Raw genomic sequence first — 49,293 nt, 5'->3', positions numbered from 1 at the left:
GAGGAATATTACCCTCAATATTCATACTCCCCTATTTATACAAAAAACTATAAGTTAATGAATTCGGAATTAATTAATGCTCTAAATTAAATATTTATATGTCGCAATTAACACAAGCTTTAGAACGTATTTTAGAAATACGGAAGAAAATTTATCCTTCTGTAACAGCTAATTTAAACCCAGGTCTTACAATAAATGAAATAGAAAAGATAACTAAAGATTGGCAGATTCCACTACCAACTGAAATCTATGAACTATATCAGTGGAGAAATGGGTTTGCAGACGGTCATTGCTCGATTTATGAATTTGCTAGTTTATTTGATATATGGGGATTTGAGCCTCTACAAAATTTATCTATAGAAAAGCAGCCATCGCCTTATGAATATGAACTTGATACTCCTTTTTATGCTCTAAATATATTGCCTTGTTATGAATATGATTCTGGAGGTTATATAGTATTTGATGAAAAAGGAGAAACCAAATGGGTCGAAATGGTTTCCTTTGTTGATGGTTTTTCAGTAAGAATAGATGAATATTATTACACTTATTATTACACTAATTTAACCAATATGGTTTTGACTATAGCAAACTCCTATGAAAAAGCATATTATCAAGATAATAGGGATGATTGGAAAGTAAATGAAGAAACAAGGAAAAATATTTGGTATCAATATAATTCATCAAAGTTATCTGAATCTACCTTGAATAAAATTATTCAAATTACTAATTTTAATTTTATTAATCAATTATTTACAAATAATATTAATTTTATAGACCCTACCACTCAAGAACCTTTAATCCAGATTCTTCAACAAATAAAACTGAATACTGAAGATAAAAATATTAAAGAAAAAATCACAAGAATACTTGGAGAGGGAGTTAAAAAGATACCAAAAGAATTTTCTTATTCCAATCTGTTGAAAGAATATTGGAAAATTAAAGAACCATTAATATCATCTTCTCAGAGATTTCATTTATCAATAGAAGAAGAAGTTTATAACGGACAAAGTATCAAACAAATTGACCAAAAGAGACGCGAACAAAGTATAAAAATAGCAACTATTTTTATACTATTTATGCTGAAATCAGTAAATACACTTACTCAAGCTTTAAGCTATGATGATGCTTTCATTCGTAGCGAAGCTGCTTGGGCATTAGGAGAAATTAAAGCACTGGGCGCAGCAGAACCTTTAATTGAAGCATTGCAAGATGAAAATAAAGAAGTTAGACAGGCGACAAGAGAAGCTCTTTTAAAGATAATTTTAAAGTTTCCAGAGGTTGAAAATTTAATTCCTTTTTAAATTGCTCTCGCTTATATAAATTACCCGCTCCATTTGAAGTCAGCTAGCAGTTTTGATAACTTGCGTCCATCATTGAGAACCAAAAAGATAAAAATTTGAATGCTTGAAAGCTTTGCGTCAAGAGGTTTTTGGGAGTTGCGTTAATTCCTTAGCGTACAATTTTCCCGTTTTGGCACAGTCTCGCCTGAATCTCCCGGCTAGAAGCCGGGTAGAGCGTCAAAAAAATAAGGATTTAACCCCGACAAACCTTTAATCTTTCCCTTACACGAGGATTACTATCAAGATAATCTTTTAACTTCTCGCATCCTTTTGTTAATAACCTGTTTAATTCGTCAATAGACCAAATTAGCACCTCATTTCCTTGAGGTTGATTACCTTGAACGTGCGCGAGAATGTATTTACCATCCGGGCTGAAATTTGCTTCGGTTACAAATGTAGATGAATACTTGTACTCTGCAAGCTGCTTACCTGAAGTATCCCAAATATGAAATTTTTTGTCATTTGAAGCTGTGAGGATACGCTTACCATCCGGGCTAAATTTAGCATACATAACCGGAGTTTGATGGGGTATTTCAACTAGTTGTTTACCATTCGTATCCCAAATAATTGCCATATTGTCTGTGGAAATAGCAATAATTCGTTTTCCATCTGGACTAAAACTAGGGTTGTAAATGTCTTGATTTACTTTAAATTCTGATAACTTTTGACCCGATGTATTCCAAATGCTTGATATCGTGCCATCAGTGGTAATAATGCGCTTTCCATCTGGACTAAAGCTAGCACCAAAAAAGCTTTTTTCACTTGCTGGAAACTCTACTATTTTTTTACCCGAAATATTCCACAAACTAGAATAATTTTTGCCGTCATAATCAAATTTGGCAATAATATATTTACTATTAGGACTCCAGATCATACCTCTGGCTTTGAATGTAGAGATTAACTTACCTGAATCTGACCAAATTTTAGTTTCTTTCTCATCAGTTGTAGTTAAAATATACTTGCCATCTGGACTAAAAGCAGCATATTCTAATGCTTTTTCGTGTCCGGAAAGTAATAGTAACTGTTTTCCCGATCTATCCCAAACACGAGCAGTTTTATCGGTTGATGTTGTAACTATTTTTTTGCTATCTGGACTAAAATTAGCACTACTAACTATACCTGAATGTCCTTGAAATCTTGCTAACTGCTTACCATATTTATCCCAAATTAATACAGATTTCCAAGTTGGGGTAACAACATATTTACCATCCGGACTCCAACTTGCTCCATTAATTTTATCTTTTGATTTAATAGTTGTTGTAACTACTGGGATTTTTTCGAATAAATTCCAGATACGAACTTTTTTATCAAATCCATAAGTAACAATATATTTACCATCTAGACTCCAACGGGGACTACTTTGATTTCCTATTAATTCGGCGATTAAATCAGCAGATAAATCCCATGCTTTTGCAGCACCATCTCTTATATCCCATACTTTTATGGTGTCGTCGGTTGTAAAAAATTGATTACCATCAGGACTAAATTCTGCATTGCTATTCAATTCTTTCTGATTTTTTATTTCTCTAATTAGCCTACCGGATAAATCCCAAACGTAAGTTTTGCCATATTTTGATACAAAGATACGCTGACTATCGGGACTAAAACCAGCATCTCCAGTTTCCGTATCGTCATCTACTTGAAATCGTGCAATTTGTTTACCTGAAATATCCCAAACATAGGAGTCATTAGAGTTAGTTAAAATATACTTTCCATTGGGACTCCAGTAAGCGCTGCTGACAGCTTTTGAATGTCCCGCAAATGTTCGCACTAGTTTACCCGATGTATCCCAAATTTTGGCTGTTTTATCATTAGAAGTAGTCAAAATATATTTACCATCTGGGCTAAAACTGGCAGTATTAACTGTATCTTTAAGTTGCAACAATAAATTACCGGATAAATCCCAAATACGAACTATTTTTTCATCAGAGCCACTAACCTCAAATTGTGGTTTTTGAGATGTAGTAATTATACGTGTTCCATCAGGGCTAAAACTAGCACTATTTACCCATTCTTGATATTTAATTATTGCTAATTGTTTGCCAGCAAAATCCCAGATACGAACTGTTTTATCATCAGAAGAGGTGAGAATATGCCTACCATCCGGATTAAATTCAGCATTATATACTCCTCCTTGATGTCCTTTTAGTGGAACTATCAGTTTACCTGACAAATCCCAAATCCGAGCGGTTTTATCATCGGAGCCAGTAATAAGATACTTTCCATCATCGCTCCAGTTCACAGTTGTAATATTACCTTCATGAGCAACAAACTGCTTTACTTCACGGATATTATTGGTTATTGTTTGCAAAGCAAACAGCGGACTGGTAGCGGGATAATTTTCTAGAGAACGTCCATCTTTCACTAGTTTTTTCAACCTTTGTCCCGCATCCATTGCTGTTACTAAAGATTCGATTTGTTTGGTTTCAAACTGTTTTAATGCTGTAACTCCCGCTCGTTCTAATTTCGTACCTTCTTGAGCTTCTTGTAATTGATGATTTGCTCCTATAAAAGCAATCGTGGCTCCAATAACTGAACAAATCAAAACAGCACCACCAATACGAGTTTGTCGTTTAGCTTTATATTGAGCAGTAGTTAAGGTATCGTTAGCTTGTGCTAATATACGACTTTCTTCTTCTTGAAGAGATAAAGCGGTAGCTATTTCTTGTTTTTCTAATTCCTGACTAGCATTTAAAAACTGATAATCTTGCTTGCTTAAACTTTTATCCACAGCCCAAATATTCGCGTCTTTCAATGCTTTACCACGCAACAATCTAGAATCATCTTGACAGTTTGCAGCAACCCAAGCTGATAATGCTTCCGAATATGGTCTTAAATTCATAAGTGCTTTTTCTACCCAATTCAAATCAAAAACACTTGCATAAATGCGGTTATAAACTCTTAAATATCCCTGCTGTTCTACGACTAATCCAGATAAACGTAACTCTATTTGTTCTGGACTATCTTCGGCAGGTATTCGTCCTAATTGTAAAATTTTCTGATACAAACCAAGCAATGCACCTGTATTATGCTTGCTCCTCAAAATTCTATCTTTGATTGTTTTTAAGTGCGGTGGTTCATCTTGGGATTCCCAATTTTCAATTATTTCTTGTCTAACAATATTTTCTACATCATGACTTGTTAATTGCGGAAAACTTGCTAATAAATCGCATAATTTCTGTGTAAGTAATGGTTGTCCTCCAGTCCAATCTAAAACTTCTTGTAAAACAGCTTGGGGATTTTCAATTTCTTTCAATCCTGCTGCTAAAGGTGTAATCTCATCTATTTGAAAACCATTAACTTGAATCGCACTACCAATATTAAAAGGTGTTCTAACTTTATCAGCGATTAAATCGCTTGGTGTTGCAACTCCTAAAAGTACAAAAGTAAGCCGATTAAACTCTTTATTAAGATTACGTTTCTCATAGCAGCTTCTAATCCAAGAGAAAAAGTCATCGCAGGGAAAATTTAAACTTAAAATACTATCGATTTCATCAATAAAGATAACTATTTTAGATTTGATTTTTTCTAATAATATTTCTTCAATAAATATATCCAAACGCTGTAAGGGAGATAGTTCGGAATTTTTCTTCCAAGATGTTCTAATAAACTCGCTGGGATTAGCTATACCAAAATTAGCTACCAAAGTGTAAACAATTCCTGCATACCATTGTTCTGGATTTATATCTTTACTACCACGTCCAGAAATATCAATTGTTGTACAAGCGATTCCTTCAGCTTGCAATCCTTTGATGGCGCGAACTTGTAAGCTGGTTTTACCCATTTGTCGAGAATTAAAAATATAGCAAAAGTTGCCTGCTTTTAATTCTTTGTAAAGGTCAAAATCTGCTTGTCTCACTACATAACTAGGAGCATCTTCTGTGAGACTTCCACCAACTTTGTAGGAAAAATTGTTGTTCATGATGTGATATTTATTTTAAGTTTATAGTAAGGACTTTAGTCCTCTCCGGAAGGGAAGACAGCCCTTACTACGAACAATTACATCCGATTACGACTAATCAAAGCTTCTAACTGCTTTATCTGACTATTAATTAAAACTATTTCTGGATGCGTTGGATTATATTTTGTTGTAAGTTGCGATCGCGCTACTTTCAAACGTTCGATTTTTATACGAGCAGTATTTGATATTATGCCTTTTTCTATTCCTTCAAGTGGCTGTGCTTGTGTGTTTTCAAGTTGTTTATATAAGTCCTGAAGTTGAGCGTCAAATTTCCTGATTAATGGGTTTTGAAGTTTGAATTTTGCTAAATTTAATGCTCGCTCGACTTCTATTTCTGCAATTGATTTTAAAATCTTAGCAGTGGCAAGATCCGGCTCTGGAACTGATACCCCTAGTTGTGATAATTCAGTTCTAACTTTATCTATCATTTCTTGATACATGGGATCTATACCACTAATCGCAAAAACCATATTGAAATCTTCCCGCAAGATTTTATCCGCTGCTTTGTAATCTTGAATAGCATTATTTTTATCTCCCAAATCCCGATACAAATTAGCTCTGTAAAAATAAGTCTCAGCCCCAGCAGAGGAACCACTATCACGAATGTATTCAGTCAAATCTGAAATTGCTTTTTGTTTTTCACCTAATTTTTCATAAGCCCTAGCTCTGTTCCAATATGCAACGTCACCTGAACCCGATCTACCTGCATTTTTATTAATTACTTCGGTATAATCCTTAACTGCGGCTTTGTAATTCCCAATTTTAAAGTAAGCATTTGCACGTTGATAGTAGGGAGCTACAACTTGAGGATTCAGTTGAATTGCTTGCGTGTAAGAAGAAATTGCAGCTTGGGAGTCTTTTTCGCACTCCATCTGAAAGAGTCCCATGCTTATGAAGTCATCTACTGTATTAAGTTGTGGTGGTTTAGGAGTTCTGCATTCATCAGGATTATTAGAAGCTAGGATTGGTGTAATTAATGGTAGGGAAAAACTCAGCAGCAAGATAGATGATGTATGAGTTAATACGGAAGGTATAGAGAATGGAAATTTCATAATTATGTAATTTAGAATAGTTTTTAGTAGAATTAGGACTAGTGATTCCTACTAATCTCATTTAACCCCAACAATATCTGAGTTTACATGGGAGTATATCGAGTACGTATCGATTTTGTAACGAGATTGAATATTTTTAAAATTCTGCCAAATAAATAAATCTAGCAGTTACAATATCAAAAATGCCACGCTCAGTTAAAGTACGTTCTGAATTTATATCGCAGGTAAAGTCTTCCTTACCACGTAATGGCTATATTCGTCAAACAGATTTAGCTGAGTATTTACAAATATCTCAATCTACTATCAGCAGTTTTCTTAATGGTAGACCTGTAGATTATTTGAATTTTAGAGAAATTTGTCTTGCTTTAGGGCTGGAATGGCAAGATATTGCCGATTTAACAGTAGAAACTGGAACATCATCCGTAGCACCAATATTAAATAAAATATCTTCATTCCCATCTCTAGAACATCCTTCCGGACAAGTACCGTTAGATTCGCCATTTTATATTAAAAGAACCCCAATTGAAGAAAGATGTTACGAACAAATTCATCAACCCGGTGCTTTAATTAGAATCAAAGCTCCTAGACAAATGGGTAAAACTTCACTTTTAACAAGAATTATTAATAAGTCAGCATCTCAAGGAGATAGTACCGTAACGTTAGATTTTCAACTTGCAGCACAGCAAATTTTTGTCAATTCAGATAAGTTTTTACGTTGGTTTTGTGCCAGTGTTGGTTTAGCTTTAAATATTCCCAATAAAATTGATGAATATTGGGATTTAGCGTCAATTGTCGGTAGCAGTATGGCTTGTAAAGCCTACTTTGAAGAATATCTATTACCAACAATTAATAAACCACTAACGCTCGGTTTAGATGAAGTTGATAAAGTTTTTGAATACCCAGAAATTTATCGAGATTTTTTTGGACTGCTGCGGGCTTTACACGAAGAAGGTAAACGTCGAGAGATTTGGAAAAAGCTGCGATTGGTAATTGTACATTCTACAGAAGTTTACGTGCCTCTTGATATCAATCAATCACCATTTAATGTAGGACTTGCTATAGAATTACCTGAATTTAATAGTAAACAAATTTTAGATTTAGCTCAAAGACATCAACTTAATTGGAATGATACCGAAGTTGACAAATTAATGACGCTGGTGGGTGGGCATCCATTCTTAATACGTCTTGCTTTCTATCATATAGCTAGTGGAAATGTGAGTTTAACTAAAATACTAGAAAACGCTACAAGTCCGAAAAGTATTTTCGCAGAACATTTACGCCGTCAAAGTTTAATTCTAACTCAACAACCGGAATTAGCTGAGGCTATGAAAGATATAGTTAATAACAGTAACCCTGCATTATCAATAGTAACTAAATTTAAATTACAAAGTATCGGATTAATTAAATTGCAAGGGGATAATGTATTCCCACGCTGTAATTTATATCGTCAGTATTTACGAATTCATGTGTGAAAAATTAAGTATCCAGCATCAACCCAAATACAAACTAACCGTATTAGACGAGCGCTAATTCTCTTCTTCGCTTTGTTTACCTGTCAAACCAGTTGGGTATGATTTAGACATTTTCTAGTAACGAGTAGCGCCTTTTTATCTACTGACAGGATATTATTACTGAAGCTTTTTTTGATTTTACAAACATTCTCTTACAAGAAAGAGACAATCAATTGCTTATCAAATCTGACCAAAAACAAAACAACATTTCTATTTCTAGATACTTATTGCTTTCTTTTTGAGCAAGATGAATCTAAATTCAACCTTTTCTAGAATTTAACACGCAACCTACTTTTAAAGATATTCTTTTAAAATAGCATTCCTTATACCTATATTTGATAGGAGTATATAAGCAATTATTTTCATGATTATAAAAATTATTTATTTAGTGAAAGTAGTCTAGCACCTAATTAAAATCTAAAGAATTTAGACAGAGGATAACTAAAAAAATTGGATTGTTTATCTAAGGGTTTAACTAATATTTTGAAATTGCGGTGATTCAAATAACCGCTAAAAGTTATTACGACCTTATCACTCAGAGGAAAAACAATGTCTAATATCAACAAAAAGTCCCCATCTTTCCAGGAAGTTATTGGTGTGCAAGACATTTCGCATGAAAGTGCTGCCGCCTGTTCTGGTGGACAGATAATTCTATATGACGGAACCAGTTACACTGGAGAGTCTTTTTACCGCCAAGACGGCAGTTATTCAACTTTAGGGTCTTTCAACAATCGTGCTTCATCCTATAATGTTCTGTCTGGTTCATGGAACGCGTATTCTGGGACGAATTTTACTAGCAGCGAGTGGTATGGTCCTTCGGGCGGCGGATCTCTTCGCCTGACTGGTGCAGGCAACCTCAGTAGCATATATAACAATAGCATCTCGTCCATAAAGCGCAATTAAGTTCTGGCACATTGAACTAATGAATTAATACTTAAGTTTTAGGGATTAGTAATTAGGGATGATAAAAATGCTCAAGCTTTTTTCATAGCTTTAGTAACCTTCTCTACTTTCAAATTAATAGTGGGCGAGGCTTGCCTTGCCCATATTACCTAATTGTTTTGAAGGTCAAAGCAATCTTTGCTTTACTGCAAATTTATTGTTTTGACCTCTCTTCGGTCTGAAGACACGGCTGTGATTCGTTGGTCGAAATGAGTAGAAATATTCAAGGATGACCTCAAGAAAAAGAAGGGAAACAATTAATTAATGCACTCCATAATGTCAACCATTTTATTCTCTGGGTAATCTGGCTAGTTTCTTACTTCCTTAATCTGGAGAGTGACAGAAAAGGGATAAACGGAAATATATTTTACGCCCTATTTTTCATGTTTTGAGCCTCTAAAGCAGAAAACTTTACTACTGAGGATGAAAGCGATCACACTGTGGCATGACGTAAAACGTGATACCACATCTACTAACTATGTGATATTACGATTTATTTTAGTTCTATTAATTACTTATCTCCTTGCATCTATTGTTACACCTTTGCAGTCTGTATTTGTCCTTTAAGGTTTTATTCAGTTATGTGCAAGATATGAGGGAATGAATCATATGTGACAACAAAATCTTTTAAATGTATTACTAACTTGATTGAAAATTTCAGCATCTCTTCTAATGCGAAGTAACAAAAAGTTTTCCAATGGAAAAAGATTTAATTTTGGATTACAGTCAGAAAAATTCTAGTTTACGAATTTTTTCTGACACGCCAATTATTTCAAGTTGGGGAGCAGGATGGAATAATATTAATCTTGAGTATCATCAACATTCTGCTCATGAAGTTCCTGAATGCAAACCAATACAAAATATAATTGTTATTTTTAATAATAGTTATACCAGAGTTTTTGAACGCCAACTTGACGGACGTTTTCAAACTGAATATGTAAAAAAAGGCGATATTGTTATAAGCCCTGCTAATGTACTTCACAAAGCATCATGGCACGAAAATATTGAATTTATTCTTATAATTATTGAACCTGCATTAATTGCTCGTACTGCTTCTGAATTTAATCCTTCAAGTAATATCGAAATTATCCCGCATTTTGCACAACCAGATTCACTGATACATCAAATTGGGTTACAGCTAAAGTCAGAACTTGAAACTAATAATAATGAATCTGTTAGTCGGCTTTATGCTGACCGTGCCGCACACTTACTTGCAGTTCATATGTTACAACACTACTCTACAAGAAAGCAGCCTATTAAAAAGTATACAGATGGACTGCCAAAGCGAAAATTGAAGCAAGTAATGGACTACATTACTTGTCATCTAGAGCAAGATTTCGGCTTGGCTGAGTTAGCTGAATTAGTACATATGAGTCCTTCTTACTTTGGAAGCCAATTTAAGCAGTCAACTGGATTAACTCCCCACCAATACCTGATTAAGTACCGATTATCAGAAGCAAGAAGATTGTTAGCTAATACGAATTTAACTATTGAAGAGATTGCCCAGCATACTGGTTTCAATAGCCATAGTCATTTGACAAAAGTTTTTCGTCAGCATATGTCAACAACTCCCTATACTTACAGACAGATGTTGTAGCTTGGCAAGTGAAATTGAGTGAGAATTTGATAGTTTTCGCGTTTTTGTGCAAAGACAAAGAAGGGGAGAAGGACTAAGCTATTTTCAGAGCGTTGGAAACTTCTTTTACAACGCTTTGTGAAGCGAGGAATGTGGATTGTATCCACTGCTTTAACTGTTGTTTTGTAGAAACCAGGGAAAATGCAAATGCCTACTTTAGAATTAGAAAAACTCGGTGTTGTCGATTTATCGAATGAAAAAGACGCTCTCACTCAAGTTGTGGGTGGTAGAAGAGGTGCACGGGCTACACTCGTCCCTTATAACAATCCATTCGGTGGGAATACGGCACCTGGATTCGTCCAAGAAGTAAGAACCAGTACGGCTACAAATCGCAGTCCTGTAACAGTATTTTCAGACGGCAGTTCTGGGAGATTCAGGCTTGGCGAAATGACGGTACAATCTAATGGCAAATACTTTGCGCCAAATCCTCCAGGAACAACAGGACGAAGACTTAGAGCACAAGCATTGTTTTTTGACGGATTTGATCAGGTTGAGTACGAAGGACTACGGGGGTCAATTCCTTAATCACTCAAGTTGCTAATTATAAAAAATTCCTCTTTATAAATACAAAGCCTTAAATATTTGTGTTTATAAATACATTAAAATGAAATATTGCTTTAGTGCAATACCATTGAGGATTAATAATTAGCAAGTTGTGTTTATGATTCTTGAGCCTTCCTTATCCTAACCTTCTTTATCTAACAAGAAGGTTGGGTATAATCTTTAAAATTCCACACTGGAGTTTGGTATAGTTTTTTTGGAAATTGTAAATGAAAAATTTATTATCAATAGGAATCGTTAGTTTTTCAGCATTGGTAACTTTCTTACCTCTTTGGGCGCAGAGAACAACTTCTGCGTCAAATGTTGTGATTGCACAGCAGCCTCAATCAAGTTCTGAAGAAGAGGGACTAATAGAGACGGAAAAGATGCCGGAAATGAACGAGAAAAACGCAAGTTATTATCAGTTAATAGCTAATGGATACCGTGCTCTAAAAAGGGAAGAAGCGGTGCGAGCGTTTACGTTAGCAAAGTCAAGAGTAGCGAAGATGGAGGACATACCCGAAAGCAAGAAACAGGAATTAATTCAAGCAGCCGAAAACGGTCTTCAAAACGTAGATAAGATTAATTTTGCAGAAAACCGAGGAAAGCTAGCAAGTTACTTGGAAGATAATGTCATCTTTTTTAGAAGTCGCGGCAATGAAGACGAAGCGAAAAAACTCCAAGAACGAGCCGAGAGGGTTCGCAGTGGTGAACTAACAAACATATACGATGCAATGCGTTAACTCTAATATGACTTACGCACTCGTTATGAAAAGTAAGGCTTTGCGATTGCTTCCCTACGGTCGCAATGACGAAATTACGTATTGTTGCGTAAGTCCTGTCTAATTTAAAATGGACTTATGCTACTAGACGGGTAATCAAATTCCCCGACGGACTAATAATTTAAGTTGCTAGTTATACGCTTACCAGTCAAAAAGGAGTCGTAAAAGCAATAAAATCCTCTCCAGAGATAAGAAATAAGAGAAAAATATCTAGGAGGAAATTATTGCATATGCGATCAACAACGATCTATTCATGAGTTTCATGACTAATTCAACTGTTATTAAAATGTTATCGATGCTGATCGCCTCAGCAGTATTTATTGCTATGGAAATAGCTGGTAGTGCTGCTCTCGCTATAACTTTGTTCCAAGACCGGGATTCTAATGATGGACTAGGTAGCCCTCTGCCGAATTCAAATGCTGCTGCTCAATTTGACAATGCTGCATCTACATTAGGTGGAATTAATTTAATCAATTTTGAGAATTTGCCGCTGGGAGATTTTAGTACCCTCGAAGTAGCACCAGATGTTACACTAACACTTTCAAATGTTAGTAACTTCAATGAAGGGATTACAAACGACACAACAATACCCGATTTGGGCTTCAATACAACAGAAGGGGGAGCTAACTTCTTAAGATTTGAAACAGAATTCGTCCCTCTTAATGCCGAGACGGTAGCTACTGCTAACTTTTCCTTCGCTAACCCGATCCAAGCATTCGGAGCGAATATTACAGCATTGGATCAAACTCCAGGAATTCAAGCCAGCTTTCTATTCAACGATGGAACCAGTCAAAGTATTCCGCTTGTGGGAGTCTCGCCATTTGCTTTATCAAGCGCTCAATTCTTCGGATTCACAAACCCTGACAAGCCTATTTCTTCTGTTACAGTGCAGCAACGTTATACAAACGTTGAATTAGTTGGAGGCTTTTTTGCTATATCAAATTACACTGTGGGTATTGATGATGTCCGCTATGTTAAATCCGTCCCCGAACCAAGTTCATTTTTGAGTTTATTGGCATTTGGTGTAATAGGTGGCTGTTCAGTACTCAAGCGCAAAAGGCAACAAAATGCTGATATCGTTGGGCAATGCACTGCAAGAAAGTAAATGAAGATTTTACAGACAAGAAAATCCTTAATTTATCTTGCTTGCATCTGAGTATATGCGGGAGCAAGCACAAGATTAGATTATTTCTAGTTTAATCCGAAGTTGAATGATATCAGGGGAGCATCAGAACGCTGTTAAAAATATATGAAATACCAAGTTGTTCGACAACACAGTGAAGAAGATTGTGGTGCAGCTTGTATTGCGACTGTTGCTAAACATCACGGACGCAACTTTGCCATACATCGGGTGCGGGAAGCAGTAGGAACAGGTTCGCGGGGAACCTCTTTGTTGGGTTTGAGCCGGGGTGCAGAAGTTCTAGGATTCAATGCTCATTGTGTCAGAGCTAGCAGTGAGTTTTTGAAGAAATTGCACAACGCTCCTTTACCAGCGATTATTCATTGGAAAGGCAACCACTGGGTAGTTTTATACGCAAAAAAACGTAAAAAATATGTAATTTCCGACCCTGGTGTAGGTATCCGCTATCTCAGCGAAGAGGAGTTAATTGGTAGTTGGCTTAACGGTGTTATGTTGCTCTTGGTGCCAGACGACATCCGCTTTCACGAGCAACCAGAAGATAAAGTAGAAGGTATAAGACGCTTTCTGGTCAGGGTTTTGCCCTATCGGTTTATTCTTGCTCAAGCGATCGCAATTAACTTTGCAGTGGGATTACTTTCCTTAACATCTCCATTTATGATGCAACTCCTCACCGATGATGTACTGGTGCGGGGAGATACTCAATTGTTAACCACCGTAGCAATTGGGGTAATTACATTAAACTTAATTCAAAGCGTCATTGGCTTAGTACAGGCTCACTTAATTGGTCACTTTGGTCAGCGCTTGCAATTAGGGTTAATCTTTGAATATGGGCGCAAACTGTTGCACTTACCCCTATCATATTTTGAAGGTCGTCGCAGTGGGGAAGTAGTCAGCCGGATTGCTGATATTGGTGCAGTTAACCGACTAGTTTCCCAGATAGTTCTTGGTTTACCCAGTCAATTTTTTATCGCCATAGTTTCCTTGAGCTTCATGCTGTTTTACAGCTGGCAACTTACATTAGCTTCTATTGTTGCTTTTATCTTGGTTGCAGTTATTAACCTGCTTTTCCTCCCAGCAATGCATCAGCAAAGCCGCAAACAAATTGTTTTAGGTACGGAGAATCAAGGTTTTCTTGTAGAGACTTTTCGCGGCGTTCAAGTATTAAAAACTACTCAAGCCACACCCCAAGCATGGCAAGAATATCAAGCGAATTACGGTCGGATTGCCAACGTAGGATGGAAAACTATGAAGCTGGAGCTTTATAGCAGTACAATTACTGGTATTTTTTCAAGTTTAACTAGTATTGGCGTGCTGTGGTTAGGTAGTTTTCTAGTAATTGGTAATACTTTATCTATTGGACAACTGCTGGCTTTTTATGGCATGAGTGGTAACTTTCTCGGATTCCTGAGTACTGCTATTGGGTTAATTGATGAGTTTGTAATTGCTAAAGTTGTTATCCAACGTTTGAATGAAGTTATTGATACCACCCCAGAAGATGAAAATGATTTTAAAAAGCCTTGGGCAGAAATTTCTCGTCATAAAGATATTATTTGTACTAACATTAATTTCCACCACGCCGGTAGAGTTGATTTATTAGCAGATTTTTCCGTAAATATTCCAGGTAGTAAAGTTACTGCTTTAATAGGTAAATCTGGCTGCGGTAAAAGCACTCTTGCTAAACTAATGGCTGGTTTATACAAAGTTCAATCTGGTAATATCCGCTATGGTGTATACAACCAACAAGATTTATCTTTAGAATGTTTGCGACAACAGGTAGTGTTAGTTCCCCAAGAACCCCACTTCTGGAGTCGTTCAATTATTGAAAACTTCCACTTTAGTTATCCCAATATTAGTTTTGAAGATATAGTTAAAGCTTGTCAAATTGCTGGTGCAGATGAATTTATCAGCAAACTACCAGATAAATATCAAACTATTTTAGGTGAATTTGGTGCTAACCTCTCCGGCGGTCAAAAACAAAGATTAGCCATAGCCAGAGCGATTGTGACCGAGCCACCCATACTAATTTTAGATGAATCTACAGGCGCTCTCGATCCGGTAAGTGAAGCCCAAGTATTAGATAAACTACTTTACTATCGTCAAGATAAAACCACAATTATGATTAGCCACCGTCCTAAAGTTATTCAACGGGCTGATTGGATTGTGCTGCTTGAAAATGGACGTTTAAAAATTCAAGGAAAACCGGAAGAATTGCGTCAAATCAAAGGCGAGCATTTAGATTTCTTAGACGATTTTCTCCCACCTCAGAACGGTTTCAATTCTTATGCTAGTTATTAGTAATTAGTCCGAAAGGGAATTGGGCATTGGAATTAGGAGTTAGGAGTGATGAGTAGAGGGTAATAATTAAATAGCAAATTCTTCTTATTGTCATACAGTTTTGGGTAAACTTCCTATTCGCTACTCGTTACTCGCTACTTACTTTAACAATGTCTCTCCATACCCTTGTCCCCTTGTCTCCCCCTCTCCCCATCAACATATGCTTAGTAACTCTAACCCAAAATTCCTCCCGGAGGCGAAAGAAAACGAATTTCTCCCACCAATTAGTCCTTGGACGACTTTTGGCGGAATGTTTATTCTTTTTGTCTTGGGACTAGCTGTTCCCGTGGCTGCTGTTGTTAAATATAAGGTGACTGTCCAAGGACAGGCTGTTGTTCGTCCGGCGGGTGAATTACGAATTGTCCAAGCCGCCACAGAAGGACAAGTAACGCAGATTTACGTTAAAGAAAATCAAGCGGTAAAAAAAGGAGATAGAATTGCCACTATCGACGATTCCCGTCTACAAACTAAAAAAAGCCAGATGCAAAGCAACATCGGGCAAGCCAAGTTGCAAGGAATGCAAATCAACGCCCAAATTAATGCCCTCAATACTCAGATTAGAGCAGAAACCGACCGCATTAACCGTACTATCGCCTCAGCCAAAGCTGAATTAAGCGGTCGAGAGCGCGCTTATCAAGACAAAAAAATTACTACCGTCACCGAACTACAAGAAGCAAATGCCAACGTTAAAATAGCACAAGAAGAATTGCACGTAGGACAAGCACAGTTACAATCAGAACTAGCAAATTTTAATGCTACGGTCGCTTCCTTGGGAGCAGCCAGAACAAAAAGCAATCGTTATGAAGGTGTCGCCAAAAAAGGAGCGCTTTCTAAAAATCAAATGGAAGAAGCACAGCTAGCTGTGAATCAACAAGAACAAGCTGTGCAAGCGCAAGAAGCAGTAGTTAAGGCGCAAAAACAAACAATTGAGCGGTTAAAGCAAGCAGTTGGAGCAGCTATTGCTCGACGAGATGGCGCTAAAGCAGCTCTTAACCCAACTGATACAGAGGTAGCAATTGCAAGCGAACGCATTGCTCAAGAAAAAGCAGCGGGGGAAGCCAACAAAGCAAATGTAGAAAAAGAACGTCTTGCACTCATCCAACAAAGAATTGAAATTGAAAAACAATTAGAGCGCGAGGAAAGCGAACTCAAACAGATAGAATTTGACCTGAATCAAACTACTATTACCGCTACAGATGACGGTATTATTTCCAAACTAAATTTGAGAAATCCCGGTCAAACTGTACGTGCTGGTGAGGAAGTTGTTATTATTGTGCCTGAGAAAGCTCCCAAGGTAATTAAAGCAGCGGTAAGTTCGGAAAGTAAAGATAAGATAAAAGTCGGTCAAAAGGTGCAAATGCGCGTTGGAGCTTGTCCTTATCCAGATTACGGTACTCTCAACGGTAAAGTCAAAACTATTGCTCCAGATACAACTGTTTCTACTCGGAATGATGCCTCTAATGAAACAAATGCTACTTCAATAACTGCGCCTGGTGCTTTCTACGAGGTGACGATTGAGCCAGAAAAGCTTGCTTTAGGTCGCACTCAAAAGAAATGTCAAATTCAATTGGGTATGGATGGTAGAGCTGATATTATTACTCATGAAGAAACTGTACTGCAATTCTTTCTTAGAAAAGCAAGGTTGATTACAGACCTGTAAGTCTCACTAACAATAGACACACGTAAGAGCGCATCTAAAAATATTACTGAATCTCGTTGCTATACCGTGTGAGTCGCAACCGAACCGTCATACCGTGTGCCTGCTAAAAGCTTGAAATTTAAGTATACTTACATTGAATATCAAAAGGTATTAGACCTTTATAGTATTAAACCATAATCACAACTAACCATTAAACCTATATACTATATACTAATTAACGCTTCTACCCATAAACATATGCTGACAATCAGCGTTTTCAATTTCAAAGGCGGCACTGGCAAAAGTGCCACAACCCTTAACCTGGGCGCATCCTTGGCTAGTTCCAAACGCCAAATCCTCCTGGTAGACACCGACGGACAAAGAACGCTTTCCTTTGCCTTGGGACTAGACGGTACGCAACCAACCGCCCTCGACTGGCTCAACAAAGCGGGCAATATTACCCCCACCGCCACTTCCGTAAAAAACCTATCTCTCATCCCCGGAGATATCGGGATGTTCCAACTCAACCCGGACTCCGACTTATTCACCCCAGCATTATCAAAATTGCAAGAATTTGATATCGTGCTAATGGACTGTCCCCCAGGGCTATCCCCCGCATCGGTACAAGCAATCCTCGCCAGCGATAGAATACTCATTCCTACCACCCTAGAACCCGCTTCCCTCAAAGGATTATCGGAAGCAGTGGAATTAATTCGGGGAGAAAGGGAAGACATAGAAATAGATGTAGTAAGAACTCGCTACAAACCCCGACTAGTTCTTACCAAAGAAGCGGATGAATTACTCGTAGAAGCAGCAGCAGAACTTAATTACCGTCTGCTTTTGACCACCATACCGGATAACATCGCCGTTGCCGAATCCATAGCCCAGCAACAACCAGTAACTGAATACGCCCCCAAGTCCAGTGGTGCTAAGGCTTACAAATCGCTAGCTAAAGAATGTATTAAATATTGGGAGAAGAAATAATGACTAAAAAAAAGATGCTTGGCAAACTAAGCTCCTTTTCTGGAATCAAAAACACACCGGAAACGGAACAACAACCAGAAACCACACAAGAAACAAAACCAAGCCCAGTAACCCGTCGTCAACAAAAACCAGCAACACGCTCCCCTAAAACCACATTAAATACATCCCCAACTTCCACAACTGCGGAACATTCCAATAGTACAAACGCTCCAACTACCAAAGAACAACCTACACCACCAGTTAAAGAAAAACCCGTCACCGTCAACATCAAAATATCTCGCACTCAGCACGAATGGTTAACCGACACCGCCAGAACCGTTAGGGATAACAATACGGAACCAGTCCCCCCAGGGGATAGAGTTTACCCGCAACACCTAATCGGGGTGGCGATAGAACTGCTGCAAGCTGGTAACATTGATTGGAGCGAGGTGAGGAATGTGGAGGATTTGAAGCGATTATTGGATATATAAGGGTATGAATCGTTAATGTCTTTATACCATGATGGTCTAATACTATTAATAGTTATCAGGAGTAGGCTTGGGTGGAGGATGTGCAAGCCCAATTGATTTTATTAAAGGTCTAATACCTTCCTCTGTTCTGATGGGAAGTGTTTACTACTCTGCCCTATTCTATAAAGGTATAATACCATTAACTTTTAATGGAATGTATTCAATACCATATCAATATCAATGCACTGAAAGTACAAAGGTTTAATACTATTAATGGTTATAGGTCATAAAGGCTTTATAGCTATAGAGATTGAGAGAAAGGTGCAGAATTAGCGGTGTAGTTAATGTATAAACATATAATACCTTTATACGTGTAACCGATCGAGTATCCAGACTTCAGATAAAACCATCAATTACTTTTTCGACGCTTTATAGGAATAGACAACTTCTGCACGGCTTTGCGTAAGGTTTCATCCTCTCTCCTATCGTACTTAGATGTAACCGCAGGAGAAGAATGTCCCGCAAGCTTTTGGACGGTAGCAATATCGACCCCAGCATCCAACAAATCGGAGCAAAACGTCCTTCTAAAATCATGAGGAGAAAAATTATCAACCCCAGCTTTTTCAGCACGCCGATTTAATATCTTTAATATAGAATCCGCACACAAAGGGCGCAGCTCGATAATTCCCCCCTTCCTTACATGACACAATAGCGGTCCCGGTTTTCTTCCCCTCACATCAAGCCAATCGGATACCAAATTTATTGCATCGTCGGGTAAATAAACCGTTCTATACGACCCCCCTTTCCCCTTGTGTATCTCTAACGCCCCAGTTTTTGAGGAGAAATCTTTTATTTTTAACCGCACCACTTCATTGCGCCTCAACCCCCCACCACGTAAAATTGCAATTAACGCCGCATCCCTTATATCAATAAGACTCTGCTTGGACTGAAGACAAACATCCATCAACGCAGCAATTTCCTCTTCACTTAAAGCGCGACCCCTTCTTTTAGTTGGCGGTGTATCAATTGATTCCAAATCTGTTGCACGCACGTAATCTTCAAAATCCATCAACCCCAACTTGTATGCTTCCTTCAAAGTACGCCGCAAAGCACACAACATTTTTTTCGCCGTCGCCGGTGCAAACTTTTTTTTCAAAACCCCGCGTACAGCCGCCGTATGGGGATATCGTAACTTAGCCCAATCCAAAGAATACGCATCACACTGCTCAATAGTTAATAGGGACGCAATCGAATTAAGAGCATGACGCATCGTTGATTGAGAACCTTCGCTCAACCCATTTAAGTACACCAAAGCTGGGTGCAAATTAGCTGGTACGGCAGATTCAAGCTTAAGAGAGGGGGCGCTCTGTTGGGTTGTTAGATGCACTTTTATACGTGGAACTGCACTTCTAGCGATAAATCTTATTCTAGAGCAGCATGGTGCATCCCGGTTCTACTCTCGTCTCCTTCCTCGGCGCTAAGACAGCACAGTGGAGCTGCAATTATTGCGGCACTGGGTGGTACAATCCATCTTTACGATATTCCCACCCAAATGAACGCGGGTCCCGGTTGCGGGTATAACTGATAAATTCACTCGGAGTGAGTTTTTCTCTTTCTGCTAGCAGGGATGCAGGGTTTAGTCCCAGACGTTGAGCTAAGTTTTCATGGGGGAAGGGTCCCAAGGATACGGCTGGTTGCTGAAACGGGTTGTAAGAATTTGAGCGGCTTCTTGAGTTCTGGCTGTTTCTGGTGGTGCGAATTGCCGTTTCGATTTTTTCTAACTTTTGCAGCAGGAATTGGTGATCAGCCGCACGGCTGCGCCGATCGCTTTTGAGTTGAGCTTCAAGTTGGTCGAGTTTTTCTTCCAGGTGCTTGGTATTAATGTTTGTAGAGATAAAATTGCTATCATTTTTGCTATCAATTTCTGCGATAACATCTTGAAGACTTTGTAGGATGGCGGTTGTATGACCTTCTCGATGTAACCGGGATAATTCGCGGACTGCTGGAATCAAGGCGGTAGGAACACGAAGCATTTGGCTTTTGGGTGCGGGTTCGCTCATGCTGATATCAAAATTGCTATCAGCAAATTTTACCAAGTCGTTGAGCGGAAATAAAACATAAGCTATCTGGATGGATGATTGATTGGGAGTGTCAGGGGTTGGGTAGATGATAATAAGCAATAGCTTTAGCGGCTCTCTAATATTCGTTCGATTCTCAATAAGATATTTTTTGCTGCCTCCTTAGCTTTTGCAGTTGAGTTGCAGTTCTCAGCCGATACGCGAATGATTCTCACTCCCTCGTCCTCCAAGTGACGTAAGCGCTCCTGTGCTGCGGCTGGCGATTCTGGATGCCAGTGATCGCCGTCTACTTCTACAACGAATGTCACGCCTCGGCGAATGATAATAAAATCGGGTTCTATTCGCTTAAAGCGTGGTTCCTTAGATGCTACGACGGGCAGTGGCATTACAGGCAGTCCTGTATCACGAAGTGCAACGAACAATAATACCTCTGGCTGAGACCTAAATAGGAATCCGTCATGTTCAATAGCCGCTGGATTAGCAGAATGCGCTCGACCTTGGTTGGTTATACCCGTGGAGGGTGAAACTGCTATCACTCCAAACCGAACTGTGAAAACATGGGCATCACTTACCACAATAGTGTTGGCGAGTTCAGTAAGTTCCCGAACAACTATATTTCGTTCTTCCTTTCCACCAAACGCAGCCCAATCACCCGGTGACAAAGGCACCCTAATTAACCACGTCCATATCCCACCGTCCCAGTTATCGTACTCTTCGAGAGTAATACGAACTTCACGGGTACGTAACGAGAGCGCAACCACATCGAATCCCCGTGCATCTGCAAGCTCTGCGAGAGTGTTCGCAAGAATTTCGGGGGAAAGAGGCATCGGACACTCATTGTGCGGTCGAGAACCATTCCGCCCATATAAAGATCGGGAATTATCTATGGAATTCACAACCTTCCCTGCATTGATATCACTTTTGTTACAACAATAATACGCGAGGTTTTTTTAATTGGTGTAAGTTTAAGCACGATTTCATGTAATTCTTGGTTAATTCTCAAATTTTCCCGCAGGTTGTAAACAAGTTTGAGCGTTCCTTGCTGGACTGACCGGAATTTTCCGGTTCTATGCTTATAAAGAAAGCTGGGGAGTACACGGAACTATATAAACCTAAATATGGTACGGGTTTAATTCTGGAATCTGCAAATATGCTGTTAGAAATAGCTGAGTTTTGGTGTCAGTATTTTTGGGGACAGAATCTCGCAGAGAAATTTCCACTCATTGATGACAATTAATCAAAATTCAAAATAAAAGTCGGAGATATTACCCCGACTTAATAAAAATTTAATTAATAAAAAGTTATTTATGCTTCTTGTTGATTTAACCAAGATTCTAAATCAGCAACAGAAGTAAAATCTAACAATGCTTCTCCCAACGTTTCCAATCTTTCAATAGATAAACCATTAATTCGGTCAATTAATGATGAATTAATTTCTCCAAGACGGCGATTTAGCTGACGTATAACCAGACGTTTTTCTCCATCAATTATTCCTTCTTCTCTCCCTTCTTGCTTGGCTCGTTCCCGGTCTTCTTGATAAAGTGGTTCTAATCTCACAATTAACTCCCTATCATATAAATCTAAATTTTGATTTGCTCTTAAGTTTTCTCGCAGGTTATAAACTAATTTTAACGTTGCTTGTTGAAAAGGGTTTGATGGCGGTAAATCTTGTAACTCAAGTATTGCTTGTTCTTGCACTCTACCCCTACCCAAAAGCCTCAACCACAATGTTTCTGTAGTTTTAGGCAATTGGTGTATTGCTACAATTGCGCTGCGTAAATTGTCACCTAAAAAGTATACTCCGGGCAACCATCCCTCTTTTTGTTTGATGTTAAATCCAGATAATACTGTCTCAGATGCTGTGGGAGTCAAAACCCACAATTTGGGTATTTTCTCTTCTTGCAATTTTGTATTATTTGCTTTAGCTTCCCGCCTCATTTTAGCTTTTACTTCTAATACTTTGATAATGCAATCACAGATTTCATCGGCTGGAGCAGCATTACGAAATGGTTCCAATATTGCTGGATATTCTGCAAATCTTCCTAGAACTCCTATTAGTTGTAAATCATAGGTTTGTTGTGCTGAAGGAGTAAATAAAATATCTATTTCTTTTTTCTCCCCTGACACTTTTTTATCAGGTTCTACTGTTCCATAGTTTTTGAGTAATTCTTCTAAATAGTCCTTAGCGAATTCGTCATGAATAAATCGAGTCATTTAATGAGTTTTGGTTATAGTTTTCATTTGATTTGAGCAATATTATTCTATCATTTTGTGTAAATAAAAATTCCACATTTTGATTATAATTTTAGAAATTTATTCTTCTAAAGACGTAATAAATATGTGTTCCCAGAATCCTTGTTTTTGTCGCGGTGTTAAGTGTCAATCAAGATTAATAAGTCATTCAAAAGTTGCTGTTTATTGGTAATAATCCAACTATCGATGGTTTTAAGTATTTCGATTAAGTCATAATAAGGCATTGATATTCCCCATTTGAGTAATATGTAAGCAGGTAAATAATTAAAATCATTTAAAATTAGTATTTTGTTCATATTTAGCCTTCAAAGTTAATCGGATTACCATTGAAATGCCCATAAATCTTATTCGCTTCTAACCAATTGGGTAATGTTCTTTCCACTTCTTCCAATTCGTTTCCATTCTCATCGACTAAGCCATGTACAATTTGCACTCTAGATAATGGTGTTTCTCCGTTGGCTGAAAACTTTTTAAGTTGAATTGTGCCTGATTTTCTGGCTTCAAATGTTCCTTCTACCGTGCTTTCATTAGTAAAATAGTGGTTAACACCAATAAAGTATTCTTTGGCTTTACGAGTATCTGTAAGGTGCATTGAGAAGAATTTCATTGCTGCTTCTTTACAGCTATCAATTTTCTTCAGGTTGGTAAATTCATCAATAATTATTTGTTGTTTGGTAGATGGTTTTTCTTTGATTCGTTGTAACCATCTATCAGTAGCATCTTCTAAAGACTGTCCGATTTCTTCTTCTGATTCGGCTTTTAATGTAGCATCAAGTAGTTTCCATACTTCCCAGTTTTCTCCGGTAGCGTGTCTATCAATCAGTTGGTAAATTGGTGCATCAAAGCAGTATTTTCTAATTAATGATATTGCACCTGCGGTATTAGTTTTACCGCTACCCTGAGAACCAATCAGCCACAGGGGTTTAGCGTTTTTAATAAGGTCATACAGCCAACCGTCTTCATGGGATTTGAGGGCTTCTATAAGGGAGTTAACCAGTTGTTTGTCACTGGATTGATTCGTATTTGTATGAGATAATTTTTTATTTTGTAATTTATCTATTTCTTTTTCTGCTTTATGTTTATCCAGTAGATTGGATGCAATTTGTTTGTCCATGTCGGAATGTTTTACGGCTCTGGCTTTGAGATAATCATAAGATTGAAGTTGATTTTTAATAGCTTCGTTTTCATCATCGGTTAGCCCTAATTCTTTTCTTTGCTGTAAATCTTCTTGGGTTAAGCCGTCTTTTAAAATATCTGTATGCAATTGGTTGGAATGTTGTTTGATATCTCGTTTACGTCTGTGTTGTTGCCAATTAAAATAAGCCGTACTTTTCTCTTCTTCTCCTAATTGGTAGTCGGTTCTTTTTAATCGATTAACTCTAATTAGTAAAGTAAAACTAATTCCCCAAAGTCCCAATGTAGTTGCAATGTTACCGTATACTTGATAAGGATTATCTCTAGGGATTATTTTTACTAAGCTAATTGTGTTACCCATGTATGGAATAACTGAGCCATAGCTGTTGTATTTATCCCACTCTTCTGCCAGAACATATCTGGGTTGATGGCAGTATTTACTATCTAGTTTATTTTGTGCTTTTTCTAAATCATAATATCGTAGTTTTTTAGCTTTATTTTTATCCGCTAAAATGTTCTCTTTTTTGTTAGCAGTTTGCGGGCAAAATTGTATTTGTGCTAGTCGATAAGGTTGGCGTGAATGAGAAAAGCAGAAGCCGGTTAAGCCGACTACTGCTGATATGATGATTGCTGATAGTTCAACTGTATTTCTACTCATCTCCTACTAATAATAAATAACGAACCAAGTACTATTCCTGCTGCAATACCAATTGATAGCCAAGGGTCTAACCAAGGTCTTTCTTGATAAATAGTCTGAATATCGGCGCTGATTTGATATGCGCTATCTGTAGTCATTTGCTGGAAGTATTGATAGTCTTTGATAGCTAACCAAGTACTTCCAGCAGCTATTACAAACCCACCAATTGTTTTTACTGGTTTTTCCATTCCTTCAACCTCAAATCCGTCGTTATAATTAGCTCTAAATCCAGATAAACCAACTATTGAACTAATAGAGCAAATAGAAAAACACAATCCTGCTGCAAGCCACAGAGATGCACCACCGTTGATTAATAAAAGTAGTCTTGCTAGGAAAAATCCGCTAGCACTTAACGACCAACTTATGAAATATTTCTGTACTAGTTCCGTTGTTTGAATGACTTGCTTTCTGTGTTTTTTACGTTCTTCCAAATGTTCTATTAAGTCTTTGGGTAATTGGGTATCTGGTGTAGTTTCTGAATGTTCTTGTTCTTCTAATTCGTCAAATTGCTCAATCATATGTTGATGAATATTGGGGGGAGTTAGAAGTTGGATAAGTTAAAAAGTAAGAAAGATAAATAAATGGTAGTATTGTTATTAACTTATCTACCTTTCTTCCTTATTAAAATCCAAGGATTGTATCTTTGATTTTTTGAATTATTGAACGACCTGCATATTGTTTCTTAGGTTTTAAATCATCTCTAGCATTGTCACCAGCATCAAGATAATAGTTACCCAGTTCTTTATCGTGCTGTAAATCAATCGTTTGCTGCCTTACTTCTGTTTTCAATTCTTCTTGCAGCATCTTGTATTCGCCATCAATCGACATCATATGTCTATCAACCCAAGCTTTTAATGTAATATGTTCTTTAGCTTGTTTATGGCGCAATTCCTCTCTACTTTTAGCACCTTCAAAATCAAGGTTTAATTCTTCTAATTGATTTGCTAGTTTATCGTCAGCGAGTGTTGCTGATTGGATTTCTCGTTCTATTCTTTCTCCACTTACACCAGCTTGTTTATAAATAGCTGCTAGGGTTGTGTTTAAATCTTCTGCTCCCTTAATTGCAGCAATCATGTTGTCTTTAACTTTGGGGGCAAATTCGCTTATTTTGGCTCCATCATTTCCCATTTGACCGATTAGTTTGAGTGCTTTTTGGTCGCCCATTAATGCCCTGTAAATTAGGTTTGTGGAAGCGTTGAATTTCCCACGTAGTTGTTTTTCTAGGTGGCGCGATTTGGAAGAAACCAAGTTTTTCAGCTTGCCAGTATTTTTCACAACGATTAATCCTCTCTTCTGTTAGTATTTCTGTACATTGATATTGCATCCACTGTTGGTATTGCTGTACCCTGTCTTTTCTTTCTAAGTAGGCTTGATATTTGAAGTGATAGCTGATTGATTGGTAGCAGTAATCTATTAGGAATAAAGCAGGAATTATTATTACTAATAGACGAAATACATTTTTAAAGTGTAGTTCTCTACTTGGTTTTAAATGCTGCTGCGAGTGTTTTGGAGAAGCTTTTAAGGCTAGAGCTTTTTTGCTCTAGTACCTCCTTTGTTGTTATAGCTCCTTCTACACTCTTTCTTTGCAAGCTGGTAGTTCTCTTATTGATATAGTCACGCAGGTTGCTGTTGCTAGAATCAATTTTTTGTTCAACTTCATCAAATTTACTTTGGGCGTAATCTTTGATTGATGAGTTGATAGTTTCTACAGCACTAACGAAGTCGGTAAATGAGTCGCTGACGGTTTGAGAGATATCCGTTATTTCTGATTCGTCTAGCTTAATACCCAAAGATTCAGCTTGTACTGATATCAATTGCTCTTTTTGCTGATTGGTAATAGCTGTTGAGTTGGGTGTAGATGCGTGATGCTCGTCCGACGGAGCAACTGTAATTTCTTCTGGTTCCGATACTGTCAATTCTGTATTTTGATGCTTATCTAAAAGCAATCGGGTAATCGTATTAACATTCTCTTCACCTAAAGCGGAATAATCAAAACCAAGTGATGAGATTTCAGCTTTTAAATCATTTCTACTTATCTTGATTCCTTTATCGGACAATCGTTTCTGAATACGTTTAATAAAATCTGTTTTAGCCATTATTAACGCTCCGTCTTTTTGCGTAAATACCAACAAAATGCACTGACTACGACTGGTACTAATTCGGAGGGTGTGTATTCTTCCCTCTTTCTAAAATTCAATCCAGCACGGTAAAACCAACGGTAAAAGGTAATATCTGGAATAGAAGAAGGAATTTTTCTCATCAGTATCTTTCTGAATTTACTTCCAACAATTGATTCTTCTTTAGAATTCCTGATTGTTTCTACTTCCTGCCAAACTTGAGCAAATTCTGATAATTCAATTGGTAGCCGCTGGCAAGCTTTACGCATAGTCGCGTAAGTTTCTAAATTTGAGTAAGTTACTTCTCCACAAGTTCCACGCAAGCAATCTTGAATTCTGTACCAGCTTGAATCGCTGATCTTTTTACCTAATTTGGACTCGTAAAAATCTTTTAATGGACGTGACGATAACCTCATTTTCTGTATCCCCGAAGACAGTCAATATTTGATATCGATGATTGTGCAAGGTTGGAGCGCACCGTATAGGTTGCTGCTGTAAAACCTCCACGCACTGAAAAATTCTCACGCACTGATAAAAATTACAGTGCATAACCTCCACATAGCAGCAGTTTTTATGATTTCACTTGTTGATAAAATGGCTGCACCTCCCGTCATAGACTGTATTCCAGCGCTTTTAAAGGGTGAAAAATTTCAAATAATTCAACCTTTATCAGCATTTACAGAGTACAATAACATAAAATCATATAAGTGCTGACAAATGCTGACAAAGATCAAAAAGTTTATCCCCTGTCATCTTTGGGATAAACTTGTTTGCATGGCTAAAAATGAAAGACAGAGGGTCAGTATTGACTTAACTGGAACCGACTTAAGAGAAGAAATTACTAAAATCGCCGAGGGGGAACAACGTCCGCTCTCGGCTATGATGCGTTTGCTGCTTGAGGAAGCGGTCAAAACAAGAAAAAAAGTTGGTGACGACTTTCATATAAAGAAGCACTTAAAATCCTTTTTAGAAAAACTAATTGGAGGCGAACAACCATCTTTAATTGAAACCGTAAAAGTTGCTGAAATTTTAGATTTAGACGCGGAGCAATTACTGAAATTAAGAGATTCTTTAACAAAACAAAGTTAATGACTCTTAATAGAAATAAAAAAATATAGATATGTAGTAAAGCTTCGTTCTTGAGGAGTGATGTAAGTAGCTGATTATTTTTGCTCTAATAACTGCTTTATGAATCCGCATAGATGTACAATAAGGCAGAAATCTTGAGTATTTTCTTTGACAATTTCCCCACTTATCACAAGTAAGGTCAGGAAGCTACTTAACTGAAATAAAAATTTACATTTTGATGGAGGTACAAAAAGGCAGGCAACAAGTTCATTACTCTTATCGCCTGCAATAGATATAAATTCAAATTATTCAATTTTAAATACTTGCCGGAGGCGGGTTAAGTCGTCAAAAACTAAGAGTGGTGTAGCCTGAAGAACTGTATCCACATCTAAGTTCAAGAAAAGACGTACTTGTGCCACGCCGTCATCAGCTTGTCTTTCGAGACAATCCGTATCTACACATATCTTACTACAGTAAGTCGTCAAACGATATGTGTTAGGCAGGGATTTTTTTGTCAATTTTTAGAAAAGTAACTCCAGTTACGAATATTGAAGAAGAATATTTACTAATTTTTGGCAATAATCCCCGGCTCGTTTCAACGTTGTGAATTACCCCACAAGCGAGTCATAAAGCCTAAGCCAAGCGCACGGTGACGCAGCACCCCTCCTCCAATTCAGGAACATCCCTACGAATTGGAGAAAAATAATGGTCAGTTCCGTATCTACTCAGAAACAAGAAAGCTACAATTCTCAGTTCAGATACCCAATACTTTTTGTAAAAAATTCTTTCGTCAATGGCTCAATCTTTCATCCTTTGAAAGATGTACGCAATTTTTGTGACGTAGAAGACTCATTATATAGACCCCGCTACATCTTAAGAAACCGCGAAACACCGGAAAGCATGGGGGGAAAGTTGGCATCTTGGCATCTAGCTCTCGACGTACTAAGAAACTTCCTTCAGCAACCGCTCGATCGTTTTGCACATCTAGGCTATTACAGTACTTCAGCAATTCGTAGAATACAGTATTTCCAGTGGGAGGGTCTGTAATGGTACTCTCCCAAAACCGAGAACCGTTTGACATCCGAAATTACTACGACCGACTTACGCCCACAAAGCGAAAGCACCGCTATGAATGTCCGGTGTGTGGCGGTCACTCGCTGACGATTAATCAAAAATCGGGGGCTTACAAATGTTGGAGCAACGAGTGCGATAGTAAAGATATACGTGAGGCAATTGCACCAGAATTATTTAATTCTTCTAACTATTCTTCTCACTCGCGCCTATTATATAAACGAAAACCAAAACCTTTACCACCAACACCCGCACCAATTCCATCCGGGGATATTGAATTAGCGACACTCCCCTACTCCCCTACTCCATCTCAACCGATTAACCGAGGTAGGTACACAGAAATTAAATACCCCTACTCCCCAACACAGTGGGTATTAAGAAAACAAAACCCGGACGGCAAGAAAATAACTTTGCCTTATCACACCTCAAGCAATGGTGAAGTAGTTTGCGGGAAAGGTGATAAACAGTGGCATCCCTACTGTTGGGATGAAGTTTTAAAATATGGTATTGGGAAATGGGTATTGGGAGCAGAAGGGGAGAAAGATACAGATAATTCTCGAAGTGATCTAAAACTAGTAACGTTTACCTTTCAAGGTGCTAGCTGGGGAGAAGATTCATTATCAACAGCTGCCAATAGATTTAAAAATGCTGGTATTGCCGGAATTATCTACTTCCCAGATAATGATGATGCCGGACGTAAGAAAGCCGAAAAGTTAGCTTACGCTTGTGCCAAGGCGAAACTCCCATTCATTGCAATTAATCCAGTAAGGATGTGGTCCGAATGCCCAGATAAAGGTGATATCTCCGATTGGATTGATTCGGGCTTGGCGAGTATTACAGCTTTAAATCAAGAAATTGCTACATCTATAAGTATTGAATACAAGCCCAAAGATAGATTAATCACCCGTAAGGAGTGGGAATCAGCAAAATCTTTTAAGGAATTACTCGAACTAGTACCCAAGCTAAAAGCAAGATTTACCAGTAAAAAGCAATCATGGGGCTTTAGCAAAGACGAACCAAAAGTAACCCAAAAGGAACCATGCAAAGTCTCAACTTATACTTATACATATGAAAAGTGCGATAGCGAAGCGCTGCTGCAAGCAGATCGCGTTTCTACTTGGATTAATTCTCCCCATAAATACATCTTTGATTCGTCGGGTACTGGTAGCGGTAAGAGCTACGATGCTGGTAATTTGCAGCCATCCGATTTTGATTGCGAGAAGATATTTTATATTTCAAATGATTCCCGCAATCCCACCACACCAACATTACAGCAAGGGTGGGCGCACCTAGAAGGTAGACATAATGGTTTAATTCGAGATGATAAAGGTAAACTGCGACGTAAAAAAGATGGTGATAAATATGTAGTTTCACCAAATTGTGCGAGAACAGATACCATAAACGCGCTCAAAAACGCTAATATCCGTTCGGCTTATAGTGCTAACGTTGCTTGTCAGAATTGCGCTTATCTAGAAGCTTGCAGGGGTGGGCATTTATTCGGGTACTTGAACGACCGCGCCAAGACGTTCAGTAATAGTCGTATAATTTCTCACCCCCAAAGTTTACCATCACCAGGAGAAGATTTTGATTACTCAGATAGCGTACTAGTTTGGGAGGAATGGTCACAAATCTTTAAGAATTTTGAATCAGTACAGGTGACAGCGCGAGATGTGGATATGCTGATAACCGCGCTTGCTACAGATAACCTTGAGCTATTGCAGCAGTTACACCCACTGCTTAACAAGATAAAATCAATTCTTACCTCCCGAGAGAAAGCCCCAACGCGGTACGGGTGGAGCTACGAGCATTTAAAGGAATTGTTTTATTTTCCAGAAAATATTGATTTAGTAGCACTTGAAGAGGCGACCGCGCCAGATTTACTTCCACTCAACCCCACCCTTGATTCGGGGGTAGATATCGCCGATTTACCCGCATCCGTAAGAAAGCGCTTCCAGCAACGCGATAACGTTACCGCCCAGGAAGTAAAGCAATCGGTGCTGAAGCAATGGATTTTACCGTTACTGGAAATCTTAAAAGGCGATTGTACCGGGTATATCTCATGCGATTTTAATCACCTGACAATTACTACTCCTAACACCAGGCTTGCAGAAATAGCTGCTTCTGCTAAGAAAAATATATTCCTGGACGCGACCGGACGAGTAATTGATTTAGCTCAATTACTGGTAATACCCTATACTCAGATATTTAGCTGCAAGCAGAAAGCCGAAACACCAAGCAACTTAGAAGTAATTCAAGTCGCAGGACTCGGACGGATGGGCATATCTCGCGGTGACGACCAACAGCGACGCGGTAAAGCAGTATGTGAAGAAATCACCAAACAATCCTCTGAGAAAGGGGAAAGCTGCGAGCTTATTACCTTTAAGAAGTTTGATGGTAAATATCAGTGGTTCGTAGATTCGAGAGGAAGCAATGATTTAGAAGGAATTCAAAATATAATCCTAGATGGCATCCCCACACCTAACCTAGAAGCACTCAAAGCTGAATTTACTTGTATATATGGTAGAACGCCCCTCCAGGGTACTAAAACGGTCAAACAATCAATTAAATTAAATAACCCAATGCCGGATGGAGTACAGCCCGATTTTGATTATGAAGTCAGTATTGATAATGATTTCGCTGATTTTATCCGGCACCGCATTTTGGAAACGATTGACCAAGCCATCGGACGCAATCGCGCTGATAGATACCCGGATAGGGAATTTAAAGTATATATCTTAGGTGATTTCCCATTGGATTTACCCGTAACACTTACTCAAGCATCTGAGATAACCCCCGAAGCTGCAACTAAACTCGAACGCTTGCAACTAGCGATTAAGAAAGCGGTTGAGCTTTTGTTATCGGAAGGTAAGAAAGTTACTCAAAAAGCAATCGCAAAACTCGCAAACGTATCGCAGCAACGTATTTCTCAACTCCGAGAATTTCTACTAGTTTTGCTTAAAGGGACTATATATACCAAAACTAGTAAAAATAATTCACCCCCCAACACACCCCCAGATGGAGAGTGGGTAGCCAAAACTTACCTACCTTTAATAGCTTCTGAACCCAGAGATACGATGTTAGAGAGTATAAGTGTACTATTCGATGGGTACAGTCTGCCGGATTTAATCAAAATTTGGGAGATGACAGATGGGAAAACGCAAATTGATTTACTTTCTGCGCTGTTGGGTGCATTCCCAATATCTCTGGCTGTAATGGAGCCGGGGTATTAAGCACGTTATTACCTTACTACAGGAACGGGATTTTATTTCACGCGGTTGGTATGGGAATTCCATATCTTATCCCCTGAGCGTGATAACTCTCAAGAAGGCATTTCTACAAGCAGTCGGTGCAACGGATTAACTTTAATAGGGGGGAGCAGAATTCCTGCTACCCTTGGACATTACTTTTAAACAATGGTCCGAAATATCTTCTGACCTTGAGCAGCCTTTATTCTCTAATCATAATTATTTTATGATGAGACTAAAAGTCCGAAAACGGTGGGACTATGCCACATATGATGAGGTAAAAGCAGCATACAAGAAATTGGCGACTATATGGCATCCCGACTGCAATAAATCGTCGGATGCCACCCAAATAATGCACAAAGTTACACCGCGATGGATGAATACAAGTGTAGATGGCAGAACCGGAAAAGGAAAAAACAACGTTCCTTCTTTGCTATTTTAACGGGGATGAAAAGCGCTTTCGTTCTGGTAAACTACCGCCAGAGTTATAAGTATAAAATTTAAATTACCGTCAATTTTTGCAATGGCTGCTTATTGCAGTAGCAGATGTCATATAATTGTAAATTCCCACCAAATCAAACGTAATCGCAGCATAATACATTCTGAAGTATAAGACCATGAGTTGTCTAGATAAGAAACCTTCTTTGAGAAAGAAAATTTTTTTCTTCAGTATTTAACTCGTAGCGATTCTAACTCATGTGTACGGTGGTGCTGAAGGGGTACTGTAGAGGTACTTTTGGGTACTGTTTTCTCAATTATTTCGTCAAAATTCTAGAAAAATTATTCTCCGCCACCAAAAATAAGGGTACTGTTAGTGTATGTTGGGTGTATGTTGAGAACCATTTGAAAAAATCTCTTTCATTTCAGCCATCACCTCAAAACCCGCGCCCAGTCTCGCATTCCCGCGCCGAGCATGGATTGTCGTATGTTCCGGCAGTTCCGGCTAGCGAGCAATGGCAGCGTATTACAATATACTGCGTTTCAACCTGATTTGCGGCGCTGCCCATGCTCGCCAAAGGGGACAAGCCCCCTTTGAAAACCCCCGTTCCTCCATGTAGATGTCGTGGATTATTTTACATTATCCGATAGAATTGCCGTAGATTAGCTACGTGTGAATTATATATTTAGTAAAATTAAACATTAACTAATAGACCCACAGCGCAGGTTAAAAAGGATGTAGAAGTCTACAGGTAAACACCTGAACCTTCACCTCCGCCGATGCCTTTTAATATCATGCTCCAATGGGATGAAAACCAATAATAAAAAAGTTTTTCAATCTGGACGAAAAGTTGAACCACTACCGAAACGCACTTCGCTTATCAGTTTGCGGCTAACGGAAGAAGAAAAAGAAGCATGGGAACGATTAGCGGAGGAAGCGGGTTTGGGGAATAATTTATCAAAGTTTATCCGCTATTGCGTGGAGAATCGCCGCATTGCACCACCAGCACCAGCCATCAATTCGGATGCCTATACGGAATTAGGAAGAATCGGCAATAATATTAATCAAATTGCTTATGCTATCAATCGTGCTATCAAAATGGGAGAACCCGTTACCACCGACCCAATAGCAGAAATTGAAGCATTAAAACCATTGCTGCAAGAAGTTAAGCAAATGCTAATAGGTATGCCCAATCAATATAACCCGGATAAGAACTCGTGGCGCAAGTGAAATTGCAATCGGTTCGGCTATTAATTACAGTTGCATTTTGAATTGAAATGATTGGTAATATCACGAAGGGGAATGGTTTCTACGGTTGTGTTGCTTATGTCTTGGGTAAGGAAAACGCACAGATGATTAATAGTAATATGGCTTCAACCACGCCCACCGATTTAGCATGGGAATTTAGGAAATTCGCGCAGTTAAATCAACGTGTAGAAAAACCAGTGCTACACATATCATTAAGCCCCGCCCCCGATGATAGAATCCTTGACGAGTGGGAATTATGCATGATAGCCCAGGATTTACTTAAAGGATTGGAGTTATCGAACAATCAATTTATCTTGGTTCAACACAACGATGCGGAATATGAAGGAGAAGTTAGACCCCATATACATTTAGTAATTAACCGGGTATCAGTGAACGGCAAGTGCAACGACGATTACCTGGACTACTACCGCACCGAGAAATTATTACGTCAAATTGAGAAAACCTATAACTTAATTCCTCAACCTAGCAGTTGGGAAGTAGAAAAGAAGAAAGCATATCCCAAGCACGTAGAAAAAGCAGCGGGGGAATTAAATATAGTCGAGCGGTTGCAAAATGCGATTGAACGAGCAGCCGTAGATAAACCAGAGATGCCCGTATTTGTAGCACGGCTGTTAAAGGATAATATACAAGTTAGTTGTCAATTTACCCGTACTGGCAAGCTCAAGGGAATTAGCTATTGCATGGAGGGAGAAGCATTCAAGGGTGGGAATTTGGGCAAGTTATATACCCACGTTGGTATACGCGAACACTTGGGAGTCGGTTATCAGCAACATTATTCTGACCCAATTACCTCGTTGATGGAATCACATAAGCGCGGGCGTACAATTAATGATGAGTGGATAGAACATCTAAAAAGTTGGTGTAGGAATCAAGAATCGGATTCTAATATTGAATCGCTTGAAGTTGAATATAGTAATAATGAATCTGCCCCACAGCAAACCCAGTCAGTAGAAACAATACCAGTTCCCCTCTCTTCCATTCCTATTTCACCAATAAAGAGGGAAACTCAATCACCAACTACATCGGATGATGTTTACCCCGAAATAATTACGAATAACAATAACAATTCCAATTCTACAAACGAATCAATTACAGATAATACAAATGTAGTAAAACCACCACAAAAAGATTACATTAGCGTTGTACCGTCGATCGAAGAAGTATTCGGTACACCTCTAAGTAATAAAGCTAAAAAGCAATTAATTATTAATAAAGCTAAAAACAATAATAAAGTAACTAGCTTTCCTAATGATAATACGGACGCAGTAGCGCCACCGCAAAAAAGTTACGTCCTGGTTATGCCGTCGATTGAGTCCGTATTTCCCAGTCCCAAGGATAGCGAAGAAAAAGAACGGGAGAAGAATATTATACAAGCTGATACGGGTATTGAATCCCAGCCAATTAGTACACCAGAACCAGAAGTAATTGAGCCAGCCATAGAACCCGAAGCAACAAAATATGCCGTAATTATCGCGGGGTATATGGCTAATCAAAATACCCTTGAAATAAAAGGCGATACATTACACGCTACCTTAAGCTCTGATGCCACCATCTTGAAAGTACAAAGGTACGATAGCGGCGAAACAATATTATCTGGTTACTATTCGGCTTCTGGTGGTGGTTGGATTATTAAGAATTCTAAAGAATTTACCTCAGAAGAGAAAAAACGAATTCTTCAACTAAAAGAAATCCGGGACACGCAGGTACAGCAGCCCAATAAATCGGTTGAGGGGTTTGAGCAGTAAACGCCCTCCAGTGGGATTACCGGCGTAAAACAAGGAATACAGACGAGCCTTTATTTGATACAGGGAAGTGAAATGATTGGGACTACGTTTTTATCTCTCGCAGCCGATTTTTTACGGTTGAGCGCAAAATACGATAAGTAATTGAGCTTTCTGAGTGGAGCAACGCTTATTTTTTAGCAGTGACAACATCACCCCACCTTGCCGCTCAAAAGTTAATTAAAAAAATGGAACATAAGTTTTAATAATACGCCGGATAAGCGCCTCAACTATCCCATCCTTGGTAGAGGAATAAGAAGATAATTTCAATCTCAAACCAGTCCAAAAAATTAGATTTATATTTTAATAAGTGTAATAGTTACACCTTTATTACTCAGATAACCTCAATATTTTAATTGAGGACGGTAGCAGTGAAAATTGAGTAATATTCGATTTTACTCAGTCCTCATATTTCATATTAATATCCCTCTTGTCTTACTATAAGCGCCTTTGCGGGAGCTTGAAGAGTAAGATATTTATTAATTAAAATCGAGGTGCGGTAAGGAAAATGAAGGAAAACGAAGGTAAAATTACTCTTAAATTATGACTAAATTCCATTAGAAAAGCTAATAACTATCCTTCAAATACCTTGCAATTCCTGTATTATCCTTCATTCAATTATAAATATTAAAAACCCGCATTTATTATTATTTTGTTGCCCTCAACGGAGCCAACTGGAGCCAGTTTTTAGCGTAAAAACCTGCATTTTTAATCATAAAAATTCATAATTTGGCTCCAATTTTCATAAATTGTGTAGGTTACACAATTTATATTGGGTTAGCCATCCCCCAAAAATATCGTTCCTTTCTTCAAGCGGACAACCGCGCACCGTCGTTTTTTTACCGAATCACACCCCACTTGCGCCCTCGTCGTCCACCAGCATCCCGGCTACCGCACATCAATTTTGGGTTGTGTCGTATAAAATAGACGTACCCACTACGGGTTTCTGCCCTATGGGTCGCCTGCGGCGATTCCTTGCTGCGCTCGGAACAAAAACCCTGCGCGGGGTCTTGCAGACGGCTGGCATTGTCGGAAGGTAGGTAGACCTTCGTTAGCCAAGTTCGTTTTATCGGGTTTTGAGATATGGCATATGCGATCGCCAGACTTGCTAAACTCAAAAAAGCCAATCTCGGAGGCAGTGGAGCGCATACTTCTCGCAAAGCGGATACTCCCAATGCCGACCCCAATAAAAATAATATCAGGTTTATTGACAATTTTTATTCTGAGGAGAATTTAGAACAAATAGTTTTAAATAAAATTAGTCAGCACGAACAAAAGCGCAAGATACGCACCGACGCGGTGTACTGTGTAGAAATTCTGCTCACTGCATCTCCTGAATATTTCCGCCCAGAAGACCCGACTAATGGGGGATACTATGAAAAAGAACAACTTCAATCTTGGCTCGAAGCTTCCGAGCAATGGTTGAAGGAAAAATACGATGACCGTATTGTCAGAGCAGAATTGCATTTAGATGAAATGACTCCCCACATCCACGCTTATTTTGTACCGTTGGATGAGAAGGGGCAATTACGGTGCAATCATTTCTTTGATGGGCGACAGAAGATGAGGGCTTTCCAAGATTCGTATTATGATGCGGTAGAATACCTGGGGTTAGAACGCGGTATCAAGGGGAGTTTAGCAAAACACCAAGACATCAAAGATTTTTATCGGATTGTTGAAGAAGGATTTGGTTTAGAAGTCAATCAATTTAATACTCTTGCAGTGAAAGCCAAAGCTGCTGATAGGGAAAGGGCTATTGAAAAGAAATTGGAAATGGAAGCAACCGCCAAACGGTTAGCGCGGGACAACGAAGCGTTGCAAAAACGAATTACTGAGTTAGAACAATCTAATCAACAATTACGTTATCAACTTAATCGAACAGTTGACCATCTGCGAGATTTACCATTAGATGATGTAGCGTGGCACTTGGGATTAATTCACGAGAATATTGGTAGTGGTAGATGGAAGGGACACGGTTGCATTATTAATATTGATAACTCCAAGTTTTATGACTTTGCCCCTCTTAAAGATAAGGGTGGTGGTGGGGCGATTGATTTGGTAATGCACGTTAACGGCTGCAATTTTAAACAAGCTGTTGTTTGGTTAAATGACCGTTTTGGGGAAGAGGGGATGCAGCGAACTGTTACCCACCATGCCAGAATACGAGCTAGTGAACTTGTTGAAAAAGAACCAGCACCCCAATTTATAAAACCACAGGCTGATGAAAATCAGTGGGAAGAAGTATATAACTACCTTACGATAAAGCGAGGATTGCCCCCAACCTTAGTGAATGCCCTCTACGAACAAGGAATAGTTTATGCCTCGGAACATCAAAACGCCGTGTTCGCGATGCGTTCATTGGAAGAAGTGGATAAGATACGGCTCGAAGCCGCACGCCGGAGGCGCACGCAAAGTGCAAAAAATGCCTCTACTTCAACAGTTGGTGCGTTTTTACGGGGGACAAGAGGAGAAAATAATTCGTTTATGGGATATGCAATTGGCACAAAACGCAATCAAGGATGGTTTTACGTCGGTTGGGGTGGACAAGCAGATTCTCCAATTCAAAGAATAGTGTTGTGTAAATCTCCAATTGATGCATTGTCCTACTTAACTCTTGAATCTCAGGTAGTGAGAAAAGCGTCTATTCCAAAGACGATTTATTTAGCATTAGATAGTACCCGAAACCTACCAGTAGAATTAATCAAAGATATTCCGGAAGTTATAGCAGCTTACGATAAAGATTCTGCGGGTAATCAATTATCACGGGATATTCAAAAATTATTGCCACAGACTATCATAAAACAGCCCAATGCAACCGATTGGAATCAGCAGTTGTTGGAATTGAGACGGCGACAAATATTGAAACGTGAAGCCGAACAAAAGAATGATATTGGATTGGAGCGGTAGTGTTTTTAAAATTATCCGCTGGAAAAGTTAGTAATAATACGAACTATTGATTTAGGTCATATTATGGTGACGCACCCGTGACCGCTTCGCTAAAACGGCGGTGCTGCCCCCGCATTGAAATTCATCGGACAAGCAATATATTCGGAATCGGGGGCAGCACTACGCCCATTTTTCACGGGTGCTTTTAGCTGTGACGTGTGGAATGTGGGAAATAAAGAGTTGTAGCGTAAACACCACAACACTTAACACGGGGTTTTTCAGCGCTTGCGCTGAAATAGTACTTAGGTATTTTCAAGAAAGCAAGTAATAACGATAACCGAAGAAAGACCGAATATTAGTAAGACTACAAAAACGGACGCTATAAATAAATGATTCGAGTTTGCTTCTTCTATAGAAAATTTTTCACCGATTCAATCATACGAAACTAGTAATACGAGCTATTAAAACTGTCCGCTGGCGTAATATACTGGCGGCAAACTAGATAATAAATAAGGTAATAGATAATACTTAAACGCTTACAACCGTATTGACTATAGCGAGGGTTAAAAGAACTACTGTATAGAAACTTCAGTCTAATAAGACAAGTCAATGAAAGAAAATTTTCAACTATAAATATTTCGGATAATATAACTCTATCCTTTTATTTAATATCTTTATAAAGTCAACAACACGACAACTTTATACAATCTATCTTGCTGACATAATTGCGGCTATACGAGCTTTTAAAACTGACATATTCGTTTCATCAAAACTGAAACTAAAAACTATTAGCTTGTCCGATTTATGGCTATACTGACGTACATTATCCTCAAGTTTTTTTGAAACACAAATTAAAGAAGCCTGCTTCAAAAGTTGACGATTTTCCTTCAGGTAATCCCAATCTAGTTGTTGAAAATTTATGTGAGATATTCCAGACTGCTGTAACATCTTTTTCATATCTTCACTTTCAGTTTCTTCTTCACAAACAAGCAGTACTAAACTGTTACGAGGTAGAGAGGAAATATGAGTCAAAAGTTGTAAATCTGGTTTTATGTTAATGCCAATTACTTCTTTAGAGGGAGTAGCTATTTGAATAACGTCCCATAGATGTTGCGTTGTTGTAACTATTAAATCAGCAGTAGATAATTCCTTCAAAGCAGAAGGCTTTTCAGCCTTTAAATCTTCTAAACTAAGAAACTCTATATCTTGCTGTATTTCGGCTTGAATAGCTTCATATATTTCTACACTGTGCTGCAAACATTCTACAAATACTAACTTCAAAGGGGTAATAGTATGCTGATTTAACATAATAGCTTGTGCATAAGCAGCCCCAGCAAATTCAGATGGAGATAATTTCATCATTGTCGCAGTACTAAAGGCTTGTCCCAACAGATTATAAAATTGCTTATAATTAACAACATTTTTGACAGCCAAAGTATCGGCAACAAAAGTTCCTTTTCCTCTTTGAGCTATTAGATAATTGGATTCAATCAAATAGTTATAAACTGCTGCAATAGTGTTGTGATTTACGCCTAAATGCTTGGCTAGCTGAGTCACAGTTGGTAAAGCATCACCAGGATGTAATTCTCCTGTAGCAATTAGCAATTTAATTTGTTCGACAATTTGAGCATTAATCGTTATAGGTGCAGAATTGTCAACAATAATCGGGAGTACAAATGGCTCAGGTATTCTCATTAAGGTATGTAAAAATCTAATTAATCTTTTTTTATAATCATAGAATGAGTTAATGACTATAACAATAAAAAACGCGCAATCAACCTTATATTCCGTATAAACGAATGACAGCACTTGCTCTTATTAATATTAACTATTATTAAATTAATTATAATTGCACCTGTCAGACCTCCTTTAACTATAATAAATAGCTACAACTTGAGTGTATTGAGCATTTCAAACTATTTGTCGTCCTGTCAAATAATGTATCTTTTTAATAAACTTGTATTATACGTAACAAGAAACTTTTCACTTTAATGTAAATGGAAAAGTCATCTTCTCTCATTTAACTTTCTTATTAGAATCAATACTGGGAAAATATAATATTTTATTGCTAAGTACCTCCGGCAAGTTTTTCAAGCACTTTTCGTCTGTTATGTCACGAAACATCCAGAGTCTTGCCACATTTTTTGATTCTAAGTATTGAGGCAACGAATGACGTTCAAATATTCGACCATCCTTTAATTTTATGGTGTCATGAATCTCTAATTCTATATTTGTGTAAATTTCTTGAACCTCGGTGAGAAATTTGAGAGGATTATCAAGCTTCAATGCAGCAAAATCTAATGCTAGATTTTCATCTTGAGAGTTTACAATATATGAGGAAAAACCCCACATTTCTACAAATTTTCTATTTAAGCCTACAATCCTTCTATTATTACTACCAACCACAAGAATACCATTCGTATTAGATTGGATATTTCTCTTCCTTAAGTAATTCATAATTACTATTTATAAGTACAGCTACTTGTAATTAAGTATCTACTGAAAATTTATCATATTTTTATTTATTCGTTTTTATCAAACATTTACTATATAAGCTTTTGCGTGCCTTATGTAAAAAAAAACACATAGATATAGAATCTATAATTTATGCTTTTGTATTAGAATATTTTATGCTAGTTGACTAGTATTATGCCATCAATATAGTTTAGTGTAGAGATGAAAAAATAAAGCAAGCTAAGAAAATAAATGCAGCCGTCTTAAAAATTCGATGTTTTGGAGGAAGTGGACTTGTGCAGTAGTTGTTGAATTTAGCAGCCCTCATCTGAAGTCTTGACATACAAGACAGATGTTTCTCTCGAATTACTAGTCAAGGTTTTGAACCAAGGACAGTGAATATCAGCATCTATTTATACCATAGTCCCTAAAAATCTACTGGGGATACCATTTCTGCTGTTTTCTATGTGCAAAAAACTTCGTAAACATAAGTTACTCTCACTTGGAATGGGGGTAAATATTGTGGAACATCATCGGCAAATACTCGATATAAATACACAAGCAGTTTTTTTAACGCTAGATAACTTTAATTACCGTAGCTACCACGCAATCAAATAGTTTGACAATTGGTACTAAAAATGAAAGAAGTCCTTGCATTGATTCAAAAAAAGAAACTTGAATTTGCCCAGGTGCCGTTCATGAAGTTTCTGCAAGATAAGAGCATAGATCCAAGACAAAGGTTAGCTTGGGGTCCTGCATTTGCTCCTTTCGCAATGAGCTTTAAAGACTTTAACAGAAGTGTACTTCGTAAAGAGCCTGCGGATAGCTTACTACAAGAAATGATTAACCAGCACTCCTATGAAGATGGTCGCCATTGGGTGTGGTTTCTGCAAGACATGAAGGTAATGGGATACGACAATCCCATCAACTATACCGATACATTGAAATTCCTTTGGGGTGAAGAAACGCAAAAAGTACGTCAGATGGCTTATGACTTATTTGCCATATGTACTTTTGAAGAAGATATTTTGATGAAGTTGGTTGTGGTTGAGTCGATAGAAGCAACGGGAAATGTTGCTTTATTTGAGATTGCAGAAGTGGCAAAGGAACTTCAACAAATTACAAAGCAGCATCATCCTTATTTTGGTGAGTCTCATTATGCCAAGGAATCGGGTCACATTCAAGCAGAAATGGATGATGTGGAGCATTTCGTTGAAAGCATACAACTGACAGAAACGCAGAGGGAAAAAGCTTTTGTTTTAGTAGAAAAAGTGTTTGTAGATTTTACAGAGGCAATGAATGAGATGCTGGTGTTTGCCCAAAAGCATCCTTATGATAGACCGTTTATAACAACGAGCAATATTAAGCAATTAAGAACAGCAGCGCAAGTAATTTATTAATTAAAGCATCTGACCAATCCATAGAGAATGATTTAATGGTAGAAGAAACCATGAAAAGAATTTTGGTGATTGAAAATAAAACCTCAACTCGAAAGTTTTTTCTAAAGGAATTGAAAGCTAAAGGTTTTGACGCTATAGGTGCTAAAAACGGACAGATTGGTATCCAGAGGGTAAAGCAAGAGTTGCCCGATTTGATAATAAGTGAGATTGTAATGCCATCCCTTGATGGTTATAGTGTTTTAACCAAGCTGCGACAAATGGGAGCAACTGCTATTATTCCCTTTATTTTTCTTAGTGAGAAAGCGACTCAGGCTGATATCCGCAAAGGCATGAAATTGGGAGCGGATGACTATCTCACTAAACCCTGTACTATAGAAGAATTACTGGAAGCAGTTATAGCCCAACTAGAAAAACAAGCAGTCATCAAACAGTGGTACATTGCTCAGTTACAGCCTTTCAGAGAGTTACCGGAAGCCGAGAATGCTCTAGGGAGTAACGTCAAAACTCAGCAAGGCTCGGAAAGGCTCCCAGACAAAGCAGTGGTTGATTCCACAGCCTTGTCAATTTTTCCACCTGTCCCCCAGTTGAATGACATCTTCGACTTCATTGAAACTCATTATTACCAAGTAATTAGCTTAGATGACGTGGCACACTCAGTTGGTTACTCCCCAGCTTACTTAACCGATCTAGTGCGACGTAAGACAGGACAAAGCGTGTATCGCTGGATAACCAAGCGCAGGATGGTAGCAGCCTGCTCTCTACTCCTAGAAACCACTCACTCAATAGAATACATTGCCGAAGCGGTAGGGTATCGCCATGCATGGTGTTTCTTTAGGCAGTTTCGCAAGAGTTTTGGTATGACTCCTAGAGACTGGCGAAGCACTTATCATGGCTGTGTTGGGAAAACCTATGAGGATATAGCATAAGCGTTCTTTATACAAGTTACCAATAGTCAAAGTTACCCTATTAATGAAACTTCTAGATTTAATTGCATTTCAAGATTCCAGATACTACCCCGTTGATTAGTGGAACGTAATTTACAGTTAAGCGCGAACACTACCGAACTTTTAGCAATGACTACAAGAAATTACCAAAAACCAGTAAGAGTGTGATTTGTTTGATGCTTAGATGATTAACCTCGTACATTTAACCAAAGCTTACTTAAACTATTTCACAGACACGCAAAAAAATAATTTCCAAACCAGAAGAAATGAAAACTATAGATATTGGATTATTAATCTCAAGCGCTTTAGGAAGTCTCCTTCTTTCATTGACTTCAGCTACTGCTGCTACTTTAGTAGAACCAATTTTTACAAACGAGAGGGAAGATTTTCCTGATATACCACCGGGAGCGCTTTCAAATTTCCTACCATTTAACACAGCATTAACGTCTTTTTCTCCTAATGATACTGGGATAAACTTCTTAAATGAAACAGACTATACAATAAATAAATTTTCCCTACTCTTGGTTCCAAGAGATCCTGAGTTTGGGAATGATTTAGTATGGGGAGACGTAGATGGAGATGGCAAAATTGGCTTATCTAACATTTTTACAAATACTAATATCGCTCCTGACTTCACTGTCCCAGTTCTAAATGTCAATGCTCCAAGACTAGAGCTAACAAATGGAATAATTGAAGATGGTGAAAGCTTTGCACTTAGTTTTATTACTAATCGAGATTTAACACCTATAAATGGAGATGATTCACTTTTAATAGCATTTTTTTACGAGGGTTCCAAAACAGTCCCTGAACCCTCTAACGTCTTTGCTTTTGCTCTTACTATGGCACTAGGTTACTGGTTAAGAAAAAGGAAATTCACTATAAAATAATGCTCTTCCGATGAATAAATTAACACATGAGTATTTGGAACACTGGCACTCTCAAGGATTGTTGTTCTTCTTGTTGCCTCCTTATCGGGTTACGCGATAGGCGCAAAACTTCTGAGTGTGTGGATGAATCAGGAATCCATACACGTCCTTGAGGCATCTGAATGTACAAACAACGGCAATTTTAATTGCTGCGACGCGACATCAAGTAGTATCGTGATCTCTTTGCTCCTCAATATACTTTTCATATTGCTTCATTAGAAACATTTTGAAACGCCCACTTCTGAATCAACAGAGGGTAAGAGAAGACAACACCGCGCTCATTTGAGCAAACGCGGTACGCCTGGGAACTTAGGAGTTCAGTTGAATCTTTTCTTTTAAAATAACAATAATGGTGACTTTGCTGCCTCGTTGTGAATGGCGAGACTGTGCCAAAACGGGAAAATTGTACGCTAAGGAATTAACACAACTTCCGAAAGCCTCTTGATATAGAGCTTTCAACCATTCAAAATTTTATCTTTTTGGTTCTCAACGGACGCAAATTATCGAAACTGCTCGCCGACTTCAAATTCCAAATATAATCCCCAGTCAAATTGATATGTTCCCAACCCATAGGTGATAAATGTTGCAAGTATTCATCCGGTATATTCACACCTTCCGATTTCAACCAATTAACCGCATTCTCCAAGTACACCGTATTCCACAGCACAATTGCAGCAATTACTAAATTCAACCCACTTGCTCGTAAAGATTGGTCTTCAAAGGAACGGTCGCGTATCTCTCCCAGACGGTGAAAGAAAATCGCTCTAGCAAGGGAATGTTTCAATTCTCCTTTATTAAGTTCGTTTGTAGCTTTACGTCGTAGTTTTGGGCTTTGTAGCCAGTCCAAAGTGAACAAGGTTCTCTCAATCCTTCCCAATTCTCGTAAAGCAGTTGCCAGCTTATTTTGACGAGGATAAGACGCTAACTTTCTCATCATTAAAGATGCTGTAACCGTTCCCTTGGAAATGGAAGTAGCCAAACGCAGAATATCGTCCCAACAATCTTGAATCAATTTAACGTTAATTTTCTCGCCCAATAATGGTGACAATGGGGAGTCGGAATCTACACCCTCAAATACGTGCAGCTTCTTGGAACTCAAATCTCGCATCCGAGGAGAAAACCGGAACCCCAGTAAGTGGCAAATTGCAAACACCTGTTCGGTAAAACCATTGGTATCGGTAAAATGTTCTTCTATTTTTAAATCGGTTTCGTGATACAGTAAACCATCTAAAACGTGCGTAGCATCTCTGACAGTTGCATTAATCACTTTCGTATGAAACGGTGCATACTGGTCGGAAATATGAGTGTAAAAAACAACGCTTCTACCCGTACCATACTTGGCATTAATCTCTTCATTAATCGAGTTAAAGCCGCCAGCCTTAAACCTTTGACCATCGCTAGAAGAAGTTTTACCATCACCCCAATAAGAAGCGAAAGGAATTTCATGATGAAAATTTACTAAAAGAGCTAACGCTTTAGAGTAACTTTCGTCACGAATATACCAGTCAGATATCCATGCCAGACGCTCAAAAGTCAAACCGGGAGATGCTTCCGCCATCTTTACCAAACCCAAGTTTATCGCATCGGCAAGAATGCTACTGAACAAAGTAATTTTATCTGATACGAATTCTCCAGTTTGTAAATGAGTAAAATGTTTAGTAAAACCAGTCCAATTATCAACTTCAACGAGTAAATCAGTTAACTTAATTCGCGGTAATAAATCATAAACTCGGTTACGAAACTGTTTTGCACCTTCAAATATATTACTGGTAATAGGACTGATAGTTAATTTTCCATTTTCTATTACAACACCTGATAATTGCTTTTTAGCGATTAGATTAGATACCATTACAAACTGCTCAAATAATAGTTTTTGGCGCTGTTCAATATAAGTGGTAAAATCGGTTGTAATTGCAACTGGAATTTTATAATTATCTTTTAATTGCTGCCATTGTTCTTTGGGTAAAAGGTAATCTTCAAAATCCTTATATTGACGGGAGCCAGTTACAGAAATATCCCCAGAACGTAAGCCGTCTCGTAACGAACTTAAAGCACACATTTCGTAATAATGGCGGTCAATTTTATCGTTACAAAACACATATTTTGACCATTTAGGTTTGACAAAATCAACTGGTGCATCGTCGGGTACATTACGACGATTGGTTTCATTTAATGTTTTGATAACATTTAAAGCTTCTATAATAGAAGCAGACGGTCTACTGGCTTTAAATTCAAAAGTGGATAATAATTTAGGTGCATAACGACGTAACTGGGAATAACGTCTATCAAGTAAGTCAAAATAATCAAAACCCGCAGGACGTACCAATTCTTCCGCTTCTTCTACACTTTCGATAAACTCAGACCAACTGGTGGATTAATTCAATTGCTGCATAAGCATCTCCTTCACTCTCTCTTGCATCAATCAAAGCATTTCCTATATTTGCGTATAGGCGTACTTTTTCGTTTATCGCTTTACCATCTTGTTGAAATTTTTGATTCCGTTGATTTTCACTGCGACGGAATAATTTACCCATCATCTTATCGTGCATAGAAATTGCAGTATCGACCAATGATGCAGCCATTTCTAATAAAAAAGCGACGATTATTGCATACCTTCTACTTTCATCTAATCTCGCTATATGCGCGGGAGTATTTTTCTGCCCCAACCTTGTTAATTGTACCAAGCGGTTATGATGTACTTTTTGTAAACAAGAAGAATCTAAATTCAAATTGCGGATAAATTCTAACTTCTCTAATACTTTTAAAAAGTTCTTGGGATTTGGTACCCCTGGTGGTTGTCTTAACCAAACTAAAGGTGTACGATTTTTATCTGGATTTAAAACTAATAAGCCATCAATTTCTTTCTTCTGAAATGTAGTTAAATGTTTAGTAAGCGATAAATAGCATTGCTTTTGAGCGCGTCTTCGTGTTTCCCAAGCCAATCTTTCTACAGTAGACATGGCAGGAATTATTATCTTACAACGACGCATTTCTTCAATTAATGCTTCAACTAAAGCAATACCCTTATCCGTGCCAAAAGCTACCTGCATTAACCATTTGGAAAGTTTTTTATAATAAAATATATTCAAAGGAGAGTATTCAAAGACATATGATATTTTAGCTAAATGCTCTCTTCGAGTAGTATCTCGCAGCGCATAATTTTTAATTAATTTGGATTTAACATCCAATTGTAAAGCAATGTAAGATAAAACGGGTTTTGGAACTTTTTCTCCCAATTCCCATACCCGACCTGGAAATCTTAAATAACATAATTGTACTGCAAATCCTAAACGATTATGTGCGCGACGGCAGCTATTAATAGCTCTTAAATCGTCAGAATTGAAAGTATAATAACGAGCGATATCTCTAGTACTAATATCTGAAGGTATTTCTGTAAATTGTATTCGTTGTCCGGGAGATAATAATTCGCGGGTAGCCAAGAGATGAACCTGTATATTTGTTTTTTTTTGATTGATGGGAATAGAAAACGGGAGCGACAATTCGCTTTTTGTAGAAGAAAGCGGACAGGTGTCCATTTTTTACGTCAAAAACGACTTTACGTCTGCTTGTAAGATTGCCCACAATAGGGGCAAAACCTGAATTTTAAAGACATGATAGGTTCGTTACAGCTTCCACATCGGTCACGCAGATTCGTACCACAAGCAAAGCAATATTTTGAACGTAGCGAAGTCCACATTGGATCAAGCGTTGTTCCTGGTGTCCAACATTTGGGACAAAATTTGAGCGCAGTTATCGCTTCAACGGGCGTTTGTTTGACCACAGCATCAAGATATTCCTGGGGAATTCCCAACGCAGCCGCCAATCCTGATTTACCCTTCTGACTCAATCGGGAAGTTACTCCTGATTCAATTTTGCGTATGGTCTGGACGTGTATACCAGCTTTGATACTTAATTCTGACTGCGTTAAACACAGAGAATTTCGGACGCGCATAATATACCGTCCCAACGACTCGGATGGGCTTGGAGCCGCATCCGAAATAGATACATCCATAAAAGTATTATTCTCTTTGCAGTATTTAATATTAAATTAATATGTGTATAAAATTTCAGCTAATTTCAAATTTTTGTCTTAATTATGACTATAACTTTAGCAGCGTTAGCAACGCAGTTTTTAGACCGTGCGGAATTAACAAAGTCCACTATTCGCAGCTATGAGTCTGTTTTGATACCACTACTTAAGGATTATGGACATTGGTCAGTGGAAATTGTAGACCGAGATATGTTGGTTGAGTATTTGAACGCTTTGCAGCAAATCAAATTCACGACACATCACAAACACCAAGCTGTGATTACTGCACTGCTTAATTTTGCAGTTGAAAAAGGTCATCTTAAATCAAATCCGATTTCTAATTTGAAACGGCGCAAGCCGGACTTTGAGAAAGGAGAATGTGATTCAGATGAGGAAATACGTTATCTGACAACCCAAGAACTAAGTCTTTTGTACCGAGCAGTAAAATCAGATGCGCGGTTGAATGCTTTGGTGCATTTGCTACATAGTACTGGAGCGAGAATTGCAGAGATACTAGCGTTAAATTTGAAGGATTTAGATACTGAAAATAGGAAGTTTCAAGTGATTGGTAAAAGGAATAAGCAAAGGTGGTGTTTTTACAGTGAAACGGCAGAAATTTGTTTAAATAATTACTTAAAGTATTACAGGCATTCAAATATAAGTGCCTTGTTTACTGCCCAACAGCCTTTTAGCAAAGATGTTTCTCGTTTGTCTTATGCGACCGCACATAAATCTTTAGTGGGAGCAATCAATGGTATAGAAGAGTTAAAAGGAATTCGCTTCCACCATTTGAGACACACTTTCGCTACAGAACGAGTTGGTTTGATGGGTATTGATGAGCTACGTGCGCTTATGGGTCATTCTAGTATTCAAATGACTTTGCGCTACTCAAAAGTAACTTCTAAAAGAGCAGAAAAAGTAGCACAACAAGCGTTTCAGATGATTCCTAACTACAGTTAGTAAATAACCACTTTATGTCGAAAAGTAAATCAAAATCATATCTAGAAGTATATTTTACTTAAAATAGGTCAAAAGTATTAATATTACTCTTTACCTATAAACTGAGGAATATTACCCTCAATATTCATACTCCCCTATTTATACAAAAAACTATAAGTTAATGAATTCGGAATTAATTAATGCTCTAAATTAAATATTTATATGTCGCAATTAACACAAGCTTTAGAACG

At 38.1% G+C, this 49,293-nt stretch carries 36 protein-coding genes and 1 pseudogene; 21 read left to right on the top strand and 16 right to left on the bottom strand.

Going from position 1 to position 49,293, the window contains the following annotated elements; translation table 11 throughout:
* Positions 1-98 precede the first annotated feature (98 nt).
* Positions 99-1,301, top strand: coding sequence for a HEAT repeat domain-containing protein (locus IQ247_RS14195; protein ID WP_193920977.1), 1,203 nt, complete (start codon positions 99-101; stop codon positions 1,299-1,301).
* A gap of 232 nt (positions 1,302-1,533) precedes the next feature.
* Here the strand turns inward: IQ247_RS14195 and IQ247_RS14190 are convergent, their stop codons facing one another.
* Together IQ247_RS14190 and IQ247_RS14185 are read right to left on the bottom strand one after the other, a co-directional pair.
* Positions 1,534-5,262: an eIF2A-related protein gene (locus tag IQ247_RS14190; RefSeq protein WP_193920976.1), complete on the bottom strand. Its 3,729-nt coding sequence runs from the start codon at positions 5,260-5,262 to the stop codon at positions 1,534-1,536.
* A gap of 77 nt (positions 5,263-5,339) precedes the next feature.
* Positions 5,340-6,353 (bottom strand): tetratricopeptide repeat protein, encoded by a 1,014-nt coding sequence (locus IQ247_RS14185; RefSeq protein ID WP_193920975.1) that lies wholly within the window; start codon positions 6,351-6,353, stop codon positions 5,340-5,342.
* 182 nt (positions 6,354-6,535) lie between these two features.
* Between IQ247_RS14185 and IQ247_RS14180 the strand changes: the two genes are divergently transcribed.
* The 9 genes from IQ247_RS14180 (at position 6,536) to IQ247_RS14135 (ending at position 18,332) form a co-directional block, all read left to right on the top strand.
* Positions 6,536-7,825, top strand: a complete 1,290-nt coding sequence (locus tag IQ247_RS14180) for an AAA-like domain-containing protein (RefSeq protein ID WP_193920974.1) — start codon at positions 6,536-6,538, stop codon at positions 7,823-7,825.
* A gap of 1,678 nt (positions 7,826-9,503) precedes the next feature.
* A complete protein-coding gene (locus IQ247_RS14170; RefSeq protein ID WP_193920972.1) occupies positions 9,504-10,403 on the top strand; it encodes a helix-turn-helix domain-containing protein in 900 nt (299 codons plus the stop codon).
* Between the two features lie 186 nt (positions 10,404-10,589).
* Entirely contained in the window at positions 10,590-10,967 is a 378-nt protein-coding gene (locus IQ247_RS14165) for a hypothetical protein (RefSeq protein ID WP_193920971.1), read from the top strand.
* 245 nt (positions 10,968-11,212) lie between these two features.
* Positions 11,213-11,725: a hypothetical protein gene (locus IQ247_RS14160; RefSeq protein WP_193920969.1), complete on the top strand. Its 513-nt coding sequence runs from the start codon at positions 11,213-11,215 to the stop codon at positions 11,723-11,725.
* Between the two features lie 301 nt (positions 11,726-12,026).
* Positions 12,027-12,869 carry a PEP-CTERM sorting domain-containing protein gene (locus IQ247_RS14155; protein ID WP_193920967.1) on the top strand — a complete coding sequence of 281 codons (843 nt, stop codon included), beginning with the start codon at positions 12,027-12,029 and terminating at the stop codon, positions 12,867-12,869.
* 144 nt (positions 12,870-13,013) lie between these two features.
* Positions 13,014-15,200, top strand: a complete 2,187-nt coding sequence (locus IQ247_RS14150) for a peptidase domain-containing ABC transporter (RefSeq protein WP_193920965.1) — start codon at positions 13,014-13,016, stop codon at positions 15,198-15,200.
* Positions 15,201-15,399: 199 nt separating this feature from the next.
* The gene (locus IQ247_RS14145; RefSeq protein WP_193920963.1) at positions 15,400-16,899 is read left to right on the top strand and encodes a beta-barrel domain-containing protein; all 1,500 of its coding nucleotides are present in this window, start codon (positions 15,400-15,402) and stop codon (positions 16,897-16,899) included.
* 237 nt (positions 16,900-17,136) lie between these two features.
* A complete protein-coding gene (locus IQ247_RS14140) occupies positions 17,137-17,862 on the top strand; it encodes a ParA family protein (RefSeq protein ID WP_193920962.1) in 726 nt (241 codons plus the stop codon).
* Positions 17,862-18,332 carry a hypothetical protein gene (locus tag IQ247_RS14135; protein ID WP_193920960.1) on the top strand — a complete coding sequence of 157 codons (471 nt, stop codon included), beginning with the start codon at positions 17,862-17,864 and terminating at the stop codon, positions 18,330-18,332. Before IQ247_RS14140 ends, IQ247_RS14135 begins: the two co-directional genes overlap by 1 nt.
* Before the next feature lie 388 nt (positions 18,333-18,720).
* On the opposite strand, the gene IQ247_RS14130 is transcribed toward IQ247_RS14135, so the two are convergent.
* The 3 genes from IQ247_RS14130 to IQ247_RS14120 form a co-directional block, all read right to left on the bottom strand.
* Entirely contained in the window at positions 18,721-19,698 is a 978-nt protein-coding gene (locus tag IQ247_RS14130; protein ID WP_322745502.1) for a tyrosine-type recombinase/integrase, read from the bottom strand.
* Between the two features lie 115 nt (positions 19,699-19,813).
* On the bottom strand, positions 19,814-20,491 hold the full coding sequence (locus IQ247_RS14125; RefSeq protein ID WP_228059739.1) for a hypothetical protein: 678 nt from the start codon (positions 20,489-20,491) through the stop codon (positions 19,814-19,816).
* 5 nt (positions 20,492-20,496) lie between these two features.
* The gene (locus IQ247_RS14120) at positions 20,497-21,057 is read right to left on the bottom strand and encodes a putative endonuclease domain-containing protein (protein WP_193920958.1); all 561 of its coding nucleotides are present in this window, start codon (positions 21,055-21,057) and stop codon (positions 20,497-20,499) included.
* Positions 21,058-21,458: 401 nt separating this feature from the next.
* On the opposite strand from IQ247_RS14120, the gene IQ247_RS14115 reads away from it, so the two are divergent.
* Positions 21,459-21,626, top strand: a complete 168-nt coding sequence (locus tag IQ247_RS14115; protein ID WP_193920956.1) for a hypothetical protein — start codon at positions 21,459-21,461, stop codon at positions 21,624-21,626.
* A 68-nt stretch (positions 21,627-21,694) separates the two neighbouring features.
* Here IQ247_RS14115 and IQ247_RS14110 read toward each other — a convergent pair whose 3' ends face one another.
* The 7 genes from IQ247_RS14110 to IQ247_RS14080 form a co-directional block, all read right to left on the bottom strand.
* A complete protein-coding gene (locus IQ247_RS14110) occupies positions 21,695-22,603 on the bottom strand; it encodes a DUF4351 domain-containing protein (protein WP_193920954.1) in 909 nt (302 codons plus the stop codon).
* A 158-nt stretch (positions 22,604-22,761) separates the two neighbouring features.
* Positions 22,762-22,938, bottom strand: coding sequence for a hypothetical protein (locus tag IQ247_RS14105; RefSeq protein WP_193920952.1), 177 nt, complete (start codon positions 22,936-22,938; stop codon positions 22,762-22,764).
* Positions 22,939-22,940: 2 nt separating this feature from the next.
* Positions 22,941-24,434 carry a hypothetical protein gene (locus IQ247_RS14100; RefSeq protein ID WP_193920950.1) on the bottom strand — a complete coding sequence of 498 codons (1,494 nt, stop codon included), beginning with the start codon at positions 24,432-24,434 and terminating at the stop codon, positions 22,941-22,943.
* A complete protein-coding gene (locus IQ247_RS14095) occupies positions 24,431-24,991 on the bottom strand; it encodes a hypothetical protein (protein WP_193920948.1) in 561 nt (186 codons plus the stop codon). The genes IQ247_RS14100 and IQ247_RS14095 overlap by 4 nt, the downstream gene beginning before the upstream one ends.
* Positions 24,992-25,094: 103 nt before the next feature.
* Positions 25,095-25,748 carry a hypothetical protein gene (locus tag IQ247_RS14090; protein ID WP_193920946.1) on the bottom strand — a complete coding sequence of 218 codons (654 nt, stop codon included), beginning with the start codon at positions 25,746-25,748 and terminating at the stop codon, positions 25,095-25,097.
* A gap of 200 nt (positions 25,749-25,948) precedes the next feature.
* Positions 25,949-26,569, bottom strand: coding sequence for a hypothetical protein (locus IQ247_RS14085; RefSeq protein ID WP_193920944.1), 621 nt, complete (start codon positions 26,567-26,569; stop codon positions 25,949-25,951).
* 2 nt (positions 26,570-26,571) lie between these two features.
* A complete protein-coding gene (locus IQ247_RS14080; RefSeq protein ID WP_193920942.1) occupies positions 26,572-27,006 on the bottom strand; it encodes a hypothetical protein in 435 nt (144 codons plus the stop codon).
* 358 nt (positions 27,007-27,364) lie between these two features.
* Between IQ247_RS14080 and IQ247_RS14075 the strand changes: the two genes are divergently transcribed.
* The 6 genes from IQ247_RS14075 (at position 27,365) to mobV (ending at position 38,370) form a co-directional block, all read left to right on the top strand.
* Positions 27,365-27,679, top strand: a complete 315-nt coding sequence (locus IQ247_RS14075) for a hypothetical protein (RefSeq protein ID WP_193920941.1) — start codon at positions 27,365-27,367, stop codon at positions 27,677-27,679.
* A gap of 1,025 nt (positions 27,680-28,704) precedes the next feature.
* Positions 28,705-31,959 (top strand): sigma-70 family RNA polymerase sigma factor, encoded by a 3,255-nt coding sequence (locus IQ247_RS14060; protein WP_193920938.1) that lies wholly within the window; start codon positions 28,705-28,707, stop codon positions 31,957-31,959.
* A gap of 241 nt (positions 31,960-32,200) precedes the next feature.
* A complete protein-coding gene (locus IQ247_RS14055; protein WP_193920937.1) occupies positions 32,201-32,416 on the top strand; it encodes a DnaJ domain-containing protein in 216 nt (71 codons plus the stop codon).
* An 804-nt stretch (positions 32,417-33,220) separates the two neighbouring features.
* Positions 33,221-33,643 carry a plasmid mobilization protein gene (locus tag IQ247_RS14050; protein WP_193920936.1) on the top strand — a complete coding sequence of 141 codons (423 nt, stop codon included), beginning with the start codon at positions 33,221-33,223 and terminating at the stop codon, positions 33,641-33,643.
* A 47-nt stretch (positions 33,644-33,690) separates the two neighbouring features.
* Positions 33,691-35,427 (top strand): relaxase/mobilization nuclease domain-containing protein, encoded by a 1,737-nt coding sequence (locus IQ247_RS14045; protein WP_193920934.1) that lies wholly within the window; start codon positions 33,691-33,693, stop codon positions 35,425-35,427.
* A 1,119-nt stretch (positions 35,428-36,546) separates the two neighbouring features.
* Positions 36,547-38,370 carry a MobV family relaxase gene (gene mobV, locus IQ247_RS14040; protein WP_193920932.1) on the top strand — a complete coding sequence of 608 codons (1,824 nt, stop codon included), beginning with the start codon at positions 36,547-36,549 and terminating at the stop codon, positions 38,368-38,370.
* 687 nt (positions 38,371-39,057) lie between these two features.
* On the opposite strand, the gene IQ247_RS14035 is transcribed toward mobV, so the two are convergent.
* A complete protein-coding gene (locus IQ247_RS14035) occupies positions 39,058-40,044 on the bottom strand; it encodes a GntR family transcriptional regulator (protein WP_193920930.1) in 987 nt (328 codons plus the stop codon).
* A gap of 321 nt (positions 40,045-40,365) precedes the next feature.
* Positions 40,366-40,806, bottom strand: coding sequence for a PAS domain-containing sensor histidine kinase family protein (locus IQ247_RS14030; protein ID WP_193920928.1), 441 nt, complete (start codon positions 40,804-40,806; stop codon positions 40,366-40,368).
* 635 nt (positions 40,807-41,441) lie between these two features.
* On the opposite strand from IQ247_RS14030, the gene IQ247_RS14025 reads away from it, so the two are divergent.
* From IQ247_RS14025 to IQ247_RS14015, 3 genes are all read left to right on the top strand, one after another.
* Complete coding sequence (locus IQ247_RS14025; protein ID WP_193920926.1) at positions 41,442-42,203, top strand: hypothetical protein; 762 nt, start codon at positions 41,442-41,444, stop codon at positions 42,201-42,203.
* Between the two features lie 35 nt (positions 42,204-42,238).
* A complete protein-coding gene (locus IQ247_RS14020) occupies positions 42,239-43,129 on the top strand; it encodes a response regulator transcription factor (protein ID WP_228059738.1) in 891 nt (296 codons plus the stop codon).
* 284 nt (positions 43,130-43,413) lie between these two features.
* The gene (locus tag IQ247_RS14015; RefSeq protein ID WP_193920924.1) at positions 43,414-44,034 is read left to right on the top strand and encodes a PEP-CTERM sorting domain-containing protein; all 621 of its coding nucleotides are present in this window, start codon (positions 43,414-43,416) and stop codon (positions 44,032-44,034) included.
* A gap of 502 nt (positions 44,035-44,536) precedes the next feature.
* Here the strand turns inward: IQ247_RS14015 and IQ247_RS33605 are convergent.
* Positions 44,537-47,513, bottom strand: a pseudogene (locus tag IQ247_RS33605) (Tn3 family transposase).
* Positions 47,514-47,629: 116 nt separating this feature from the next.
* Positions 47,630-48,085, bottom strand: coding sequence for a double zinc ribbon domain-containing protein (locus tag IQ247_RS14005; protein ID WP_193920923.1), 456 nt, complete (start codon positions 48,083-48,085; stop codon positions 47,630-47,632).
* Between the two features lie 84 nt (positions 48,086-48,169).
* Here IQ247_RS14005 and IQ247_RS14000 point away from each other — a divergent pair, with 84 nt between their 5' ends.
* Complete coding sequence (locus IQ247_RS14000; RefSeq protein ID WP_193920921.1) at positions 48,170-49,063, top strand: tyrosine-type recombinase/integrase; 894 nt, start codon at positions 48,170-48,172, stop codon at positions 49,061-49,063.
* The last annotated feature ends 230 nt before the right edge of the window (positions 49,064-49,293 follow it).

This window comes from Plectonema cf. radiosum LEGE 06105 (assembly GCF_015207665.1).
Taxonomy (GTDB): Bacteria; Cyanobacteriota; Cyanobacteriia; order Cyanobacteriales; family Nostocaceae; genus Rivularia; species Rivularia radiosa_A.
Note: the sequence above shows the minus strand (reverse complement) of the source record. Positions and strands in the feature narration are given on the sequence as shown.

Coding starts and splice junctions, on each gene's coding strand:
- IQ247_RS14150 (WP_193920965.1), top strand. CDS start 13,014: ATGAAATACCAAGTTGTTCGACAACACAGTGAAGAAGATTGTGGTGCA.
- IQ247_RS14140 (WP_193920962.1), top strand. CDS start 17,137: ATGCTGACAATCAGCGTTTTCAATTTCAAAGGCGGCACTGGCAAAAGT.
- IQ247_RS14105 (WP_193920952.1), bottom strand. CDS start 22,938: ATGAACAAAATACTAATTTTAAATGATTTTAATTATTTACCTGCTTAC.
- IQ247_RS14080 (WP_193920942.1), bottom strand. CDS start 27,006: ATGAGGTTATCGTCACGTCCATTAAAAGATTTTTACGAGTCCAAATTA.
- mobV (WP_193920932.1), top strand. CDS start 36,547: ATGGCATATGCGATCGCCAGACTTGCTAAACTCAAAAAAGCCAATCTC.
- IQ247_RS14035 (WP_193920930.1), bottom strand. CDS start 40,044: ATGAGAATACCTGAGCCATTTGTACTCCCGATTATTGTTGACAATTCT.
- IQ247_RS14165 (WP_193920971.1), top strand. CDS start 10,590: ATGCCTACTTTAGAATTAGAAAAACTCGGTGTTGTCGATTTATCGAAT.
- IQ247_RS14115 (WP_193920956.1), top strand. CDS start 21,459: ATGCTTATAAAGAAAGCTGGGGAGTACACGGAACTATATAAACCTAAA.
- IQ247_RS14045 (WP_193920934.1), top strand. CDS start 33,691: ATGATTGGTAATATCACGAAGGGGAATGGTTTCTACGGTTGTGTTGCT.
- IQ247_RS14020 (WP_228059738.1), top strand. CDS start 42,239: ATGGTAGAAGAAACCATGAAAAGAATTTTGGTGATTGAAAATAAAACC.
- IQ247_RS14170 (WP_193920972.1), top strand. CDS start 9,504: ATGGAAAAAGATTTAATTTTGGATTACAGTCAGAAAAATTCTAGTTTA.
- IQ247_RS14155 (WP_193920967.1), top strand. CDS start 12,027: ATGACTAATTCAACTGTTATTAAAATGTTATCGATGCTGATCGCCTCA.
- IQ247_RS14190 (WP_193920976.1), bottom strand. CDS start 5,262: ATGAACAACAATTTTTCCTACAAAGTTGGTGGAAGTCTCACAGAAGAT.
- IQ247_RS14050 (WP_193920936.1), top strand. CDS start 33,221: ATGAAAACCAATAATAAAAAAGTTTTTCAATCTGGACGAAAAGTTGAA.
- IQ247_RS14075 (WP_193920941.1), top strand. CDS start 27,365: ATGGCTAAAAATGAAAGACAGAGGGTCAGTATTGACTTAACTGGAACC.
- IQ247_RS14030 (WP_193920928.1), bottom strand. CDS start 40,806: ATGAATTACTTAAGGAAGAGAAATATCCAATCTAATACGAATGGTATT.
- IQ247_RS14095 (WP_193920948.1), bottom strand. CDS start 24,991: ATGATTGAGCAATTTGACGAATTAGAAGAACAAGAACATTCAGAAACT.
- IQ247_RS14135 (WP_193920960.1), top strand. CDS start 17,862: ATGACTAAAAAAAAGATGCTTGGCAAACTAAGCTCCTTTTCTGGAATC.
- IQ247_RS14160 (WP_193920969.1), top strand. CDS start 11,213: ATGAAAAATTTATTATCAATAGGAATCGTTAGTTTTTCAGCATTGGTA.
- IQ247_RS14055 (WP_193920937.1), top strand. CDS start 32,201: ATGATGAGACTAAAAGTCCGAAAACGGTGGGACTATGCCACATATGAT.
- IQ247_RS14005 (WP_193920923.1), bottom strand. CDS start 48,085: ATGGATGTATCTATTTCGGATGCGGCTCCAAGCCCATCCGAGTCGTTG.
- IQ247_RS14000 (WP_193920921.1), top strand. CDS start 48,170: ATGACTATAACTTTAGCAGCGTTAGCAACGCAGTTTTTAGACCGTGCG.
- IQ247_RS14110 (WP_193920954.1), bottom strand. CDS start 22,603: ATGACTCGATTTATTCATGACGAATTCGCTAAGGACTATTTAGAAGAA.
- IQ247_RS14025 (WP_193920926.1), top strand. CDS start 41,442: ATGAAAGAAGTCCTTGCATTGATTCAAAAAAAGAAACTTGAATTTGCC.
- IQ247_RS14180 (WP_193920974.1), top strand. CDS start 6,536: ATGCCACGCTCAGTTAAAGTACGTTCTGAATTTATATCGCAGGTAAAG.
- IQ247_RS14060 (WP_193920938.1), top strand. CDS start 28,705: ATGGTACTCTCCCAAAACCGAGAACCGTTTGACATCCGAAATTACTAC.
- IQ247_RS14145 (WP_193920963.1), top strand. CDS start 15,400: ATGCTTAGTAACTCTAACCCAAAATTCCTCCCGGAGGCGAAAGAAAAC.
- IQ247_RS14185 (WP_193920975.1), bottom strand. CDS start 6,353: ATGAAATTTCCATTCTCTATACCTTCCGTATTAACTCATACATCATCT.
- IQ247_RS14100 (WP_193920950.1), bottom strand. CDS start 24,434: ATGAGTAGAAATACAGTTGAACTATCAGCAATCATCATATCAGCAGTA.
- IQ247_RS14015 (WP_193920924.1), top strand. CDS start 43,414: ATGAAAACTATAGATATTGGATTATTAATCTCAAGCGCTTTAGGAAGT.
- IQ247_RS14195 (WP_193920977.1), top strand. CDS start 99: ATGTCGCAATTAACACAAGCTTTAGAACGTATTTTAGAAATACGGAAG.
- IQ247_RS14085 (WP_193920944.1), bottom strand. CDS start 26,569: ATGGCTAAAACAGATTTTATTAAACGTATTCAGAAACGATTGTCCGAT.